The 51,607-nt window shown below is 46.3% G+C and carries 41 protein-coding genes, 1 other RNA gene and 1 pseudogene (1 of these 43 only partly in view); 28 read left to right on the top strand and 15 right to left on the bottom strand.

The features are described from left to right. From AACT42_RS09580 to sspB, 6 genes and pseudogenes are all read left to right on the top strand, one after another. A pseudogene (locus AACT42_RS09580) lies at positions 1 to 116 on the top strand (IS200/IS605 family transposase); the annotation flags it as partial. A 318-nt stretch (positions 117 to 434) separates the two neighbouring features. Next, positions 435 to 1,031 (top strand): ubiquinol-cytochrome c reductase iron-sulfur subunit, encoded by a 597-nt coding sequence (gene petA / locus AACT42_RS09575; RefSeq protein WP_010318038.1) that lies wholly within the window; start codon positions 435 to 437, stop codon positions 1,029 to 1,031. Then, positions 1,031 to 2,296, top strand: coding sequence for a cytochrome b (locus AACT42_RS09570; RefSeq protein ID WP_013856067.1), 1,266 nt, complete (start codon positions 1,031 to 1,033; stop codon positions 2,294 to 2,296). Before petA ends, AACT42_RS09570 begins: the two co-directional genes overlap by 1 nt. Next, positions 2,293 to 3,030 (top strand): cytochrome c1, encoded by a 738-nt coding sequence (locus tag AACT42_RS09565; protein WP_017046506.1) that lies wholly within the window; start codon positions 2,293 to 2,295, stop codon positions 3,028 to 3,030. The genes AACT42_RS09570 and AACT42_RS09565 overlap by 4 nt, the downstream gene beginning before the upstream one ends. A 97-nt stretch (positions 3,031 to 3,127) precedes the next feature. After that, the gene (gene sspA, locus AACT42_RS09560; RefSeq protein WP_026027272.1) at positions 3,128 to 3,763 is read left to right on the top strand and encodes a stringent starvation protein SspA; all 636 of its coding nucleotides are present in this window, start codon (positions 3,128 to 3,130) and stop codon (positions 3,761 to 3,763) included. Between the two features lie 9 nt (positions 3,764 to 3,772). Then, positions 3,773 to 4,252, top strand: a complete 480-nt coding sequence (gene sspB, locus AACT42_RS09555; RefSeq protein WP_026027949.1) for a ClpXP protease specificity-enhancing factor — start codon at positions 3,773 to 3,775, stop codon at positions 4,250 to 4,252. A gap of 87 nt (positions 4,253 to 4,339) precedes the next feature. Here sspB and AACT42_RS09550 read toward each other — a convergent pair whose 3' ends face one another. Genes AACT42_RS09550 through AACT42_RS09535 form a run of 4 tightly spaced genes read right to left on the bottom strand, consistent with a single transcriptional unit; the run spans position 4,340 to position 7,667 of the window. Next, the gene (locus AACT42_RS09550) at positions 4,340 to 4,909 is read right to left on the bottom strand and encodes a BON domain-containing protein (RefSeq protein WP_094132166.1); all 570 of its coding nucleotides are present in this window, start codon (positions 4,907 to 4,909) and stop codon (positions 4,340 to 4,342) included. Between the two features lie 3 nt (positions 4,910 to 4,912). Continuing rightward, entirely contained in the window at positions 4,913 to 5,503 is a 591-nt protein-coding gene (locus AACT42_RS09545; RefSeq protein WP_010318025.1) for a phosphoheptose isomerase, read from the bottom strand. Positions 5,504 to 5,506: 3 nt separating this feature from the next. Next, positions 5,507 to 5,875 carry a YraN family protein gene (locus AACT42_RS09540; protein ID WP_094125317.1) on the bottom strand — a complete coding sequence of 123 codons (369 nt, stop codon included), beginning with the start codon at positions 5,873 to 5,875 and terminating at the stop codon, positions 5,507 to 5,509. Continuing rightward, the gene (locus AACT42_RS09535) at positions 5,862 to 7,667 is read right to left on the bottom strand and encodes a penicillin-binding protein activator (RefSeq protein ID WP_094132165.1); all 1,806 of its coding nucleotides are present in this window, start codon (positions 7,665 to 7,667) and stop codon (positions 5,862 to 5,864) included. The genes AACT42_RS09540 and AACT42_RS09535 overlap by 14 nt, the downstream gene beginning before the upstream one ends. Before the next feature lie 69 nt (positions 7,668 to 7,736). On the opposite strand from AACT42_RS09535, the gene rsmI reads away from it, so the two are divergent. The 16 genes from rsmI (at position 7,737) to lpxC (ending at position 25,836) form a co-directional block, all read left to right on the top strand. Further along, the gene (rsmI, locus tag AACT42_RS09530) at positions 7,737 to 8,603 is read left to right on the top strand and encodes a 16S rRNA (cytidine(1402)-2'-O)-methyltransferase (protein WP_013856074.1); all 867 of its coding nucleotides are present in this window, start codon (positions 7,737 to 7,739) and stop codon (positions 8,601 to 8,603) included. Between the two features lie 119 nt (positions 8,604 to 8,722). Beyond that, an RNA gene (gene rnpB / locus AACT42_RS09525) (RNase P RNA component class A) lies at positions 8,723 to 9,126 on the top strand. 200 nt (positions 9,127 to 9,326) lie between these two features. Then, the gene (rsmH, locus tag AACT42_RS09520; RefSeq protein ID WP_094132164.1) at positions 9,327 to 10,277 is read left to right on the top strand and encodes a 16S rRNA (cytosine(1402)-N(4))-methyltransferase RsmH; all 951 of its coding nucleotides are present in this window, start codon (positions 9,327 to 9,329) and stop codon (positions 10,275 to 10,277) included. Positions 10,278 to 10,280: 3 nt separating this feature from the next. Further along, positions 10,281 to 10,598, top strand: coding sequence for a cell division protein FtsL (ftsL, locus tag AACT42_RS09515; RefSeq protein WP_010318013.1), 318 nt, complete (start codon positions 10,281 to 10,283; stop codon positions 10,596 to 10,598). Then, positions 10,595 to 12,325, top strand: coding sequence for a peptidoglycan glycosyltransferase FtsI (locus AACT42_RS09510; RefSeq protein WP_013856076.1), 1,731 nt, complete (start codon positions 10,595 to 10,597; stop codon positions 12,323 to 12,325). The genes ftsL and AACT42_RS09510 overlap by 4 nt, the downstream gene beginning before the upstream one ends. 16 nt (positions 12,326 to 12,341) lie before the next feature. Then, on the top strand, positions 12,342 to 13,829 hold the full coding sequence (gene murE, locus AACT42_RS09505) for a UDP-N-acetylmuramoyl-L-alanyl-D-glutamate--2,6-diaminopimelate ligase (protein WP_094132163.1): 1,488 nt from the start codon (positions 12,342 to 12,344) through the stop codon (positions 13,827 to 13,829). Next, complete coding sequence (locus AACT42_RS09500; protein WP_094132162.1) at positions 13,826 to 15,184, top strand: UDP-N-acetylmuramoyl-tripeptide--D-alanyl-D-alanine ligase; 1,359 nt, start codon at positions 13,826 to 13,828, stop codon at positions 15,182 to 15,184. Before murE ends, AACT42_RS09500 begins: the two co-directional genes overlap by 4 nt. Continuing rightward, complete coding sequence (gene mraY / locus AACT42_RS09495) at positions 15,181 to 16,263, top strand: phospho-N-acetylmuramoyl-pentapeptide-transferase (RefSeq protein WP_094132161.1); 1,083 nt, start codon at positions 15,181 to 15,183, stop codon at positions 16,261 to 16,263. The genes AACT42_RS09500 and mraY overlap by 4 nt, the downstream gene beginning before the upstream one ends. Before the next feature lie 27 nt (positions 16,264 to 16,290). Further along, positions 16,291 to 17,616: a UDP-N-acetylmuramoyl-L-alanine--D-glutamate ligase gene (gene murD / locus AACT42_RS09490; RefSeq protein ID WP_443084770.1), complete on the top strand. Its 1,326-nt coding sequence runs from the start codon at positions 16,291 to 16,293 to the stop codon at positions 17,614 to 17,616. A 42-nt stretch (positions 17,617 to 17,658) separates the two neighbouring features. Further along, on the top strand, positions 17,659 to 18,834 hold the full coding sequence (gene ftsW, locus AACT42_RS09485) for a cell division protein FtsW (RefSeq protein ID WP_038148764.1): 1,176 nt from the start codon (positions 17,659 to 17,661) through the stop codon (positions 18,832 to 18,834). Then, positions 18,821 to 19,882 carry an undecaprenyldiphospho-muramoylpentapeptide beta-N-acetylglucosaminyltransferase gene (gene murG / locus AACT42_RS09480; RefSeq protein WP_094132442.1) on the top strand — a complete coding sequence of 354 codons (1,062 nt, stop codon included), beginning with the start codon at positions 18,821 to 18,823 and terminating at the stop codon, positions 19,880 to 19,882. Before ftsW ends, murG begins: the two co-directional genes overlap by 14 nt. 13 nt (positions 19,883 to 19,895) lie before the next feature. After that, complete coding sequence (murC, locus tag AACT42_RS09475; RefSeq protein WP_017046516.1) at positions 19,896 to 21,356, top strand: UDP-N-acetylmuramate--L-alanine ligase; 1,461 nt, start codon at positions 19,896 to 19,898, stop codon at positions 21,354 to 21,356. Between the two features lie 188 nt (positions 21,357 to 21,544). Then, positions 21,545 to 22,318, top strand: coding sequence for a cell division protein FtsQ/DivIB (locus AACT42_RS09470; protein WP_088718004.1), 774 nt, complete (start codon positions 21,545 to 21,547; stop codon positions 22,316 to 22,318). Beyond that, entirely contained in the window at positions 22,311 to 23,573 is a 1,263-nt protein-coding gene (gene ftsA, locus AACT42_RS09465; RefSeq protein WP_010317995.1) for a cell division protein FtsA, read from the top strand. Before AACT42_RS09470 ends, ftsA begins: the two co-directional genes overlap by 8 nt. 30 nt (positions 23,574 to 23,603) lie before the next feature. After that, complete coding sequence (gene ftsZ / locus AACT42_RS09460) at positions 23,604 to 24,821, top strand: cell division protein FtsZ (protein WP_017042647.1); 1,218 nt, start codon at positions 23,604 to 23,606, stop codon at positions 24,819 to 24,821. A gap of 97 nt (positions 24,822 to 24,918) precedes the next feature. Then, positions 24,919 to 25,836, top strand: coding sequence for a UDP-3-O-acyl-N-acetylglucosamine deacetylase (lpxC, locus tag AACT42_RS09455; RefSeq protein ID WP_010317993.1), 918 nt, complete (start codon positions 24,919 to 24,921; stop codon positions 25,834 to 25,836). A gap of 70 nt (positions 25,837 to 25,906) precedes the next feature. On the opposite strand, the gene AACT42_RS09450 is transcribed toward lpxC, so the two are convergent. Then, positions 25,907 to 26,362 (bottom strand): DUF721 domain-containing protein, encoded by a 456-nt coding sequence (locus AACT42_RS09450; protein WP_017046518.1) that lies wholly within the window; start codon positions 26,360 to 26,362, stop codon positions 25,907 to 25,909. Between the two features lie 324 nt (positions 26,363 to 26,686). Here AACT42_RS09450 and secA point away from each other — a divergent pair, with 324 nt between their 5' ends. The 6 genes from secA to AACT42_RS09420 all read left to right on the top strand — a co-directional run bounded on the left by secA (position 26,687) and on the right by AACT42_RS09420 (position 36,722). After that, the gene (gene secA, locus AACT42_RS09445) at positions 26,687 to 29,413 is read left to right on the top strand and encodes a preprotein translocase subunit SecA (RefSeq protein ID WP_094132440.1); all 2,727 of its coding nucleotides are present in this window, start codon (positions 26,687 to 26,689) and stop codon (positions 29,411 to 29,413) included. A 104-nt stretch (positions 29,414 to 29,517) separates the two neighbouring features. After that, positions 29,518 to 29,916: an 8-oxo-dGTP diphosphatase MutT gene (gene mutT / locus AACT42_RS09440; protein WP_010317990.1), complete on the top strand. Its 399-nt coding sequence runs from the start codon at positions 29,518 to 29,520 to the stop codon at positions 29,914 to 29,916. Between the two features lie 104 nt (positions 29,917 to 30,020). Continuing rightward, the gene (gene dapB, locus AACT42_RS09435) at positions 30,021 to 30,830 is read left to right on the top strand and encodes a 4-hydroxy-tetrahydrodipicolinate reductase (RefSeq protein ID WP_026027267.1); all 810 of its coding nucleotides are present in this window, start codon (positions 30,021 to 30,023) and stop codon (positions 30,828 to 30,830) included. A 482-nt stretch (positions 30,831 to 31,312) separates the two neighbouring features. Beyond that, the gene (gene carA / locus AACT42_RS09430) at positions 31,313 to 32,452 is read left to right on the top strand and encodes a glutamine-hydrolyzing carbamoyl-phosphate synthase small subunit (protein ID WP_094132438.1); all 1,140 of its coding nucleotides are present in this window, start codon (positions 31,313 to 31,315) and stop codon (positions 32,450 to 32,452) included. A gap of 16 nt (positions 32,453 to 32,468) precedes the next feature. After that, positions 32,469 to 35,699 (top strand): carbamoyl-phosphate synthase large subunit, encoded by a 3,231-nt coding sequence (gene carB, locus AACT42_RS09425; RefSeq protein ID WP_010317985.1) that lies wholly within the window; start codon positions 32,469 to 32,471, stop codon positions 35,697 to 35,699. A gap of 243 nt (positions 35,700 to 35,942) precedes the next feature. Beyond that, positions 35,943 to 36,722, top strand: a complete 780-nt coding sequence (locus AACT42_RS09420; protein ID WP_017047462.1) for a TSUP family transporter — start codon at positions 35,943 to 35,945, stop codon at positions 36,720 to 36,722. Here AACT42_RS09420 and AACT42_RS09415 read toward each other — a convergent pair. The 10 genes from AACT42_RS09415 to gltB (AACT42_RS09370) all read right to left on the bottom strand — a co-directional run. Beyond that, on the bottom strand, positions 36,646 to 37,518 hold the full coding sequence (locus tag AACT42_RS09415; protein ID WP_017047463.1) for a LysR family transcriptional regulator: 873 nt from the start codon (positions 37,516 to 37,518) through the stop codon (positions 36,646 to 36,648). The two genes, AACT42_RS09420 and AACT42_RS09415, sit on opposite strands and share 77 nt — an antisense overlap. Before the next feature lie 102 nt (positions 37,519 to 37,620). After that, complete coding sequence (locus tag AACT42_RS09410) at positions 37,621 to 38,241, bottom strand: TRIC cation channel family protein (RefSeq protein WP_013856095.1); 621 nt, start codon at positions 38,239 to 38,241, stop codon at positions 37,621 to 37,623. Positions 38,242 to 38,315: 74 nt separating this feature from the next. Further along, entirely contained in the window at positions 38,316 to 39,140 is an 825-nt protein-coding gene (gene btuF, locus AACT42_RS09405; RefSeq protein WP_094134187.1) for a vitamin B12 ABC transporter substrate-binding protein BtuF, read from the bottom strand. Next, positions 39,141 to 40,094 carry a cobalamin biosynthesis family protein gene (locus AACT42_RS09400; protein ID WP_094134188.1) on the bottom strand — a complete coding sequence of 318 codons (954 nt, stop codon included), beginning with the start codon at positions 40,092 to 40,094 and terminating at the stop codon, positions 39,141 to 39,143. It lies immediately after the preceding gene. Positions 40,095 to 40,111: 17 nt separating this feature from the next. Next, entirely contained in the window at positions 40,112 to 40,807 is a 696-nt protein-coding gene (gene mtnN / locus AACT42_RS09395) for a 5'-methylthioadenosine/S-adenosylhomocysteine nucleosidase (RefSeq protein ID WP_013856098.1), read from the bottom strand. 226 nt (positions 40,808 to 41,033) lie between these two features. Further along, positions 41,034 to 41,462 (bottom strand): DUF1499 domain-containing protein, encoded by a 429-nt coding sequence (locus tag AACT42_RS09390; protein ID WP_373433375.1) that lies wholly within the window; start codon positions 41,460 to 41,462, stop codon positions 41,034 to 41,036. Positions 41,463 to 41,611: 149 nt separating this feature from the next. Then, complete coding sequence (locus AACT42_RS09385; RefSeq protein ID WP_026027954.1) at positions 41,612 to 43,024, bottom strand: FAD-dependent oxidoreductase; 1,413 nt, start codon at positions 43,022 to 43,024, stop codon at positions 41,612 to 41,614. 18 nt (positions 43,025 to 43,042) lie between these two features. Continuing rightward, the gene (gltB, locus tag AACT42_RS09380) at positions 43,043 to 47,506 is read right to left on the bottom strand and encodes a glutamate synthase large subunit (protein WP_094134189.1); all 4,464 of its coding nucleotides are present in this window, start codon (positions 47,504 to 47,506) and stop codon (positions 43,043 to 43,045) included. 412 nt (positions 47,507 to 47,918) lie between these two features. Continuing rightward, on the bottom strand, positions 47,919 to 49,388 hold the full coding sequence (locus tag AACT42_RS09375; RefSeq protein WP_017043075.1) for a glutamate synthase subunit beta: 1,470 nt from the start codon (positions 49,386 to 49,388) through the stop codon (positions 47,919 to 47,921). Beyond that, positions 49,389 to 51,607: the 3' end of a glutamate synthase large subunit gene (gene gltB / locus AACT42_RS09370; RefSeq protein WP_094132257.1), read on the bottom strand. Its footprint extends 2,329 nt past the window's final position; only the last 2,219 of its 4,548 coding nucleotides appear in the window; its start codon lies off the right edge, out of view; it ends in the stop codon at positions 49,389 to 49,391. It lies immediately after the preceding gene.

Raw genomic sequence — 51,607 nt, 5'->3', positions numbered from 1 at the left:
GGGGATACTTTGTTGACACAGTTGGTGTGAATGAAGAAATCATCAGGCGTTACGTAAGGCACCAAGACAAGAAAGATCAAGAATATGAGGCGCAGTTAGAGTTGAAGATAAACTAGCAGTGCAGGGATGCCCCCTTATAGGGGGCTATAAACCAAAGCCGCCTTCTAAGAAGGCGGATTTTTACTTTTTGGTGTTAGCAAACACTCATTTTTTTAATCACATCATTTGGTTGTTGCTCTTTAATCTTCCTTTTGTGACCTCACGTGCGATTTACTTCACGAATGTTACGAAAAGGTAGCTTTATCTTGTCAAAAAGTAGGGTTTTATTTATGATTTGCCATCAAATAAATACAACTAGATTCGTATTTTGTTAGCCATGCTCTTGATAAGCGGAATAATAATAATCCACAGGGAGCAAATGGGAGAATGTTTGGATGAGCAATGCGCCTTTAAATAACGGTCGCAGACGTTTCTTAACCGCGACAACAGCCGTTGTCGGAGGGTTAGGAGCCGCTGCTGTCGCCGTTCCTTTTATTAAATCTTGGAACCCAAGTGCCAAAGCCAAAGCGGCTGGAGCCCCCGTTGAAGTTGAAATCGGTAAACTTGAAGAGGGGCAAATGGTTCGTGTTGAGTGGCGAGGAAAACCTGTTTGGGTTGTTCGTCGTTCTCAATCAGTGGTCGATGGGCTAAAAGATATAGAAAACCAACTTCGAGATCCTCAATCGGATGAGCAGCAGCAGCCTAATTATGCGCAAAATGCTTATCGATCGATTAAACCTGAATATTTCGTTGCTGTGGGTATTTGTACTCACCTTGGCTGTTCACCTACTTATTTGCCTGATTCTTTTAGTGAACAAGTTCAAGGGGTTAAATCTGGTTTTTTCTGTCCTTGCCATGGTTCGAAATTTGATATGGCGGGTCGAGTTTTTCAAGGTGTTCCGGCACCACTAAACTTGGTTATCCCTCAATATATGTATCTTAGCGATACTCGTATTGTCATAGGATTAGATGAGACCGGGGAGGCTGCATAATGCAAGTTTTACTTGATTGGGTAGAAAAGCGTTTACCTGCAATGAACGCTTACAAAAAACACCTATCTGAATATCCAATGCCGAAAAACTTTAACTTTTGGTATTTGTTTGGATCGTTAGCCATGTTGGTTCTTGTTAACCAACTGCTCACTGGCGTGTGGCTAACCATGAACTATGTGCCATCAGGTGAAGGGGCTTTTGCATCTGTTGAATACATCATGCGTGATGTTGAGTATGGTTGGTTACTGCGCTATATGCACTCCACTGGCGCTTCAGCTTTCTTTGTGGTGATTTATCTACATATGTTCCGTGGCTTAATTTACGGTTCCTATCAGAAGCCTCGTGAGCTGCTATGGCTATTTGGCATGCTGATCTTCTTAGTGTTGATGGCCGAAGCTTTTATGGGATACTTGCTACCATGGGGACAAATGTCCTATTGGGGAGCGCAAGTTATTATCTCTTTGTTCGGTGCAATCCCCGTTATCGGTGATGATTTAACTCTATGGATACGTGGTGACTACGTTATTTCAGGTGCCACTCTGAACCGTTTCTTTGCACTGCATGTAATTGCTTTACCTATTGTTTTATTGTTGCTAATTGTTCTCCATATATTAGCACTGCATGAAGTCGGTTCTAATAACCCTGACGGTATCGAAACCAAAGTACCAAAAGGGGCGATGGGCGATGATTATAAAACGCAGTTTAAATTTCATGACTACTACACCAAGAAATACGACATCATTGATTCGATTCCATTCCATCCTTACGGGACAGTGAAAGATCTTATTGGTGTAGCTGGTTTCTTAATCCTGTTCTGTTATGTGTTGTTCTTTAACCCAGAGATGGGTGGTTACTTCCTTGAGCCGCCTAACTTTGAAGCGGCAAACCCACTAAAAACACCAGCACACATCGCACCTGTTTGGTATTTCACGCCTTTCTATGCAATTTTACGTGCCGTTCCTGATAAGTTAATTGGTGTGGCTGCGATGGGTGCATCGATTGTGGTGTTGTTCTTATTGCCATGGCTGGATCGTTGTAAGGTTCGTTCTTACCGTTATCGTAGTAAGTTCCACTTAATCAATATTATTCAGTTCACTATCTGCTTTATTGCGTTAGGTGTTTTAGGTGCGTTACCTGCGACAGCCACTTACACAATGCTTGCACGTATATTTAGCGTTGGTTACTTCATGTTCTTTGTTTTGTTGTTCTTCTACAGCAAAAATGAAGCAACGAAACCATTACCAGAGAGGGTGACATTTAAATGAAAAAGTGGATTGTAATTTTGTTTGCAATGCTGCCATCTCTTGCTTTGGCAGCTGGCGCAAATGTACATTTAGATAAAGCAAATAATGATTTAACAGATCAAGCATCACTGCAGCATGGTGCAAAGCTATTCATGAACTACTGTTTTGGTTGCCACTCAACTCAGTACCAGCGTTATGAGCGTGTAGCGAATGATTTGAATATTCCCTCGGATTTGATGAAAGAGAATTTGATTTTTGATCCGAATGCCAAAATTGGTCAACTGATGGAGAATGCGATTCCAGATAAGTCGGCAGCGAAATGGTTTGGTGCACCACCACCAGATTTAACGCTTGTGGCTCGTGTTCGAGGAACAGATTGGTTGTATACTTACCTTCGTTCATTTTATGCCGATCCTAGCCGGCCCTTTGGCGTAAACAACATCGTATTCCCAAGTGTCGGTATGCCTCATGTGCTTGAAGAGCTACAAGGGATCCCACAACCAGTTTATGGTACTCATCTTGTCAATGGCGAGGAAGTCAAGGCTGTTATTGGTGCCGAGTCTGATGGAACGGGTGAGCTGAGCCAAAGTGAGTATGATCAAGCGGTCCGTGACATTGTTAACTTCCTTGAATATTCAGCAGAACCAGTCAAGCTTGAACGTCAAACTTTAGGTTGGTGGGTAATGGCATTCCTTGTGCTATTTACTATCGTGGTTGTTCTATTGAAGAAAGAATATTGGCGTGATGTGCATTAATTGTGCTACCATGCGGCGTTAATTTCTAATTTTTAGAATCTTCAATGGAGGCTTGGCCTCCATTGTTTTTATATCTGTAAGTGTGCTGGAGGGCTCCATGGCTGTAGCTGCCAATAAACGTTCTGTGATGACGCTATTTTCGAGTGCATCTGATATGTATAGTCATCAGGTACGTATTGTTCTAGCGGAAAAAGGTGTCAGTGTTGAAGTAGAATTAGTTGATGAAACCAATCTGCCAGCTGACCTTATTGAGCTAAACCCATATAAGACAGTACCAACGTTAGTTGATCGTGAGCTTGCTCTTTATGACTCAAAGATCATCATGGAATACCTAGATGAGCGTTTCCCTCATCCACCGCTGATGCCTGTTTATCCTGTGGCTCGTGGTAATAGCCGTTTGATGATTTACCGTATTGAGAAAAACTGGTACTCACTGGCTGAGAAAGTCGTGAAGGGTAATGCGGAAGAGTCAGAAGCAGCTCGTAATAAATTACGCAATGATCTGCTTACTCTTGGTCCTGTGTTCGCGGAATACGAATATTTCATGAGTGAAGAGTTTAGCCTCATTGACTGTTATTTAGCTCCATTACTATGGCGCTTACCTATTTTGGGTATTGATCTGATTGGTCCTGGCTCTAAAGAGCTTAAAGTATATATGAATCGTGTTTTTGAGCGTGATTCATTCTTGGCTTCTTTAACAGAAGCTGAACGTGAGATGCGTTTAGTTCGTTAAGGCAGTTTGATGGATATCTCTCAAATGACTCCTCGCCGACCTTATATGCTTAGAGCATTTTATGATTGGCTATTAGAAAATGAATTGACTCCTCATGTTGTTGTGGATGCCACTCTTACGGGTGTACGAGTGCCTATGGAGTTTGTGCAAGATGGACAAATTATCCTTAATCTTGCCCCAAGAGCGATAGGTAACCTTGAGCTTGGCAATGAAGCGATTACGTTCAATGCTCGCTTTGGCGGACGTCCTCATTCGGTCATAGTGCCTTTGTACGCAGTGCAAGCGATCTATGCACGTGAAAACGGTGCAGGTACGATGTTTGAACCTGAAGAGGCCTATATCCCTTATCTAGAAGCGGGCATAACAGAGGAATCTGAACAAGAGCCGATGTTAAGCGTTGCTTCTCAAGAAGATGAGGAATTATTAGAGACTCGAGCACAAGAAACTTCTCGGCCGAAGGGAAAACCAAGCCTAAGAGTCATTAAGTAACTCATTTTCACACATTAAGCAGTCATGATCGAAAAAGCAGCGATATTCGCTGCTTTTTTTCTAAAAAAAAACAAAGGATAACCGAGATTATTCGCTGTATTGAAATGCCTTAATCACCTGTTTTACGCCTGATATGTTTCGGGCAATATCACTGGCTAGATTAGCCTGTTCTGCCGAGACATAGCCAAGTAAAAATACTTCTCTATTTTCTGTGATTACTTTGATTTTGATTGTGTTCAGTTCAGAATTGGCCAACAGCGCTGATTTTACTTTAGTCGTAATCCAACTGTCGTTACTGATTTCGCCAATTGATAAAGGCGCTTTTATTCTGACTTGATTATGAATGGTTTTGACCCCTTTTGTCTCACGTGCTTTATTTTCAAACTCATTGAGTAATTCGGAGTTTTCAGCTTGTCCCATCAACACGACAATCCCTTGATAAGAACTGGCCGTAATGCGAGTTTTTCCGTTAAAGGGGGCTTTATTGGCGATACCTGCTACTTCAAATTCGATGTTATTATCATTCCAAATTTCTTGAGTGGTTCGAGGGTCTGTTACTAGGCTCGCTGTTGTTGCCGCGCCAGCAAGGATAACTCCTGCACAACCTGATACAGCAAAGCTCAACAGTAGAATGAGTGAAAGTTTTAATCTATTCATTGTCTATTCTTCATGAGAAGGGAAAAGGACTTGATCAATCAAGTCACATAAGCAGTGTAGGGTGACCATATGAACTTCATGGATTCGAGCCGTCCGCTGCGAGGGGATGCGGATCTCCACATCATTTTCACCTAGAAGACCAGCCATTTCTCCACCGTCTTTGCCTGTTAGAGCGATAATCGTCATATCGCGAGTCACAGCCGCTTCCATCGCTTTAATGATGTTTTTGCTGTTACCACTGGTTGAAATAGCCAACAAAACATCACCAGGTTGACCAAATGCACGTACCTGTTTCGAGAATATTTCTTGGTAGTGATAGTCGTTAGCAACTGCGGTTAACGTGGTATTGTCTGCGGTTAATGCAATGGCGGGTAAACTCGGGCGTTCAGTTTCAAAACGGTTCAGTAAGCAAGAAGAAAAAAGCTGGGCATTGGCCGAAGAGCCACCATTACCGCAACAGAGAATTTTATGACCGTTAAGTAGCGTTGCCACCATGGCTTGTGCAGCATGCGTGATCGCATGGGGTAGTGCTTCAGCAGCCGCAATTTGAATTTGGATGCTTTCGGTAAAACTGTCTTTAATGCTGTCGAGCATCGTTTATCCTTGAGTTATTGCGTTTTTAATCCACTCAATGTGGTGCACATCTTGGTGGATGGCGATCACATCGAAACGAAAATCGGTGTCATAGGGCGATAGGCCATGTTTCAGTAGCCATAAAGTTGCGGTTTTCATCAACTTTGCCATTTTTGCAGTAGTAACCATTTCTGCGGCATGCCCATGACATTGGTTTTTCCTGTATTTAACCTCTACGAACACTAAGGTGTTTTTATCTCGCATAATGAGGTCGATTTCACCGACTTTGGTATTGAAGTTTTGTTCAATAAAAGCCAAACCACAACCTAATAAATAGTGTTTGGCTGCGGTTTCATACTGTTGACCAATTGCGCGGCGACTAAAGAGCGCCATGCACCGCCCAACTGATCTCTCTCTGTACCACGCATTGCCCATCAATACTTAATGTGCCTGTTTTGCCATCGATACTATACCCCTCGACGACCTTCATTTGTGGCAACTCAATCATTAACTGATAAGCATCCATACCTAATGCTTGTAAGCGTCGCTCGCTATTGGAGTTCTTTGGCCACAATTGGTTCATTTCATTATCCAGCATTGAATTGGGATGAATGAGTAATGGAATATCGCTATAAGTTACACCAGAGAGGTCTTCATACTGTGTGTTACCACTGTTACTACGAGAGTTTGAAAACAGTTTGGGTGGCTTAGTGTCAGGGTTAATTGCGACCTCGATAAAGGGTTTAATTAAAGTCAATTCTGCGCTGTTAGCCACGATATAAACCGAATCGATATCACGACGACTGCGGGGCAGGCTTTGCAAATCAATACCCATCAACGCATCCATTTGCGCGATATTTTGTTGGCTATCTTGCAGACCAAATACTGAGTTAATGTTGCGTTGCAATTGACGCTTATCACCAAATAGGTTCACCGATACTTTATTCTTGCTGTATTTTTGCCATTCTGCGTTAAACGCTTCTACTACACGCTGGCCGTAATTACCTTGAGGAGCGAGTATTAAAGGGTACTGATAGCCTTGGCTAAACAGATACTTAGCGGCTTGTTCAACCTCTTGCTCTGGCGAAAGTGCAAGATAGCAAGTGTTAGGATGATCTTCAATTTGGTCTGGAATATTCAACGCCAGCGTAGGGATAGAAGCTAAGCGTGCTTGTTGAAGCTTATGTAGATTCTCGATGTTCTCTTTGATGAGTGGCCCAACAATGAAATCAATGTTTTTTTCAATCAGTTGCTTATCTATGAGCGCGGCGTCTTCGGCATTGGTATCAATCACAGTCAAGGTAGCATTGAGGTCACGGTTACGGTCATTCATCATCGCCATGATAAAGCCATCACGGATCAGTTGAGCTTGCGTGGCAAACTTTCCTGAAAGAGGAAGTAACAACGCGGTGTTAGTGGGTTTGATGATTTCCAGCGCTAAAATATCTTGTATCGCTTTAGGTGTATAACGAGCCGCTGGGTGATTGCTGTTTTCCGCAAGCCATTTTTCGAGCGTATTCTTCAACTGCGGAATATTGCTATTGAGCGTTTTCATATATACAGCCAGTTGTAGCCAGCCATCGAGCACGTTTTCGTTAGGCTCTGGATTTAATTGGGTAATTTCACGTTCGCTATAGTGATTGAAATTGAGCCAAATTTGATCGGCAATCGCTTCTTGCTCGGCATCATCAACGTAAGTGCTTAATGCAATAAGCTCCCTACTTGAATCAAAAGGGCGGCTGAGCGCGGTAAAAATATCGGCGCGCATTTGATGGTATTGAGCCCATGTTTCAGGGCTTAGCTTCCACCAAGCCTGAAAATTAAGCTGAGAGAGCGCTTGTGAAAACTGTTCCGCATTACTCGACAACTGAGCCTTAGCCATTTGCCATTCAGCTTGTTGCGCTTCAGAGAGCGACTGTTTGGCTAAGCGCATAATCAACAGTTGCGCTTGTTCGCTGTTGTTTTCGTTAATTGCGGCTTTAAGAGCCATGATCAACCAATCATTTTGCAGTGAACCTTGGCTACTATCTGCTTGCATCAAGTAAGTTTGCGCTGACTTGGTGGGATCTTGCGTAATATCGACTGAGGTGGGCGTCGATGGTGAAGACGAACACGCCGCCAAAGCCATTGCTAATGCAACGGGCGTGAATAAGCGTGGTACACTGAGTCTCGGATGGTTCTTCATAGCCATGAGTTCTTTCGTTATTCCGTGTAAAATTGTCTCTATATTAATCGTTGAAGTGATGGTAAACAAATGACAGATAGCAAAACCTTGCCAGCAGAGATCCCAACTCTCTACATTGTTCCTACGCCAATTGGCAATTTGGGTGATATTACCCAGCGAGCCATTGAAGTACTCTCAAGTGTTGATGTTATCGCTGCGGAAGATACACGCCATACTGGCAGACTTCTCGCTCACTTCAATATCCAGACTAAAACCTTTGCCTTGCATGATCACAACGAACAGCAAAAAGCACAAGTGTTAGTCGATAAATTATTATCAGGGCAATCTATTGCGTTGGTTTCTGATGCAGGAACGCCACTGATCAGTGATCCAGGGTACCATCTTGTCAATCAATGTCGTCAAGCTGGTGTGAGAGTTGTGCCACTTCCGGGCGCCTGTGCTGTGATTACTGCGCTCAGTGCATCAGGCTTGCCTTCTGATCGTTTCAGTTTTGAAGGTTTTTTGCCGCCGAAAAGCAAAGGGCGTAAAGATAAATTCCTAGAGATCGCTAAGGCTGAACGCACCTGTATTTTTTATGAGTCACCACACCGAATTAGCGAATCACTGCAAGATATGTTAGCTATCTTAGGGCCAGATCGTAACGTGGTGCTAGCCCGCGAGCTCACCAAAACCTTCGAGACGATTCAAGGTTTGCCGTTAGGCGAACTGATTAATTGGATTAATGAAGATGAGAACCGCAAGCGTGGTGAAATGGTGTTACTGATCCATGGTTACAGAGAAAGCGTGGACGATAGCTTGCCAGACGAAGCGTTGCGCAGTTTAGCGATTTTGACAAAAGAGCTGCCTCTGAAAAAAGCGGCCGCATTGGCGGCTGAAATTTATAACCTTAAGAAAAATGCCCTTTATAAGTGGGGGCTTGAAAACCTATCTGCTTAATTAGCCAGCGGCATCTTGATGTTTTAAATCGATGGATAATTAAACGCTTAAGCGTGAATTAAACACAGAAGTTGTTTGAGCCTAGACAGTACCTATCTTTCTCTATACAATCCGCCCTCGGAGTTGACTGGGTAGTCGCTGCTTCATTGATGTCCTTTAGCCTTGTGCTGGGGAGACTGATGGAGGGGAGGAAAGTCCGGGCTCCATAGAGCAGGGTGCCAGGTAACGCCTGGGGGGCGAAAGCCTACGACAAGTGCAGCAGAGAGAAGACCGCCGATGGCCCAATTTCTTAGGAATGGGCACAGGTAAGGGTGAAAGGGTGCGGTAAGAGCGCACCGTGCGTCTGGCAACAGTTCGTAGCAAGGTAAACTCCACCCGGAGCAAGACCAAATAGGCTTCCACATTGCGTTGCTCGCGTAAGGAAGCGGGTAGGTTGCTTGAGCCAGTGAGTGATTGCTGGCCTAGACGAATGGCTACTGCCGCGCAAGCGGAACAGAACCCGGCTTATACGTCAACTCCACCTATTGCAGACCCATCATAACTCTTGCGGTTATGATGGGTTTTTTGCTTTTTATTGACGAAAATTATTTCGTAAGCACTAAACTTAGCGCAATATCACGTGATGCCAACGTCAAGTGGTAGCGATGCGGCGTTAAATCAGTAAACTGAATACTTGCGCCGTAGCCGATTGCTATATTTCAGCTTTAGCCCGATGAGAAAACGATGACTGAACCTTTTCAACACATTTCTGTACTACTGAATGAATCCATTGATGGCCTTGCTATCAAACCAGACGGTATTTATATCGACGGCACGTTTGGCCGTGGTGGTCATAGTCGTACAATTCTCTCTAAGTTGGGTGACAATGGTCGGCTTTACAGCATAGACCGCGATCCACAAGCGATTGCTGAAGCTGGAAAAATTAACGACCCGCGTTTTACTATCATTCATGGCCCATTCTCTGGCATGGCACAATACGCTGAGCGCTACGATCTGGTTGGGAAAGTAGATGGAATACTACTTGATTTAGGCGTTTCCTCGCCGCAGTTGGACGATGCCGAGCGCGGTTTTAGTTTCATGAAAGATGGCCCGCTTGATATGCGTATGGACCCAACGTCAGGGATCCCTGTCTCGCAGTGGCTTGCGCAAGCCGATTTGGACGACATTACTTGGGTGATTCGTGAATTTGGTGAAGACAAGCACGCGCGCCGTATTGCCAAAGCGATTGTCGCTTACCGTGAAGACGATGAAAAAGAGCCTCTGACGCGTACCAGTCAATTGGCTAAACTGATTTCAGAAGCCGCGCCGAAAAGCTTTAAAGAGAAAAAACACCCGGCTACGCGCTCATTTCAAGCATTTCGTATCTATATCAATAGTGAATTAGAAGAGATCGACACTGCATTAAAAGGCGCAGCTAAGATCTTAGCCCCACAAGGGCGCTTATCGGTGATCAGTTTCCATTCGCTTGAAGATCGCATGGTCAAACGCTTTATTCGTAAAGAGAGTAAAGGCCCAGAGGTTCCACATGGTTTGCCGTTAACAGAAATACAAATTCAGGCATTGGGCTCAGCCAATTTAAAACCAGTTGGGAAAGCGATTATGCCAACTAAAGAAGAGGTGGAACTCAATCCCCGTTCACGCAGCTCAGTATTACGAGTTGCTGAAAAACTGTAGTCCATGTCTAAGTCGCCGCCTAACTTAACCAAACTGATTGCACTTGACCTATTTACGGTGGGTCGAGTGCCGCTTATTTTGTTAATGTTAATTTTTGCCAGTGCGATGGGAGTGGTGTTTATTACCCATCATTCTAGGCAGGCGATTTCAGAAAAAGATCAAACCTTAGTTGAGCGCGAGCGGCTCGATAATGAATGGCGTAACCTCATTCTTGAGGAAACGGCCCTCGCAGAACATAGCCGCGTGCAGAATCTTGCCAAACAAGAGCTGGAAATGAAGCGACCTGATTCTGATAAAGAAGTGGTGATTACGCTCAAATGAAAAAAAACAAAGACAAAGCCCAAGCGGCACCTCGTCAAGAAAAAGCGACATCTCCTATTTTGATCCGTTGGCGATTCTATCTCATCCTCTTTTTTGTATTCGTTGCTTTCGCTTTATTGGTTGGGCGCGTTGCCTTCATCCAAATTATCGAACCGGATAATTTGATCCGCGAAGGGGATATGCGCTCTGTCCGAGCCAAAACCTTGCCATCGGCACGCGGAATCATTTCAGATCGTAATGGTGAACCTCTCGCAGTCAGTGTTCCTGTCGATGCAGTATGGGCTGATCCTGTGGCTATTTTTAAAGCCGGCGGCTTAGTTGAACGTGAACGTTGGTACGCACTGGCTGATGTGTTAGGCATTAAGCGCAGTGAGCTTCTGAAAAAAATTGAAGAGAACCAAACCCGCCGTTTTATCTATTTGCAGCGTCAAGTGAGCCCTGCAATGGCCAATTATATTCGCGAACTTAAATTAGCGGGTGTGGGGCTCAAGGCAGAATCTCGCCGTTACTATCCAGCCGGTGAGGCGAGTGCACACTTAATTGGTGTGACGGGCATCGATGGCCACGGTTTAGAAGGGGTTGAGCGCAGCTATGATAAATGGCTGACGGGGGAAGCTGGCAAACAGGTGATCCGCAAAGATCGGTATGGCCGAGTGGTGGAAAATATCTCGCTTGAAGAGCGTGAAGAGGGCAAGCCACTGGCGTTGACCATTGACCAACGTTTGCAAGCGATCGCCTTTCGTGCGGTCAAGCAAGCTGTGGCGGACTATCGTGCCACTTCGGCATCGGCCATTTTGCTCGACGTGAAAACGGGTGCAGTATTAGCGATGGTTAACGCCCCCTCATACAACCCCAATAACCGTTCCGATTGGCAAAGTTTTAAAATGCGTAACCGCGTGATCACGGACGCCTTTGAACCGGGCTCAACTGTCAAACCTTTTGTAGTATTGGCCGCGCTTGAAAATGGCGTTGCGAATGACAAAACGGTGATTGATACAGGGAATGGCATCATGCAAATCGGCGGCAGTCGAGTGCGTGATACCTCAAAAGTCGGCAAAGCCGATTTAACCTTAATTCTGAAAAAATCGAGTAATATCGGAGTGGCTAAGCTGGCGCTTGAAATGCCTCTCGAAGCCCTATTAGGTATGTATACCTCTGTAGGGCTTGGTGAAATGTCCGGTTTAAACCTCGTCGGTGAGACTTTGGGTATTTTCCCGAATCGCCGCCGTTGGTCACCGTTTGAAATTGCCACCTTGGCATTTGGCTATGGTTTGTCAATTACCCCCATTCAGTTGGCTCATGCTTATGCCACTTTAGGCAATTTAGGTCAGTACCAACCAATCCATATTATTGACAGCAACCAGCAAGATTTATCACGCCAAGTGGTTGATAAAACTAATGCTAAGAAAGTGTTGGAAATGTTAGAAACCGTTACCCAACCCGGTGGCACAGCAACTCAAGCCGCGGTTCCGGGCTATCGTATTGCGGCCAAGTCAGGCACTTCGCGCAAAGCGATTGCCGGCGGTTATGGTGATGAATATTTTGCTTACACGGCAGGAGTGGCTCCAGTGAGTGACCCTCGAGTATCGTTAGTGGTGATGGTGAATGAACCTCAAGGTGACTTATATTATGGCGGTTCCGTTGCCGGCCCTGTCTTTGCCGAAATAATGAAAGGAGCGTTGCAGATCCTCAATGTCGCTCCTGATGAAAATCGATTCCAAAAATAATTAAGAGAGAAGCACAATGACGCCGAGTATGTGTTTACAAGATCTCATCGCCCCTTGGCTTGACCTCGATGGCCATTCTATTTCAACGTTGTCGGTGACTCGTTTAGTGCTCGATAGCCGTAAAATATCACCCAATGATACCTTTATTGCAGTGGTCGGCCATGCCATCGACGGAAGGCAGTTTATTGATAGCGCCACTCAAGCTGGGGCGAATCTGGTATTGGCTCAAGCGTGTGGGCAGCATCCGCATGGCAGTATGACTACGGTCAATGGCGTGTTAGTGATTTACCTTGCTGATCTAAACCAATATTTATCTCAACTGGCATCGCGGCTTTATCGTTCGAAGGCTAATACGTTGATTGGGGTTACGGGAACCAACGGTAAAACCACCATTACTCAATTAATCGCGCAGTGGATTGACTTGTTAGGCGAGAAAGCGGCGGTGCTGGGTACGACGGGGAATGGTTTTCTTAACCATTTACAGCCTGCCGCCAATACCACAGGTAATGCCATTGAGGTCCAAGAAACACTCTATCAATTAGCGCAGCAGGGCGCTCGCTATACCGCGCTGGAAGTCTCTTCGCACGGATTAGTTCAAGGGCGAGTTCAAGCATTGAAGTTCGCTGCGGGCGTGTTTTCTAACTTAAGCCGCGATCATCTCGATTATCATGGCACCATGGAAGAGTACGCCAAAGCAAAGCTCTCCTTATTTACCGCTCATCACTGCCAACACGCTGTCATTAATGCCGACGATGCGGTGGGGGCGAGTTGGTTAGCACAGCTGAAAGCACCGATTGCCGTCTCTTTAAAACAGCAACCGCAATGCGCTAAAGCGCTGTGGGCGAGCTCGGTCTCTTACAGTGATAATGGTATTTCATTAACCTTCGACGGCTACTATGGTCAAGGTGAATTGAGCGTGCCGTTGATTGGCGAATTTAACGCCAGCAATCTTCTACTCGCTTTTACCACTATGCTGACTTTAGGTTTTGATAAACAAGCCTTGATGACAACGGCTTCTCAACTGCAGCCGGTCTTAGGGCGAATGGAGCTCTTTCAAGCGCCAAATCGTGCGAAGATCGTCGTCGATTATGCACACACGCCTGATGCTTTGGAAAAAGCACTATTAGCACTTCGCGTTCATTGCCAAGGTCAGCTATGGGCGATTTTTGGTTGTGGTGGCGACCGTGATAAAGGCAAACGCCCGATGATGGCCGAAATTGCAGAGCGCTGCGCCGATAAGGTCATTTTGACCGACGATAACCCTCGTAGCGAAAAACCGGCAGACATTGTGCAAGATATGGTGGCAGGGCTTGAGTTTACAAGTCGCGCACACGTTGAACACAATCGTTACGCTGCCGTGCAATACGCCCTGCAACATGCTGATCAGCAAGACATCATTTTATTGGCAGGCAAAGGGCATGAAGATTATCAAGTGATGGCCCATCAAACTATTCACTATTCGGATCGCGAAACGGCGCAAACCTTACTGGAGATAAGTGCATGATAGAAGTCTCTTTACAGCAATTGACGCACGTTTTGCAGGCACAATTGGTTGGTTGTGATGTCACCGTGTCTGAGGTCTCGACCGACACGCGTCAAATCAAACCCGGTGCGCTCTTTGTTGCCTTGGTCGGTGATAAATTTGATGCTCATGAGTTTGCTGTACAAGCGGTTGCGTCTGGTGCAAAGGCGTTATTGGTTCAGCGCCCTTTGGCGGTTTCGGTTCCTCAACTGGTGGTCACCGACACCAAATTGGCGTTAGGCCAGCTTGGCGCTTGGGTTCACCAACAGTGTCAAACACCGACCGCTGCGATTACAGGCAGTTGCGGTAAAACCACAGTCAAAGAGATGGTGGCAAATATTTTATCAGCCAAAGGCCGCGTGCTCTTTACTGCTGGCAATTTTAATAATGATATCGGCGTGCCGCTCACTCTGCTTCGCTCTGGTCTTAGTGATGCGTATGCGGTGATTGAGTTAGGGGCGAACCATATTGGTGAAATTGCTTATACCACTTCTTTAGTGAAGCCGGATGTCGCATTGGTGAACAATGTTGCGGCGGCGCATCTGGAAGGTTTTGGCTCAATTGAGGGTGTAAAACAGGCGAAAGGTGAAATTTATCAAGGCCTTGCTTCAGATGCGACAGCCATTATTAATTTAGAAAGCCACGGTGGTGAGCGGTGGAGCGCTATTTTAGCGGACAAAATCGTTAAAACCTTTTCTAGCCGTCAAATGGCAGATTTTTACGCCCGTGGTATTAAGCTTAACGAACAAGGTGAAGCCCAGTTTGAAATGATCACACCCGTCGGTCATATTGACATTGGGCTCAATATTGTGGGTGAACATAACGTTTCCAATGCGTTGGCTGCGGCGGCATTAGCCATTGAGTTGGGTGCAAATCTTGAAGAGGTGCAGTACGGACTTGCGAATTTAGCTCAGGTGAAAGGGCGTGTTGATGTCACCCAATTGAGCACGACTGTGAAACTGATTGATGACAGTTACAATGCCAGTGTTCCAGCGATGAAAGCGGCGGTTGATCTACTTAACACTTTCTCTGCAAGGCGTTGGTTAATTTTAGGTAATATGGCTGAGTTGGGCGATGAAAGCCTTGCACTTCATCGTCAAGTCGGTGAACATGCTGCACCATTCCAGTTTGACTATGTCCTTACTTACGGTCGCGATGCAAAAGTGATCAGTGACCTATGCCATGGCCTCCATTTTGAAAGCCATGCGGACATGATTGCTTATATCGAGCAGCAATTATCACAATTCGATCAAGAGTCTCATACCTTACTTGTCAAAGGTGCAAACAGTGCGGGTATGAGTAAAATTGTGGCTGCTCTCAAGGAGAAATACTCATGATTATTTGGCTCTCGGATCTACTCCAGCCATACTTCTCTTTTTTTCGTCTGTTCGAATATCTCTCATTTCGGGCCATCGTCAGTATTTTAACCGCACTTGCTCTGTCGTTATGGATGGGGCCGCGCTTGATTAAACGTTTGCAACTACTGCAAATTGGTCAAGTAGTGCGGAACGACGGCCCAGAATCACATTTTAGTAAGCGCGGTACGCCAACCATGGGCGGAGTGATGATCCTCGCCTCTATCATTATTACCGTACTGCTGTGGACTGATCTCTCAAACCCTTACGTGTGGGCTGTACTCGCGGTGCTGCTTGGTTATGGCGTCGTCGGTTTTGTGGATGATTATCGCAAAGTGGTGCGTAAAAATAGTGATGGATTGATCGCACGCTGGAAATACTTTTGGCAGTCGGCCATTGCGTTAATAGTGGCGTTTGCTCTCTATGCACATGGCAACGATACCGCAGCTACTCAGCTTGTGGTGCCTTTCTTTAAAGATGTGATGCCGCAACTGGGCTTGCTCTACATTGTGCTGACCTATTTTGTCATCGTCGGAACCAGTAACGCGGTGAACTTAACCGATGGTCTGGATGGTTTAGCCATCATGCCGACTGTTTTGGTTGCTGCTGGTTTTGCTGTGATTGCATGGGCAACTGGGAACGTCAATTTCGCCAGTTATCTGCATATTCCTTATGTTCCTTATGCCTCAGAGTTGGTGGTGGTGTGTACTGCAATTGTGGGGGCCGGTTTAGGTTTTCTGTGGTTCAACACTTATCCTGCGCAAGTCTTTATGGGCGATGTGGGTTCACTCGCTTTAGGCGGTGCACTCGGTACAATTGCGGTGTTGGTTCGTCAAGAGTTTGTGTTAGTGATCATGGGCGGCGTGTTTGTGATGGAAACCTTGTCGGTGATTTTACAAGTCGGTTCCTACAAATTGCGTGGTCAACGTATTTTCCGGATGGCCCCTATCCATCACCACTATGAATTGAAAGGTTGGCCAGAACCACGCGTGATCGTCCGTTTTTGGATTATCTCAATTGTGTTGGTGTTAGTGGGTTTGGCTACACTAAAAGTGCGCTAGTGATAGAGCAAAACGGCGTTGAATGGAATGAAGATGGATCGTTGGCAAACTGTTAATAATGTGGTGGTCGTGGGGCTAGGTATGACGGGCCTCTCGGTGGTTAACTACCTTTTGAGCTTAGATCGCTCGCTCACGATTAGGGTGATCGACACGCGGGACAACCCGCCAGGTCGAGAGCATTTAAGCTCGCAAGTTGAGCTACATTGTGGCAGTTGGAACCAAGCTTGGTTATTTGACGCTGACCTGATTGTTACTAATCCGGGCATTGCTTTAGCTACGCCAGAGATTCAACAGGCGTTAGCACAACATATTCCCGTGGTGGGCGATATTGAGCTCTTTGCTTGGCAGGTGGATAAGCCTGTTATCGCTATCACAGGAGCCAACGGCAAGAGCACTGTGACGGATTTAACCGGAGTACTTGCTAAAGCTGCTGGGGTTAAGGTTGCCGTTGGCGGCAATATTGGTGTGCCTGCTTTAGATCTACTTCAGCAAGAGGCCGATCTTTATGTGCTGGAGCTCTCAAGCTTCCAGCTGGAAACGACCTCAAGTTTAAAACTCGTCTCTGCTGCCTTTCTCAATCTGACTGAAGATCATATGGATCGCTACGATGGTATGGAATCGTATCGCCAAGCTAAATTGCGCATTTTTAAGTATGCGCAAGCGGCGGTCGTGAACGCCGATGATAGCCAGACGGAACCTCCCTCATTTTCAGGTCACATCGCACGTTTTTCCGTTGAACATGACGCGGACTATTGCACGCAAATGATTGATGGCAAATCGTTCTTAGTGGCGAAAGGCACGCCATTGTTGGCAAGCGAGGAACTCAGCTTAGTGGGACGACACAATAGTGCCAACGTGCTCACTGTGCTCGCACTGCTCGATTTGGCGGGTGTTGATTACTCATCTGCGCTTGATGCATTGAAATCTTACCGCGGGCTGACACATCGTTGTCAGGTTGTTGCTGATAATCACGGCGTAAAATGGGTCAATGACTCGAAAGCGACCAATGTCGCAAGCACTCAAGCGGCGTTGTCGGGGTTAAATTGCCAAGGGACTTTGTATCTGCTTGTGGGGGGCGTTGGCAAGGGCGCTGATTTCTCGCCATTAGCACCGATACTAAAAACATTGAACGTAAAACTGTGCTGTTTTGGCGTTGACGGTGGGCAATTCATGCCACTGCATCCATCGGCTCAGTTTTATTCATCGATGGAAGAGATTATCGTATCGATCAAACCGCAGCTGCGTCGTGGTGATATGGTGATGCTTTCGCCTGCTTGTGCCAGTTTTGATCAGTTTAAAAACTTTATGGCCAGAGGTGACGCCTTTGCCGAGCTTGCGCAGCGTTACGCTTAATCAACAGGAAATTGCATTTTGTCCTTTTCAAGTCTCATCAAAATGACTCGTCAATGGTTTCAGAGCCAAGCGCCTGAAGCCTTGTTTGATCGTCAATTGGTATGGATTGCTTTAGGTTTGATGCTTACTGGGCTTGTGATGGTGACATCGGCTTCGTTTCCTATCAGTTCGCGTTTAACGGATCAACCGTTTCACTTTATGTTTCGTCACGCCATTTTCTTGATGCTGGCCATCGTGACATCGAGTGTGGTGTTGCAAGTGCCAATGAAACGTTGGATGCAATACAGCTCGGTGCTACTTGGCGTCTCTTTTATGCTGCTGATTGTGGTTTTGCTCGCGGGCAAATCGGTCAATGGTGCCTCGCGCTGGATCCCTTTGGGGTTATTTAACCTGCAACCTGCTGAGGTCGCGAAACTGTCACTGTTTATTTTCATGGCTGGTTACTTAGTTCGTAAACAAGATGAAGTGAGGCAAACCTTTTTTGGTGGTTTCATGAAACCGATTATGGTGTTTGGAACCTTGGCTATCTTGCTACTTGGTCAGCCAGATTTGGGAACCGTGGTTGTGATGCTGGTGACTCTGTTTGGTATGCTGTTTATTGCTGGGGCCAAACTGTCACAATTTATTGCGCTCATGGTGGCTGGAATTGTTGCGGTAATCGCACTGATTGCGGCAGAGCCTTACCGTATTCGCCGTGTAACTTCATTTCTTGACCCGTGGGAAGACCCGTTTGGCAGCGGTTATCAATTGACTCAATCTTTGATGGCCTTTGGTCGTGGAGAGTGGTTTGGTCAAGGGCTTGGTAACTCGATTCAAAAGCTAGAGTACTTACCTGAAGCGCACACTGATTTCGTATTTGCAGTGCTAGCTGAAGAGCTCGGTTTTGTTGGCGTTGTACTGGTTCTACTGCTGATTTTTAGTCTAGTGCTTAAAGCGGTGTTTATCGGTAAAAAAGCCTTTGAGCATGATCAGCAATTTGGTGGCTATTTGGCCTTTGGTATTGGAATTTGGTTTGCATTCCAAACACTCGTCAATGTGGGTGCTGCAGCGGGTATGGTGCCGACTAAGGGCCTAACGCTGCCCTTGATCAGTTACGGCGGTTCAAGCTTAATTATTATGTCGGTTGCGGTGTCGATCTTATTGAGAATTGATCATGAATGTCGACTCAAAGATCGCAATCGAGTGTCTATAGAAAAAGAATCCAATGATAAACAATAAACGTTTAATGGTTATGGCTGGTGGCACGGGGGGACATGTTTTTCCCGGTCTCGCTGTGGCTAAACAGCTCCAACAGCAAGGTTGGGAGATCCGCTGGCTAGGGACTGCGGATCGGATGGAAGCAGAATTAGTGCCTAAACATGGTATTGAGATCGACTTTATTCAGGTCAAAGGTTTACGTGGCCAAGGCATAGGGCGTTTGCTGAAAGCGCCTTTTCAAATTGTGAACGCGATTTTTCAAGCGCGTCGTTATTTGAAGCAGTGGCAACCTGATGCGGTGCTCGGCATGGGCGGATACGTCAGTGGCCCCGGTGGCGTGGCAGCGTGGTCTATGGGAATTCCCGTTGTGCTTCACGAGCAAAATGCCGTAGCAGGGTTAACCAACCGTTGGCTTTCGAAAATTGCCAAACGCGTATTTCAAGCCTTCCCCGGAGCCTTTACTGAGGCGCAAGTCGTAGGTAACCCTGTACGTCAAGATGTCGCTACATTACCCGAGCCGCAAGTACGCTTTGCTGAGCGAAATGAACCGATCCGCATTCTCGTGATGGGCGGCAGCCAAGGTGCGCAGATTCTCAACCGAACTTTGCCTGACGTACTAGCTGTGCTTGGCGATAATTACCAAGTTTGCCATCAAGCAGGCAAGAATAATCAACAGTCGGTTGAGCAAGCTTATCGCGCGCTTCAGATCAAAAATGCACACGTTACTGAGTTCATTGAGGATGTGGCTGGCGCTTATGCGTGGGCTGATTTACTGGTGTGCCGCTCGGGAGCATTAACGGTTTCCGAAGTGGCAGCGGCCGGTGTTGGCGCTATATTTATCCCTTTTATGCATAAAGACCGACAGCAAGCGCTTAACGCGGATCACTTAGTCGCTTGTGGTGCGGCTAAAATGATTGAACAGCCGCAGCTCACAGTAGAAAAACTAGCGCAAGAGATTGCTTCTCTTGAGCGTCATGATCTGCTGTTGATGGCGCAACAAGCGCGTGCAGCCGCACAACTGGATGCTGATAAAGTCGTTGCCGACGCTATCATCGCACTTACCCAATAACGAGAAATTTTTCATGACCATTAAACATACTCAAGATTTAGCTCAAATCCGTGCCATGGTGCCAGAGATGCGCCGCGTCAAGTGTATTCACTTTGTCGGTATTGGTGGGGCGGGAATGAGCGGAATTGCAGAAGTATTGCTCAATGAAGGCTACCAAATTACCGGCTCAGATCTCGCTTCCAACCCTGTGACTGAAAGATTGGCAAATAAAGGGGCTATCATTTATATCGGTCATCAAGCCACTAATATTGAACTCGCCAGCGTGGTGGTAGTCTCTACTGCAATCGATGAGCTAAATCCTGAACTGAAAGCGGCGCGTGAGCGACGCATTCCTATTGTTCGTCGTGCAGAAATGTTGGCGGAATTAATGCGTTTTCGTCATGGCATTGCGGTGGCTGGTACGCATGGTAAAACAACGACTACGGCATTGGTTACGCAAATTTATTCTGAGGCTGGTTTAGATCCCACGTTTGTTAATGGCGGGTTAGTCAAAAGCGCTGGCACCAATGCGCGTTTGGGTTCAAGTCGGATTTTGATTGCTGAAGCTGACGAAAGTGATGCTTCATTCCTTCATCTTCAGCCTATGGTTAGTATCGTGACTAACATCGAAGCTGATCACATGGATACGTATGGCGGTGATTTTGAAACGCTCAAACAGACCTTCATCGATTTCTTACACAACCTGCCATTTTATGGTCAGGCGATATTATGTATTGATGATCCTGTTGTGCGTGAAATCATCCCACGTATCAGCCGTCAAGTGATCACCTACGGTTTTGCCGATGATGCAGATGTCAGGATTGAGAATTACCATCAGCAGGGGCAACAAGGCCAGTTTACGGTCGTCAGACAGGGACGAGCCAATTTGGATATCACGCTTAATATTCCAGGTCGTCATAATGCGCTTAATGCCTCCGCGGCTATTGCAGTGGCAACGGAAGACGACATCAGCGATGAAGCGATTTTAAAAGCGATGGCTAGCACCCAAGGTACGGGACGTCGTTTTGATCATCTGGGCGAGTTTGATACGGGCAATGGGGTTGCGATGCTCGTTGATGATTATGGTCATCATCCGACCGAGGTGGGCGTGACTATTAAGGCGGCGCGTAGTGGTTGGCAAGAAAAACGGCTAGTGATGATTTTCCAACCTCATCGCTACAGTCGAACTCGCGATCTGTATGATGATTTTGCCAATGTACTGGAGCAAGTCGATGTGCTGATCATGCTCGATGTCTATGCAGCAGGAGAAAAGCCGATTGCGGGAGCCGATGGTCGATCGTTGTGCCGAACAATACGCAGTCGCGGTAAAATTGATCCTATTTTTGTTCCTGACAGCACCATACTGCCTTCGGTTCTGGCTAATGTATTACAAGATGGTGACCTCGTGCTGACGCAAGGTGCTGGGGATATCGGCAAGGTAGCGAAACATTTAGCGGGGCTCGAACTGAATATCAGTAAAATGCAACAGGTTTAATTTAAATGGCTTATTTGTGTATCAATATTGAATAACATGGTATCCAGTCCAGATTTATTACTTTCAATGTTTGATACTTTCAGCGACCTCAGTATAATCCGGAGGTTAAAGTCAGTGCTTTTACCTCTATTGTGAACCAAATAGGGCATGCGATTGCGATTTAGAAACAGGAACATCAGGCTTTGTTAATGAATGTGTTCGATGAAAGCCGAGCTGTGTCCCGTTCGCCACTCATAAAAGATCACGCCGCTGGCGCTATTTTTTTATTTGTGGTGTTGTTGCTGATAAGTTCACTCATTTATTCAACACTCAGTTGGATGTGGGACGAACAGAGGCTACCGCTTTCAAAAATTGTTCTACAAGGTGACTTGCAATACGTATCTTCGCTAGATGTGCAGCGCGCTTTTGCTCAGTTGGATCATATCGGTACTTTCATGTCGCAAGATATTAACGTACTTCAATCGAGTGTACAGGTCATCCCGTGGGTGGCCCATGCATCGATTCGTAAACAATGGCCTGACACAATAAAAGTGTTTCTGACAGAGTATAGAGCGGTAGCGATTTGGAATGGCAACGCTTTGTTAGACGGATATGGCACGGTATTTAATGGTGATATTGGTCAATTGAACGGCGATAGAGTGAAACTTTATGGCCCGCAAGGAACCAGTCACGAAGTACTGGATGTTTGGAATAAAACGAACCCTAAGTTTCAATCATTAAACTTAAATATATCGTCACTGTTACTCAACGATCGTCGAGCGTGGCAAATAATTTTAGATAATGGCATCCGCTTAGAGTTAGGTAAAGAATCACTAGATGAGCGAGTTGCACGTTTTATTTCGCTGTATAAGAATTTAGGTAATAAAGCTGAACAAGTTAGCTATATCGATCTTAGATATGATACAGGAGCCGCAGTAGGTTGGTTCCCTGAACAAGAAGCACAAGAGAGTAAAAATGACTAAGACCGCTGATGACAACATTATTGTTGGTCTTGATATAGGCACAGCCACCGTGTCAGCTTTAGTCGGTGAAATACTGCCTGACGGTCAAATTAATATTATTGGCGCTGGTACGAGCCCATCCCGTGGGATGGATAAAGGGGGAGTTAACGATCTTGAATCGGTCGTTAAGTCTGTCCAAAGAGCGGTTGACCAAGCAGAATTAATGGCGGAATGCCAAATTAGTAATGTGTTTCTCTCTCTATCTGGGCGACATATTGCGAGCCGTATTGAAAAAGGCATGGGAACTATTTCGGATGAAGAAGTTTCTCAAGAGGATATGGATCGAGCGATTCATACCGCCAAATCAATAAAAATTGGGGAAGAGCAAAGAATATTGCACGTCATTCCTCAAGAATTTACGATTGATTACCAAGAGGGAATTAAAAACCCGCTTGGTTTATCAGGTGTGCGCATGGAAGTGAGCGTGCATCTTATTTCTTGTCATAATGATATGGCGAGAAATATTATCAAAGCGGTAGAACGCTGTGGTTTAAAAGTTGAACAACTGGTTTACTCTGGTTTAGCGGCAAGTAATGCAGTTATTACGGAAGATGAGCGAGAGTTAGGTGTGTGCGTGATTGATATAGGCGCAGGCACTATGGATGTTGCTATCTGGACCGGTGGTGCGTTACGACATACTGAAGTGTTTTCTTATGCAGGAAACGCAGTAACCAGTGATATTGCTTTTGCGTTTGGCACACCAGTCAGTGATGCTGAAGAGATTAAAGTAAAATATGGCTGTGCGCTGAGTGAATTGGTAAGCAAGGATGATACCGTTAACGTCCCAAGTGTAGGAGGAAGACCTTCGCGAAGTTTGCAAAGACAAACCTTGTCGGAAGTGATTGAACCTCGCTACACTGAATTAATGGGATTAGTTAACCAAACTATAGATACTGTCCAAGACAAATTGCGCAAAAATGGCATTAAACACCATTTAGCGGCTGGTGTTGTTTTAACTGGCGGCGCTGCGCAAATTGAAGGTTTGGTTGAGTGTGCGGAACGCGTTTTCCGCAATCAAGTTCGCGTAGGCAAGCCTTTAGAGGTGAGTGGCCTTACAGATTACGTAAAAGAGCCGTATCATTCTACGGCGGTTGGTTTACTTCATTATGCGAAAGAGAGCCAAATTAATGACGACACGGAATACAGCGAACCGAAACGCCAATCCATGTCGAGCTTAATTGGTCGTTTGCGTAACTGGATACAAAAAGAGTTTTAACCTGAGTTGCAGGGAAAACGGAGATAACACATGTTTGAACCGATGATGGAAATGTCTGACGATGCTGTAATTAAAGTCGTTGGAGTTGGTGGTGGTGGCGGTAACGCTGTTGAACACATGGTGCGTGAGTCCATCGAAGGCGTGGAATTCATCAGTGTCAATACCGATGCGCAAGCACTTCGTAAAACAAGCGTAAGTAGCGTCATTCAAATTGGTGGTGATATCACTAAAGGTTTGGGTGCTGGTGCAAACCCGCAAGTTGGACGTGATGCAGCTCTAGAAGACAGAGAAAGAATTAAAGAAGTTCTGATGGGTGCCGATATGGTGTTTATCGCAGCTGGTATGGGCGGTGGTACAGGTACTGGTGCAGCTCCTGTTATTGCAGAAGTTGCCAAAGAACTGGGTATCTTAACCGTAGCGGTTGTCACGAAACCTTTCAGTTTTGAAGGAAAAAAACGTTTGGCATTTGCTGAACAAGGTATTGAAGAGTTGTCAAAACACGTTGACTCTTTGATTACCATTCCTAATGAAAAACTACTGAAAGTATTAGGTCGTGGTATTACTTTGCTCGAAGCCTTTGCAAGCGCGAATGACGTGCTTAAAAATGCAGTGCAAGGTATTGCAGAGCTAATTACACGCCCAGGCATGATTAACGTGGACTTTGCTGACGTACGTACTGTGATGTCAGAAATGGGCCACGCTATGATGGGTAGTGGAGTAGCTCGCGGCGAAGATCGTGCAGAAGAAGCGGCAGAGATGGCAATTTCTAGCCCTCTTTTGGAAGATATTGATCTTGCAGGCGCTCGTGGCGTGTTGGTCAATATTACTGCTGGTTTGGATATGCGACTAGACGAATTCGAAACCGTCGGTAATACTGTTAAGGCGTTTGCGTCTGACAATGCGACAGTTGTCATCGGTACTTCGTTAGATCCTGATATGGCAGACGAAATTCGCGTGACTGTCGTTGCAACGGGTATTGGCAATGAGAAAAAGCCAGACATTACTTTAGTTGCAGGCGGTAAAGCCAAAGTCGCACCAGCAGTTCAACCACAAATGGTTCAGCAAGCAGCGAAAATCGAAGAAAAAACGGCACAGCCTTTGCAAGAAAGAGCAGAAGTGAAACCGCAATCAGCATCGTCGTCAACTGTTTCATCTTCTTCCGGTGCAAGCCAAAATACGGCACCGAAAGCAGATAAGGAAAATGGATATCTTGATATCCCAGCATTTTTACGTCGTCAGGCTGATTAACAATTAGACATAATTTGACACTGTTCAAAATTATGGTAGCATTCGCGGTCGGTGCTTTACCGACCGTGTTTTGTCGCACTGACATAGAGGCAAGTAGATGATCAGACAACGAACTCTGAAAGAAATAGTGAAAACAACTGGGGTGGGCTTACACTCTGGTCGTAAAGTCACATTAACGCTTCGCCCTGCTGCTGCAAACACTGGGATCATTTACCGCCGTACTGATGTCAATCCTCCAGTAGACTTCCCTGCGGATCCTGAATCTGTTCGCGATACCATGCTATGTACTGCTTTGGTCAACGATGAAGGTATTCGTATCTCTACTGTTGAGCACTTAAATGCAGCATTAGCGGGCATGGGAATCGACAACGTTATCATCGAAGTTGACGCACCTGAAATTCCTATTATGGATGGTAGTGCTAGCCCATTTGTTTACTTGCTACAACAAGCGGGCATTCAAACGCTGAATACACCAAAACGTTTTATTCGAATTAAGAAACCAGTTCGATTTGAAGATGGTGATAAGTGGGCGGAACTTGTACCCCATAACGGTTTTCGTATGGATTTTGAGATTGACTTTCAACATCCTGCTATCGATTCTGATGAACAACGCATGGTGTTTGATTTTTCCTCGCAAGGTTTCGTCAAAGAAATTTCAAGAGCTCGTACTTTTGGTTTCATGCGTGACATTGAGTACCTACAATCGCAAAACCTCTGTTTAGGTGGTAGCTTTGATTGCGCCATCGTATTAGATGAATACCGTATTCTTAATGAAGAAGGTTTGCGTTTTGCCAATGAGTTTGTCACTCATAAAGTATTGGATGCCATTGGTGACTTGTACATGTGTGGTCATTCCATTGTGGGTGAGTTCCGTGCTTATAAATCAGGCCATGGTTTAAATAACCAGCTACTGCGTGCGGTCTTAGCCGACCAAGAGGCGTGGGAATGGGCTACTTTTGAAGAAGAAGTTGGCTCTCCAGTGGCGTTTGCTGAACCAAATATGGTTCTCGCTTAATCGCAATTTTTAAATAAAAAGGCCAGACAGTTGTCTGGCCTTTTTATTTGTACTAATTCATTGATGACGCTTATTTGGGCCTAGCCAATTTCGCCAAATTTTCCAAACGTTTTTTGACTTTTGGGGAAGCGCTACTCGCCACCATCAGTAATGCCTGGGCCGTATTTTCAGATAGTGGTGGGCGAGCGACCGTTTCTTTTTCTTCTTTCATACCACGATTACGATAGAGCGCTGGGTTTATCTTGAGCTCAATGCTGATCAATTTGGCAAATCCTTGGTTGCGTAACTGATTCAAAATGTGTAATCGGTCATAATCAAGCTTCATTTTTATTGATGCACTGGCCACTTCAACGATTAAGTGACCACCGCGCACATTAGCGGCTCGGACATGATCGGCCGTTCCTTTAGGAAGCAACTTATTGAGCACTTTATTTAAAGCGAGGATCTCGGTGGCATGTTGCTGTATTTTCTTTAGAGATGAATCGCTGATCAGCTCTTTCGTTAACGTGGGACGGTGATCGCGCATAGTGTCTCCCTCTTAAGTTGCCATTCAATTCTATTGTGGTGCCTATGATGCGTATAGTAATAAATCCATGTTATTGCTTAAACAGTGCTCAAAAAGCGTAAAAATATTAAGTGTGCTTCAAACAAATAGTTTTGCTATTGGTTGTTGCCGCAAAAATTCCTTACACTATGCGTTACATAATTATTTAATACCTTGAAAATAAACCTCACCGTCACAATATCTGTGATACATGATTTATCTCAGTATCCTTAGTTCAAAACTGGTAGAGACTGACGGCATTAAGAGTAGATCGAAAACGATCTAATAAAGAGAGATTCCTGACACATGATAACTAAGCTACTGACAAAGGTTATTGGCAGTCGCAATGACAGAACGCTGCGCCGCCTTAAAAAAATTGTCAAAGAGATCAACAACTACGAGCCTACTTTTGAAGCACTAACTGATGAAGAATTAAAAGCCAAAACGGTTGAGTTTCGTCAACGTTTAGAGCAAGGTGAAACCTTAGACCAATTACTTCCTGAAGCATTTGCCACCGTGCGTGAAGCGTCCAAGCGCGTATATGGTATGCGTCACTTCGACGTACAGTTGATCGGCGGTATGGTTCTCAACGCGGGTCAAATCGCAGAAATGCGCACTGGTGAAGGTAAAACGTTAACCGCGACTTTACCTGCGTATCTCAATGCCTTGCCTGGCAAAGGCGTGCACATTGTTACTGTCAACGATTATCTTGCTAAACGTGACGCAGAAACAAACCGCCCACTGTTTGAATTTTTAGGCATGACGGTCGGTATTAACGTACCCAATATGCCACCACAAGAGAAAAAACTTTCTTATCAAGCCGATATTCTTTACGGGACCAATAACGAGTTTGGTTTCGATTACTTACGCGACAACATGGCTTTCCGTAAAGAAGATCGTGTACAGCGTGAACGTTTCTTTGCCGTAGTCGATGAAGTGGACTCGATTCTTATTGATGAAGCGCGAACGCCGTTGATCATCTCAGGTCCTGCAGAAGATAGTTCTGAGTTGTACATCCGCATTAATACCCTCATTCCACTTCTGCAAAAGCAAGATAAAGAAGATTCTGAAGAGTATCGTGGTGATGGTCACTACACGGTTGACGAAAAATCAAAACAAGTTCATTTGACTGAAACGGGTCAAGAATTTGTTGAAGAGTTAATGGTGAAAAATGGTTTGATGGAAGAGGGCGATACTCTTTATTCACCCACGAACATTAGCTTACTTCACCACGTCAATGCCGCATTGCGTGCGCATGTGTTATTTGAGAAAAACGTTGATTACATCGTGACAGAAGAGGGCGAAGTGGTCATCGTTGATGAGCACACTGGCCGCACTATGCCAGGTCGTCGTTGGTCTGAAGGTTTACACCAAGCTGTCGAGGCGAAAGAAGGTGTTAAAATCCAAAACGAGAACCAGACTCTTGCGTCGATCACCTTCCAAAACTATTTCCGTTTATACGAAAAACTTTCTGGTATGACGGGCACTGCCGATACCGAAGCGTTCGAATTCCAATCGATTTACGGTTTGGAAACCGTGGTGATCCCAACCAATAAACCTATGGTTCGTGATGATATGCCTGATGTGGTGTATCGCACTGAAGCTGAAAAATTTGCGGCGATCATTGAAGACATCAAAGCGCGTGTTGCGAAAGGTCAGCCAACGCTAGTCGGTACGGTTTCGATTGAGAAATCTGAACTACTTTCTAATGCGTTGAAGCAAGCTAAAGTGAAACATAACGTGCTTAACGCGAAATTCCATGAAAAAGAAGCAGAAATTGTAGCGCAAGCGGGTATTCCGGGCGCGGTGACGATTGCGACTAACATGGCTGGTCGTGGTACTGATATTGTATTGGGCGGCAGCTGGCAGGCACAAATTGAGCAGCTAGAGAATCCAACACAAGAGCAGATCGATGAGATCAAAGCTAAGTGGAAAGAGGTTCATAACCAAGTGTTAGCCGCTGGTGGTCTGCACATTATTGGTACTGAACGTCACGAATCTCGTCGTATCGATAACCAGTTACGTGGTCGTTCTGGTCGTCAAGGGGATGCGGGTTCTTCACGTTTCTATCTATCGATGGAAGATTCACTGCTGCGTATCTTCACCTCAGATCGTATGGCAAGCCTTATCCAAAGTGGTATGGATGAAGGTGAAGCGATCGAAAGTAAGATGCTTTCTCGCTCGATTGAAAAAGCGCAACGTAAAGTCGAAGGACGTAACTTTGATATTCGTAAACAGCTTCTTGAATACGATGATGTTGCTAACGATCAACGTAAAGTAGTTTATGAGCTGCGTGATGAGCTCATGGAAGCAGACGATATCAGCGAAATGATTGAGCAGAATCGTCAAGATGTTCTGACTTCCGTTATTGACGAATACATTCCGCCACAATCACTTGAGGATATGTGGGATGTTAAAGGATTGGAAGATCGTTTGAAAAACGATTTTGATTTAGAGCTGCCATTACAGCAATGGCTAGATGCTGATGATAAATTGTACGAAGAAGCGCTGCGCGAACGTATTCTTGAACAAGCGGTTAGTGTGTATCGTGAAAAAGAGAAAGCGGTTGGGGCTTCTGTTCTGCGTAATTTTGAAAAATCGGTCATGCTACAAACTCTGGATACTTTGTGGAAAGAGCATCTAGCGGCGATGGATCATTTGCGCCAAGGCATCCACCTACGTGGCTATGCGCAGAAAAACCCAAAACAAGAGTACAAGCGTGAGTCATTTGAGCTGTTTGAAGAACTACTGAATTCTTTAAAAACCGATGTGATTACTATCTTGTCGAAGGTGCGCGTACAGCAGCAAGAAGAAGTTGAACGTATGGAAGCACAGCGTCAAGCACAGGCGGAAGAAGCCGCGCGTCGCCAACAGTTCCAGCACCAAAGTGCCGACAGTTCGGTTGCAGATGAAGCTTCTGAAGATCAAGGGCACCAGCCTATGGTTCGTGAAGAGCGTAAAGTTGGTCGTAATGAGCCTTGCCCTTGTGGTAGCGGTAAAAAGTACAAACAGTGCCACGGACAGATCAACTAATCCCTTGAATGATCACCCCAAGAGTCGCTTAGGCGACTCTTTTTTTAACTCAATATTTCTCATCTTTCTTTTCTAGGTTGGGAAGTCGGCGAATCGGAGTCTTTATGAAACGTGTTCATATTGTTGCGGCTATTATCTTCAATAGCGATAAATCAGAAATTTACATTACCAAACGACCAGATCATCTTCACAAAGGCGGTTTTTGGGAGTTCCCTGGCGGCAAAGTTGAAGCGGGAGAAACGATTGAACAAGCTATTTGCCGCGAGCTAGATGAAGAGATTGGTATTCATATTACTGAGCAATCTCCTTACCAATACCTTGAGTTTGACTATTCAGACAAGTCCTTAACTTTTGATTTTATTTGCGTGACACAATTTGATCATCAGCCGTATGGTAAAGAAGGGCAGCAAGGAGAATGGGTAGCGGTTTCTGAGTTGGCAAACTATTCATTTCCTGAAGCCAATACGCCCATTGTCGAGCGCGTCATGAAAGAGTTTGCCTAAGTCGCTAGCCACCACAAGCAAATGTTGATAGTTTACAGAAACACCTTGAACGAAGAGAAACGATGCAAGCTTAAGCTGATGTCGTCACAATGGAGAATAACGCAATGGTGAGAATTGCGATTGCAGGAGCGGCGGGTCGAATGGGCCGCAATTTGGTGAAAGCCACTTATCAAAATAACCATGCTCGAGTGGGTGCGGGCTCAGAGCGTCCTGAGTCCTCGTTGGTTGGTGTTGATATCGGTGAGTTATGCGGTGAAGGGCGATTTGATATCGCGTTGGTGGATAACCTAGAGAATGCCGTAGATAACTTCGATGTCATCATTGATTTTACAGCTCCTGTGAGCACCTTAGCCAATATTGAGTTATGTAAAAAACACGGTAAGAAGCTAGTGATTGGCACAACGGGCTTTTCTGAAGCAGAAAGAGCACAAATCAATGCTGCCGCACAACAGATTGCGATTGTCATGGCTCCTAACTACAGCGTTGGGGTTAACCTTGTTTTCAAATTGCTTGAAAAAGCGGCTAAAGTGATGGGTGATTACTGTGATATTGAGATAATTGAAGCCCACCATCGTCATAAAGTGGATGCTCCGTCAGGAACCGCAATTGGCATGGGAGAGGCGATTGCTAATGCTATGGGCAACCAACTGAGTGACGTTGCCGTCTATGCGCGAGAAGGTATTACCGGTGAACGTACTAAAAATGAGATTGGTTTTGCTACGATTCGTGCTGGCGATATCGTGGGTGAGCATACCGCGATGTTCGCTGATATCGGTGAACGTGTAGAAATCACCCATAAAGCGACGGATCGTATGACTTTTGCCAATGGTGCAGTGAGAGCGGCGGTTTGGCTTGCTGATAAACCTGCGGGTTTTTATAGCATGACTGACGTGTTAGGTTTGAACGATCTTTGATTACATAATTATGCGTCAGTGTTTTCTGGCGCATCTTTGTTACACCTCTTTTTACCGATTTAATTATCTCTCTTTATTTTCACTTTACTGACTTACTTTTGTTGTATTTTTAGTTGGTATTGCTTTCTTTTTGCTTTAGATCTCTGAAATTGCACTTATTCTCTGCTTGATTAACGTTTGCGTGATTTTGTTTATCGTTGATTGTTTAAAATGCATCAAAGAGTTTCAGTTTGCTGATTCTAATTCCTCCATTCTCATTTTTTTACTCATCAAACCTATTTTTTTACTGTCTTAGGTTCGCTTTTTATCTCTAACGCTTTAAATGTTGCCTTAATTTATTATGAAATGTTGACAGTAATCATGGTGGTCATTAGAATACCGCCAATTTGTCTAAATCACCCTATGGCGCGACTCTATGGCCTTAAGGAAGACAGATTTGCAGTTTAATTTATATTTTTTGCATTTTTATTCTGGAGGTTGTCTTGAGTAAGTCAGCACTGTTAGTCCTAGAAGATGGGACGGTGTTCCACGGTGTATCCATTGGCGCTGATGGAATATCCGTTGGTGAAGTCGTCTTTAATACCTCGATGACGGGGTACCAAGAAATCCTCACTGATCCTTCCTATTCTCAACAAATCGTTACTCTTACTTACCCCCACATAGGCAATACCGGAACCAATTCCGAAGACGAAGAATCCTCTTCTATCCATGCACAAGGCCTTGTGATTCGCGATCTCCCTCTTATCGCTTCTAACTTCCGTAATGAACTTTCCCTTTCTGACTACCTTAAATCACAAAATATTGTGGGCATTGCCGATATCGACACGCGCAAGCTAACGCGCATTTTGCGTGAAAAAGGAGCTCAGAATGGCTGCATTATGGCAGGTGACCATTTAGATGAAGCATTGGCGCTGGTAAAAGCCAAAGAGTTCCCCGGTTTAAAAGGAATGGATCTTGCGAAAGAAGTTACAACAAAAGAAGCGTACCAATGGAAACAAGGTTCGTGGACGCTCGAAGGTGGACTTCCTGAAGCGAAAGATGACAGCGAGTTGCTCTATCACGTTGTTGCCTACGATTTCGGTGCAAAGCGCAATATCCTCCGTATGTTGGTTGACCGAGGATGCCGCCTAACTGTGGTACCAGCACAAACCTCGGCAGAAGAAGTTCTAGCGCTGAAACCTGATGGTGTCTTTTTATCAAATGGCCCTGGTGACCCAGAACCATGTACTTATGCGATTGAAGCAACCAAAGTGTTCTTAGAGAAAGGACTGCCTATTTTTGGTATCTGTTTAGGACATCAAATTTTGGCATTGGCGTCTGGTGCAGAAACAGTAAAAATGAAATTTGGCCACCATGGCGCGAACCATCCAGTGAAAGATTTGGATCGTAATGTGGTGATGATTACGGCACAAAACCACGGTTTTGCTGCTGATGAAGCAACGCTGCCTATCACGCTTCGTGCAACGCACAAATCGCTATTTGATGGTTCACTACAAGGAATTCACCGCACCGATAAGCCAGCCTTTAGCTTTCAGGGACACCCTGAAGCGAGTCCTGGCCCGCACGATGCCGCCCCTTTGTTTGACCATTTTATTGAACTAATTAAAAAGCACACAGCGTAATTCGGAGTAGTAGACAATGCCAAAACGTACTGACATTAAAAGTATTCTAATTCTAGGTGCTGGCCCGATTGTAATCGGTCAGGCTTGTGAGTTTGACTACTCTGGCGCCCAAGCGTGCAAAGCCCTGCGTGAAGAGGGTTACCGAGTGATTTTGGTTAACTCGAACCCAGCCACTATCATGACTGACCCAGAGATGGCCGATGCGACTTATATTGAGCCTATCCATTGGGAAGTTGTGCGTAAAATCATCGAAAAAGAGCGCCCAGATGCGGTATTACCGACCATGGGTGGCCAAACCGCATTGAACTGTGCACTTGAACTGGAAAAGCATGGTGTTCTGGCTGAGTTTGGCGTTGAGATGATTGGCGCAACGGCTGATGCGATTGATAAAGCGGAAGATCGTTCTCGCTTTGATAAAGCGATGAAGTCAATCGGCTTAGCTTGTCCTCGCGCTGATACGGCAAAAACGATGGAAGAAGCTTACCGCGTTCAAGAAATGGTGGGTTTCCCTTGCATTATTCGCCCTTCATTTACCATGGGTGGAACCGGCGGCGGTATCGCTTACAACAAAGAAGAGTTTGAAGAGATCTGCCGCCGTGGCCTTGATCTTTCGCCAACCAACGAGCTGTTGATTGATGAATCACTCATCGGTTGGAAAGAGTACGAAATGGAAGTGGTTCGCGATAAAGCGGACAACTGCATCATAGTCTGTGCGATTGAAAACTTTGACCCAATGGGCATTCACACGGGTGACTCGATCACGGTAGCTCCTGCGCAAACGCTAACTGACAAAGAATATCAGATCATGCGTAACGCATCGCTAGCCGTACTGCGTGAAATCGGTGTAGAAACGGGGGGGTCGAACGTACAGTTTGGTATCAACCCGAAAGATGGCCGCATGGTGATCATCGAGATGAACCCACGTGTTTCTCGCTCTTCGGCTCTTGCATCTAAAGCGACGGGTTTCCCTATTGCCAAAGTTGCGGCCAAATTGGCGGTAGGTTTCACACTGGATGAGTTAATGAACGACATTACTGGTGGTGCAACCCCAGCGTCGTTTGAGCCAACTATTGATTATGTTGTGACGAAAATCCCTCGCTTTAACTTCGAAAAATTTGCCGGTGCTAACGATCGCTTAACCACGCAAATGAAGTCGGTGGGCGAAGTGATGGCGATTGGTCGTAACCAACAAGAATCGCTGCAAAAAGCACTGCGTGGGCTGGAAATTGGCGTAAACGGCCTAGACGAAATGGTTGATTTAGACGCACCAGATGCACTGACTAAAATTCGCCATGAGCTGAAAGAAGCGGGTGCTGAGCGTATTTGGTATATCGCAGATGCTTTCCGCGCTGGTTTGTCTGTGGATGGAGTCTTTAACCTGACTAACGTTGATCGCTGGTTCTTGGTACAAATCGAAGAACTGGTCAAAATGGAACAAGAAGTCAAAGCGGGCGGTTTTGCTGGCTTAAATGCAGATGTTCTACGCAAGATGAAGCGCAAAGGTTTTGCGGATGCGCGTCTCTCTTCACTGCTTGGCGTGGCTGAAAGTGAAATTCGTCGTATGCGGGACCAATATAATATTCATCCGGTTTACAAGCGTGTCGATACTTGCGCGGCGGAGTTTTCGTCTGATACGGCTTACATGTACTCCTCTTATGATGACGAATGTGAAGCACAACCGACCGATAGAGACAAAATCATGGTGCTCGGCGGTGGTCCAAACCGTATTGGTCAAGGTATCGAATTTGATTACTGTTGTGTTCACGCCTCACTCGCGCTACGCGAAGATGGTTATGAAACCATCATGGTTAACTGTAACCCAGAAACGGTTTCAACAGATTATGACACCTCCGATCGCCTCTATTTTGAACCAGTGACACTCGAAGATGTATTGGCGATTGTTCGTGTTGAAAAACCTAAAGGCGTCATCGTGCAATACGGTGGTCAAACACCGCTGAAATTGGCTCGTGCCCTTGAAGCCGCTGGAGTGCCTATCATTGGTACTAGCCCAGATGCGATTGACCGCGCCGAAGATCGTGAGCGTTTCCAGCAAGCGGTTGAGCGTTTAGGTCTGCTGCAGCCAGAAAACGCAACAGTGACCACGATGGAACAGGCGATTGAAAAATCGAAAGACATCGGCTTCCCGCTGGTGGTACGTCCGTCTTATGTTCTTGGTGGCCGTGCGATGGAAATCGTCTATGACGAACAAGATCTGCGTCGTTACTTTAACGAAGCGGTCAGTGTGTCTAACGAATCACCAGTACTGCTTGATCGTTTCCTTGATGATGCAATTGAAGTCGATATCGATGCGATTTGTGATGGTGAGCGTGTCGTCATTGGCGGCATCATGGAGCACATTGAACAAGCGGGTGTTCACTCTGGTGACTCAGCTTGCTCACTACCGGCTTACACGTTAAGCCAAGAAATCCAAGATGTGATGCGTGAACAAGTTGAGAAGCTGGCGTTTGAATTGGGCGTTCGTGGCTTGATGAACACGCAGTTTGCGGTTAAAGATAATCAAGTTTACCTGATTGAAGTGAACCCTCGTGCCGCTCGTACCGTACCGTTTGTGTCAAAAGCAACGGGCGCACCGCTTGCTAAAATTGCCGCGCGCGTGATGGCAGGGCAGTCTCTAGAGTCACAAGGCTTTACTAAAGAGATCATCCCGCCTTACTACTCAGTGAAAGAAGTGGTTCTGCCATTTAATAAATTCCCTGGTGTTGACCCACTGCTTGGCCCTGAAATGCGTTCAACGGGTGAAGTGATGGGTGTGGGTGCAACGTTTGCTGAAGCTTATGCAAAAGCGGAATTAGGTTGCGGTAATGTTTATCCTGAAGGCGGCCGAGCTCTGCTCTCTGTACGTGAAGGTGATAAACAGCGTGTGGTTGATTTAGCGTCGAAACTGGTGAAATTAGGTTATCAGCTTGATGCTACCCACGGTACAGCTGTAATTTTAGGTGAAGCCGGTATTAACCCACGTTTGGTGAATAAAGTGCATGAAGGTCGCCCTCATATTCTTGACCGTATTAAGAATAATGAATACACCTACATCATTAATACAGCCGAGGGGCGTCAAGCGATTGAAGATTCTAAAGTTCTTCGTCGTGGAGCATTAGCACAAAAAGTCAACTACACCACAACACTGAATGCTGCCTTTGCAACCTGTATGTCTCATACGGCCGATGCGAAGTCATCAGTTACGTCAGTGCAAGAGTTACACGCGCAAGTGAAAGCACACTTAGCATAAGCGTTAAAAAATAATAAATCAGTAGGTCTAAGACCTACATGACAACCTCATTGCCCGCTGAATTAAGCGGGCTTTTTTTATTCGGCCGAATTGAATCGTTTTACCAATGAAGAAGAGATTTGGCTTAGAGGATAGCTTTTTAATTGATGAAAAATGGGAATGGGTTGTTGTCTTGGCTTTCGCTGTTTTCACCTTTTAAGTGGTGCTATTGTTGGTTTTTATTGTTCAATGCGTTGATAAGAAATGGAACTTTCACTGGAAGTATTAGGCCTGTTGTTTTTGGTTGCAGGGATTGCAGGGTTCATTGATGCGATGGCTGGCGGTGGCGGTTTGCTTACTTTGCCGGCTTTGCTGGCAGTAGGCGTGCCACCGACTCAAGCGCTGGCTACCAATAAGCTGCAAAGCTCATTTGGCAGTTTCTCCGCCACTTGGTATTTTGTACGCAATGGCATTGTGAACCTAAAAGAGATGAAGTTGGCGATAGCTTGTACTTTTATCGGCGCTGCGTGTGGGGCTGAACTTGTGCAGCATATGGATGCCAGTTTGTTGACCAGCTTAATCCCGCTGTTGCTGATCGGTATTTCGCTCTATTTTCTACTTGCACCCGCGACGAAAACCCACAATGGGCCTGCTCCATTGTCTGAAACGGCTTTTGCTTTTACGGTCGGTTTTGGTATCGGCTTTTATGATGGTTTTTTCGGTCCGGGCACCGGGTCTATTTTTACGGTCTGTTTTGTCGTGTTAGGTCATTTTTCGTTGATTGAAGCGACTGCAAGAACCAAGGTTCTCAACTTCACTTCAAACATTGCTGCGCTGCTTTTTTTTGTTATTGCTGGCTTGCCGATTTGGAAGATAGGGCTGGTGATGGCCGTTGGTGGTTTTTTAGGGGCGAGAATGGGCGCAAAGATAGTGGTGACTAAAGGGCAGAAATGGATCCGCCCATTAGTTATTGTGATGTCGATGTTGATGGCAATAAAACTTCTTTGGCAACAGCATCAGCAATGGTTGTTATCAATCTTTTGACCCTTGGCGAGCGATAACTATTGCTGCGCAGACAGAGATGAACAGGCCGAACCAAAGGTTGCAGTTCATCAAAATCAAAGTAGTAGCGAGGTTCAATGTTCAGTGCTTTAATCACTGACAGTGGTACTAAAGCAGGCGTCATGCCTCCTAATGCCAATTGTGCTGCGGCCGTATACGAGTCCATTTCCATCTGCGGCGTGATGGCGAGTTTCGCCAATATATCGACTTGATAGGCGTTCGCTGGGTTGGACAAATCATTGGTAACGAGCTGTTTAGGTAACGAAGATAAGGGGGTTTGGCTGACAATGTAAAAGGGTTCATCTACCAGATGAAACGTCATTAGCCCATGATTAGCGGGTAAGTAGCCTGCGCAAAATCCTAATGTCGCTTTGCCTGATTGAACGTGCTGAACAATCCTCGGCGTATGGTTCGTGGTGATGGTGATGAACTTATCGTGCTTGAGGTACTGCCCCATGGTGGTATTAATATAGCCAGCGACTAACGTTTCTGAGCAGTCTATCCTGATCAGTGTGGCATCCGTAAAAGATTGCTGATCGAAAATTAAACCGCATAACTCACTAAAGCTTGGGCCAATAGTTTCAACCAAGGCCTGTGCATCTGTGGTTAATTTAATCTGTCTGCCATCAGGCTCAATCAGCTTTTTACCGACCCTTTTTTCTAAATTAGCAATCCGCTTACTAACGGCGGACTGGCTAATGTAGAGTAGGCTGCCCGTACGCCCCATGGTTTTTTCTTTGCTCAGCACCAGCAAAGTTTCGATACCTTCTAGCAACATAATTAATGACGATGAGGAATAGATTAGCTCATCTTATCGCAAAGCGACCATAACCCATAGCGTCTGTACATGTTACTGTTTGTGGTTTTGATGAGATCGGCTTTATTTATTCAGTGCAAAAGTGGGCAGTGATAAGTGCCAGCGGATCGCTCCAAGTCGAATTATTAAGGTTGAGGCGACTCCGGCCAGAAAGGCGCTTGAGCTATCGTAGCCCATCGCCAGTGCTGTGGTATGAAACAGACCGCCGATGATACAAGCTGTAGCATAGACTTCGCTGCGTAGCACCATTGGAATCTCACGGGCCAGTACATCACGAATAATACCGCCGCCACAGCCAGTAATAACGCCCATGATTACCGCAACCATGGCCGAGTCTTGATAGTTCATCGCCTTTTCAACACCAATGCCAACAAACACGGCTAAACCGATTGCATCACAAACGGGTAAGATCCACCAAGCAACGCGTTTAGGCCTGCGAACCAGCAGCATGGTGAGTAAACAAGTGATGAAAATGACCCAAAGATAAGTGGTGTCTTTTATCCAGAAAACTGGCGTCGCACCCAATGCCATATCACGAATTGTTCCACCGCCAATTGCAGTAACGCTCGCAAGTACGACCACGCCAAACGGGTCCATTTTTAATCGACCAGCTAATAATACGCCAGAAATGGCAAAGATAGCCGTACCAAATAAGTCAATAAGATAGAGCAGCATGGAGTCCATGTTACTGGGTTCTCTTTAGTCGTTAATGGAACAAAATTCGGGCAGGAATTGTACGAGATTTTATTACGCAAGCGTTAGCGTTTTTGGCGAACGACGGAAAAGTACTCACACACTTCTTCTATCGCTTGCAGTGTTCTGGGCGTTGGTCGATTTAACCAATCTGAGGTCAGTGCCCACACAAACCCGTTTTGTACAGCGGGTAGTTGCTGTTGCCACTTTTGCCACATCGTGCCATTTTTTATCGCATGTTCAGAGGTGAAAATTACATCAGGTTTAGCCAGCAGCACTTGCTCAATCCCAACTTGAGGGTAGGGGGATGCGCTGTTGGCAAAAATATTTTCGCCGCCACAAAATTCAAAGACCTCACTGGGCCAACTGCTTTTGGCCAGTGTGATGATCGGTTTTTCACTGAGTTGATAGAAATAACGAACTTTACTTTGGCTGCCATAACTCTGTTTCAGAGTGATGAGTGATTGACGAAAATTACGCGCCGCTTGCTGGCCGATACTCGGATCATCGGCAAATTGGCTAAGTGCTTCAATATTATTGGCAATGTCATCGAGTTTTTGAGTTTTTGTCGTATAAATTGTCAGCCCTAACTGTTCTAATTTATCAAGCTCCTTCGCCGGATTGCCCGCAGGCCAAGCAATCACTAAATCCGGTTTTAGGGTAAGAATGCGTTCTATATTCAACCCTTGGTAATTGGCCACTTTTTCGAGTTTGAGTGCTTGTGCTGGGTAGTCACTGTACTCGCTGACGGCCACCAATTTATCACCAAGGCCAGCAGCAAAGGCCAATTCCGTGGCATGAGGGGCTAAGCTAATGATGCGTTTAACTTGCGCTTGAACTGGAAAAGCTACGCACAGCGTGACGACAATATTGAGAAACAGTAAACGCATCTAAAATCCTTGATGGACGAGCAGCAGTATCGCGCTCTCTAATGCTATCCACGCGAAAATACGCCAAGCTAACAGTTTTTGGATTTGCGCAAGGTGGAAGGCTGATGGGGCGATACGTCCGCCTATTTTTACGCGTAGGGCTTTTTTATCACCGTAGATAGCTGGGCCACCTAAGGCCAGTGATAGTTTATTGCCGACGGCGGTTAACAACCATGCAGGCCCCGGGAGTGGCCATAAGCGGCTTTGTTGTAACATGGCTGAGAAGGTGTTTGATGCGTTGCGACCAATGATAATCAATAGGCTAAATAGGCGCAGTGGCACAAAGTCAAGCACAGCCAGCAAGCGTACCGATGGAATACCAAAAGGATGAAACGCCGCTCGCGAAGGCGCCCAAGCTCTGGCGAGTTCAGCGATGAGACGGTACATCAACGCGCCAATACCGCCAAGACAGGCGTACCAAAACAGCACCGCGATCACGTTGCGCCCATAGCCAATAATGACGGTTTCAGCGCCCGCCTTACCTAACCCCAGCGCTGACAAGCTATCGGTTTCACGATTCACAAAAGGGGCAAGTACGCTGCGAGCGTATTTTTTGTCTTCTTTGCTGAGTGCACCGATAAGCTGATTGGCTAATAATTCTTGGCTACGCCAATCAAATGCGAGTAATAGTAGCGCTAAATCAAATAGTTGAGGTTGCCATACCAAAGGTTTTAACGCGACTAAGGTGACCCATGCGGGTAGGCACATCAATAGCCAAGCCAGTGTGCCGGAAAGTAGGCTTTGTGAATAACTGCTACTGGTATTGACTTTATCCGCTAATATTTCCGCAAATTTTCGCCACAAAGTGACGGGATGAGCGTTACGCGGGATGGGTAAAATAAGATGAAAGGCAACCGCTCCCCACATAACGAGGAGCGTACCGTTGCCATACAAGTAGGTGATTAACTCGTCCATGTTGAGTCTGTCACTGCTTACTTAAGCAGTTCGACCATCTTAATCACCATTTCTGATGAGCTTTGTGCGGCAAGCGGTAAAAATTCATCAAAGGACATCGGAGACGCTTTATCGGCTACATCTGAAATGGCGCGAACGACCACAAAAGGCACTTTGAATTGGTGGCAAGTTTGTGCAATTGCTGAAGCTTCCATCTCAACCGCAATCACGGTTGGGAAGTGTTGGCGAATAAAGCTTTGACGCTCAGCGGTACAAACGAAAGCATCCCCGGTACAAATCAGGCCGCGTACCGCGTGCTTATCTTTGATGTGTGTGAGTGCTTGTTCTGCAACGCGGATCAATGCATCATCCGCTTTGAAAGCGGCTGGTTGACCTGCCATTTGCCCCATTTCATAGCCAAATGCTGTTACATCGGCATCATGGTGACGAACTTCGCTTGAAATGACTACATCACCCATGGTTAAGCTTGAATCAAAACCACCTGCAGAACCGGTGTTAATCACTACATCTGGTTGGTATTCATTAAGTAAAAGAGTGGTGCCAATGGCTGCGGCGACTTTACCAATGCCAGATTGTAGCAGCACCACATCCACCCCATGGATTTGACCTGAAAAATAGGTGCAGCCCGCTTTGCTGACTTCTTGAACATTGTCGATTGCGTCTTTTAATATCGCGACTTCTTGCTCCATCGCGCCAATAATGCCGATTTTCATGAGGTTTCTCTTATTCGGTTAGTAGTAAATAAATATCTGGTGAATATACCCTTCCTACTTGAAGCCGCAGCGGTGTTGGCTACGTTCGTTCACCCCAATCACATAGTTTGCCTATGCTCATGGGGACTCACTCACTTGCCGCCTACCTGCAACTCCAAGTTGTTTGGGTATAGCTAAATTAGCCGAAGTTTAGCACGAAACTTTCCGCCAGTGCGATATTGAGCAACTATTCAATCAAGCCTGCTTTGGTGAGGTTTTCTCGCAGTGTTTCTGCTCGCTTACGATTGACGCCCATATCTGAATAACCAATGCGCGATTCAGATCGTACGATTAAACGGCCGTTCTCTATCTTAAGTTCAAGATCATCCACAAATCGCCAAATACGACTGGTGCATTCAATGCGGAGATAATTGTCCTCTTTCACCGCCGTTTTAGAGCGAGGAATAGAAAGCGCAACCGCTTCAATTTTATCTAAAGAGACGCCTGTTTTGAGGATAAAGGGAGATAGCGAGAACGCGTTACGCTCATCTTGAGTTGAAACGCAATTCGGTTTATTTCCGCAAGGGGTCGCAGTGCGATCGGTCATGGTCGTTACTCCTTGGCTGCAAGCGGTTAACGTGGCAAACATCAGTAAACTTAGTACTACGCGCATGATGGTCCTTATCAAATCAATCCTCATTGCCAATCACCAAAATGCAAGCGAGCTGCAGCCGATGGCTTAAGGAAAATGGTTTAAGAAAAATGGCCTAAGAAAAAAGGATTCACGTTACCATGAATCCTTCAAGGATATTAAGCAGTTAAGGCTTAAAGGCCTAAGTAGTCAAGTATTCCTTCTGCGGCTTTGCGCCCTTCGTCAATGGCCGTGACGACCAGATCGGAGCCGCGCACGGCATCCCCACCAGCAAAAATTTTTTCATTACTGGTTTGGTACTGGAACGATTGCTGCGACGCGGCCTTAATGCGTCCCCATTGATCAAGTTCAACGCCGAATGGCTCAAGCCATGGCATGGCATGTGGCTGAAAACCAAACGCCATAATGACGGCATCGGCTGCCAACACATGTTCGCTACCCGCAACGGGCTCGGGCTTGCGACGCCCAGCGGCGTCAGGCTCCCCTAAGGCGGTTTGCACCACTTTAACGCCACTCACTTGGCCTTGTTCATTGACCTCAATGGCGAGCGGTTGCAGGTTGAACATAAATTCTACGCCTTCTTCTTTGGCATTTTTCACTTCTCGGCGCGAACCCGGCATGTTCTCTTCATCGCGTCGGTAGGCACAAATCACTTTGGCGGCATGTTGGCGAATGGAAGTACGCACGCAATCCATCGCAGTGTCTCCGCCTCCAAGTACCACGACTTTTTTGCCCGCCATATCAATAAATGGTTGGGGTGATTCCAAACCCATCACTTTATAAGTATTTGACACTAAGAAGGGTAGAGCATCGTAAACACCGTTTGCTTCTTCATTTTCTAGCCCTGCGCGCATGTTTTGGTAAGTCCCGACACCGAGAAAAACGGCATCATATTCATTAAGCAGCGTCTGCAGTGTGATGTCTTTACCTACTTCGATGTTGAGCTGAAATTCGACGCCCATCTCACTGAAAATGCGGCGGCGGTTTTCCATTACGCCTTTTTCAAGTTTGAAAGAGGGAATACCAAAGGTTAGCAAACCACCAATTTCAGGATAGCGATCAAACACCACGGGCTTTACTCCGTTGCGCACTAAAATATCGGCTGCGGCTAGGCCTGCTGGGCCTGCACCAATGATCGCCACTTTCTTATCCGTCCACTCCACGTGCGACATGTCTGGTTTCCAGCCCATCTCAAACGCTTTGTCGTTAATGTATTTTTCGATGTTACCTATGGTGACCGCACCAAAGTCATTGTTTAGGGTACAAGAGCCTTCACAGAGGCGATCTTGTGGGCAGACTCGCCCACAGACTTCGGGCAAGCTGTTGGTTTGGTGCGATAGTTCAGCGGCTTCAATAATGCGCCCTTCGTTGGCCAGTTTTAGCCATTGCGGAATGTAGTTGTGCACTGGGCATTTCCATTCGCAGTAAGGGTTGCCGCAATCTAAGCAGCGATCCGCTTGAGCGGTCGCTTGCTGTTTAGTAAAGGGTTCGTAAATTTCGACGAACTCGATTTTGCGAATAGTGAGCGGCTTTTTTGCCGGATCAACTCGATTCACATCAATAAATTGGTATACGTTCTGGCTCATTAATCTGGCTCCTTCCAATTATTGCGCTTGAACGCGAAGTTCGGCGGCACTGCGGCTTTGATGGCCGAGTAGGGTTTGCAGATCCGCCGCCTGGGGTTTGATGAGATAGAACTTTGGAATCCATTCATCAAAGTTCGCTAAGATCTGTTCAGCATGCACCGACCCCGTCTCTTCCAAATGCTCGGCAATTAAACCACGTAAATGTTCTTGGTGAATGTAGAGATCTTGCAATGAAATAGCCTCTACTGATTCACTGTTGACTCGACCTTGGAAATCACCGTTTTCATCCATCACGTAAGCAAAGCCGCCCGTCATACCCGCGCCAAAGTTAACGCCTGTTGCACCCAAAATGGCGACGATTCCGCCGGTCATGTATTCGCAAGCGTTATCACCAGCGCCTTCGATAACTGTGATAGTGCCAGAGTTACGCACACCAAAACGCTCTCCCGCTTTGCCTGCCGCAAACAGCTTGCCGCCCGTTGCGCCATATAAACAGGTGTTGCCGATGATCGTAGCGTCGTTGCAGTTAAAAGCGGTACCAAGGTGGGGTTTGATGACCAGCTTTCCGCCTGCCATCCCTTTACCAACATAGTCATTGGCATCGCCAGTAAGGTAAAGCTCAACACCACCTGCGTTCCATACACCAAATGACTGACCTGCTGTGCCATCGAGATAAATTTTAATCGGCGAGGCGGCCACGCCTTGGTTACCATAACGTTTGGCGATTTCACCAGATAGGCGAGCACCGAGCGAGCGGTCAGTATTTTGTACGTTGTAATACAAGCTGATCGATTGTTGTGCTTCAACTGCCGCTAAAGCGTCATCGACAAATTGTTGGTTAAGTTGTCCTTTATCAAACGGTGTATTGGGTTGAGTCCAGTAAAGCGGATGACCCTGAGCGGATACTGGCGCTTCCAATAAACCGGATAAGTCCAATTTGCTTTGCTTAGCGGTCATCCCTTCAAGTACTTCTAGTAAATCGGTGCGGCCAATCAGATCGGTGAGCTTTTCAACGCCCAACTGCGCCAAGTAACCACGGACCTCGTCGGCAAGACCGATGAAATAGTTCATCACCATCTCAGGTAAGCCTTTGAAATACTCTTTACGCAGCGTTTCATCTTGCGTTGCTACGCCTGTCGCACAGTTATTAAGGTGGCAAATCCGTAAAAATTTACAGCCCATCGCGACCATAGGAGCTGTGCCAAAACCGAAGCTTTCGGCACCTAAAATCGCGCCTTTAATCACGTCCAGTCCTGTTTTTAGACCACCGTCAACTTGAAGTCGAATTTTGTGGCGCAGGCCGTTTGCGACTAACGCTTGTTGGGTTTCAGCAAGGCCGAGTTCCCAAGGGCTACCAGCGTATTTTACCGAGGTGAGTGGGCTAGCCGCTGTACCGCCGTCATAACCAGAAATAGTGATAAGATCGGCGTAGGCTTTGGCAACGCCAGTGGCAATGGTGCCAACGCCCGGCTCTGAAACTAATTTGACCGAAACCAAAGCTTTTGGGTTAACTTGTTTGAGATCGAAAATCAGCTGGGCTAAATCTTCAATCGAATAAATATCGTGGTGCGGCGGTGGCGAAATTAAGGTTACGCCTTGTACTGAATAGCGCAACTTGGCAATTTCTGCGGTCACTTTATGGCCGGGAAGTTGGCCACCTTCACCCGGCTTCGCTCCTTGCGCCACTTTAATTTGCAGTACGTCAGCATTGGTGAGGTAATGCGGAGTCACGCCAAAACGCCCTGATGCGACCTGCTTAATACGGGAGTTACGTTCAGTGCCAAAACGGCGTGGATCTTCTCCACCTTCACCAGAGTTGGAGTAGCCACCTAAGCGGTTCATTGCGGTCGCTAACGCTTCATGAGCTTCTGGGCTTAAGGCGCCAATCGACATCGCCGCAGAATCAAAACGTTTAAATAGCTCCGTACTGGGTTCAATTTTTTCCAGTGGTAGCGGTGTCGCTGATTTTTTTAAGCGCAGTAAATCGCGTAGCATCGCGACGGGGCGTGCGTTGACCTGCTGGGCAAAGCTTTGGTAATCGGCGCTTTCACCTGATTTAACTGCGGCTTGTAAGGTACCAACCACATCTGGGTTATAGGCATGGTATTCACCACCATGCACGTATTTTAATAAGCCACCTTGTTCGAGCGTTTTACGTTTGGTCCACGCTTTGCGCGCTAAATTAAATAGATCTTGTTGGAAGTCTTCGAAGTTAGCACCTTGAATACGCGTGGTGACACCTTTAAAACACAACTGAACTACGTCGCTATGTAGGCCAACCGCTTCAAACAGCTGCGAGCAGCGATAAGAGGCAACGGTTGAAATGCCCATTTTCGACATGATTTTCAATAAACCTTTGTCGATACCGTAACGGTAATTTTGCATCACCTCGCGATAGCTTTTTTCCAACGTGCCATCATCAATCATTTTGCCGAGCGTTTCGTAGGCCAAGTAAGGGTAGACGGCTGTTGCGCCAAAGCCGATTAAGACTGCAAATTGATGAGGGTCACGTGCGGTGGCGGTTTCGATAATGATGTTTGCATCGCAGCGTAAATTGGCTTCGACTAAGCGAGTGTGTACTGCGCCCACGGCCATTGCCGCTGGGATCGGCAGTTTATCCTTATGCAAAGCGCGGTCAGACAATACGATCAATACCGATCCTTGGCGTACGGCCTCCTCTGCTTGTTGGCAAAGTTCGAGCAAAGCTTGCTTGAGATCCTTATGCTGTGGATCGTAATTGATGTCTAAAATGGTATTGCGATAGTGTTTGTCGCTGAGCTCCAATAGCTGTTGCATGTCGGAATAGAGCAAGATAGGTGAATCAAAGGTAACACGATAAGCGTGACCATCGGTTTCACAGAACACGTTCATCTCTTGGCCGATGCTGGTGGCCAGTGACATCACGTGCTTTTCACGTAGTGGATCGATAGGCGGGTTCGTAACTTGGGCAAATTTTTGGCGGAAATAATCGGTAACCAAACGCTCTTTCGAAGAGAGCACCGCCATCGGCGTATCATCACCCATTGATCCCACCGCTTCTTGGCCTACATCTCCCAGTACGCGCAGTACTTGATCAATCTCTTCGTTGCTCATTGCAAACTGTTTTTGATAGGTTTTCAGCTCGTCATTGTCAAAGCTGCGCTCGCCCACCAAATCGTCACTGAGTTCAGAAAATGGCGTTAATCGGTGGACGTTATTTTTCATCCACTCGCCATAAGGGTGGCGGCTTTTGAGATCGTTATCAATTTCACTAGATTGCCACAATTTCCCATGACGGGTGTCGATCACCAGCAGTTCACCGGGCCCAACGCGGCCTTTTTCAGCCACTTCATCGGGCGCGTAATCCCAAATTCCGACTTCAGAGGCGAGGGTGATGAGTTTATCTTTGGTGATCACATAACGCGCAGGGCGAAGGCCATTGCGATCAAGGTTACAAGCAGCATAACGGCCATCCGATAACACAATGCCAGCTGGGCCATCCCATGGCTCCATGTGTTTTGAGTTAAAGTCGTAAAAGGCACGAAGGTCTGGGTCCATATCAGGGTGATTTTGCCACGCCGGCGGCACTAACATACGCATGGCACGGAAAATATCCATTCCCCCCGCTAAAAACAGATCGAGCATGTTGTCTAAGCTTGATGAATCGGAACCTGTTTCATTGACAAATGGCGCGGCGGTTTGCAGATCCGGTAGTAGGGGAGAGGCAAATTTGTAAGCCCGTGCTCGCGCCCATTGACGGTTCCCTTCGATAGTATTGATTTCACCATTGTGCGCTAAGTAGCGGAACGGCTGTGCCAGTGGCCAACGTGGCTGAGTATTGGTTGAAAAGCGCTGGTGGAACAAGCAAATGGCTGATTCCATCCGTAGATCAGCTAGGTCAAGATAAAAGCGCGGTAGGTCTGCAGGCATGCACAAGCCTTTGTAAACAATGACTTGAGTCGATAGTGAGCAAATATAGAAATCACGATCTTCGGTGATCTGTTTTTCAATGCGACGGCGAGCAATGTAAAGGCGTCGTTCAATGTCTCGTTCACGCCAACCAGCGGGAGCACTAACAAAGACTTGTTGAATATCAGGCACGGATTCGGCAGCAATAGGGCCAAGTACAGCTTGGTTCGTTGGTACGGTTCGCCAACCTGTCACTGTGAGTGTTTCTTGCGCCAGTTCTTTGTTGATAATATCGCGCGCTGATTGCGCTTTGACCGGATCTTGGCTGAAGAAAATCATACCAATCGCATACTGTTTGGCGAGCTTCCAACCTTTTTCTTCAGCGATGAGTCGTAGGTAACTATCTGGTTTTTGTAGTAATAGACCACAGCCATCACCGGTTTTACCATCGGCTGCGATGCCGCCACGGTGGGTCATGCGATCTAATGCTGAAATCGCGGTTCTGACTAATTTATGGCTGGTTTGGCCTTCCATGTGGGCGATCAAACCAAATCCACAGTTGTCTTTCTCTAAACTTGGATCATATAGAGCCATTGCAATTCTCCCTTTGCTTCTCTGTCATCCAGACAGTAAATGACTAACTATTCTATTTTTGTTGTTTTAAGTGGGTAATTATGCGTTCATTCTCAATTTAAATTTTAACAAAAATGATTATTTTAATTTTCACTGACTTCACAACCTATAGCTTATGGTGCAAAAGGTCAAGTTGTTGGTGAAAAATCATGTTGCAATGGGATTTACCACCTAATCATCTAGATTAATATAATATATTCAATGAGATAGAATTTTTGTTGTTACAGTTTGTTAACGTGGGTAATCTCATGGAATAAGAATTAGCCATAAAAAAGGCCAGCATTAAATGCTGGCCAAAAAGTAGAACGTTGGAAGGAATCATCGCTGCTTAGCGCTCTGGATCACCTTGAACTAGCGAAAAGAGCGCGAGGCACTAGGCTGAAAGCATCAATGAGTCGGCTTTCGCTTCTAAGTTGGTGTTGCCCATCAAGTAAGCGTCGATCTCGCGTGCGCACTCGCGCCCTTCATTGATACAACGTACGACTAACGATTGTCCTGTGCGCATATCACCGGCAGCGAAAACACCTTTTTGGTTGGTCGCAAAACCTTGTGTTGCCACATTACCACGCTCATCTAACTTGATATCAAGCTGAGCAAGTACACCATGTGGTTCTGGATGTAAAAAGCCCATAGCAAGGAAAGCCATATCACACGCAATAATACGTTCACTGCCCGCGACTTCATCAAAGTTCGGGCGCTCACCCGGTTTTGCATCTTGCCAAACGATATCAGCAACACGTAGCCCCGTGACTTGACCTTGCTCGTTGCCGAGGAACTCTTTGGTCAGAATATTCCAATGACGTTCGCAGCCCTCTTCGTGGGAAGTTGAGGTGCGCAAAATCATTGGATATTGCGGCCAAGGCATATTGGCTGGGCGTTTATTGGCCGGGATCGGCATGATTTCAACTTGCGTGATGCTTGCGGCGCCGTGTCGGTTTGAGGTTCCGACACAGTCAGAACCAGTATCCCCACCACCAATTACCACCACATGTTTGCCCTTAGCGTGGATCTCATCAGTTTTAAGATCCATGTTATTCGCGCGGCGGTTATTTTGTGCCAGAAACTCCATCGCAAAATGAACCCCTTTTAACTCTCGCCCCGGAATCGGCAGGTTACGAGGCACGGTAGAACCACCAGTAAGCAAGATGACATCAAACTCTTGGCGCAGTTGCTGTGCGTTGATATCAACACCGATATGTGCGTTTACTTCAAACTTGACGCCCGCTTCTGCCATCAAATTGATTTTGCGATCAATAACGTCCATAGCCAGTTTGAAATCTGGAATGCCAAAACGCAGCAGGCCGCCGACTTTTTCATCACGTTCAAACACAGTAACTGAGTGACCCGCGCTGTTCAACTGCTCAGCTGCGGCCAAACCCGCCGGGCCAGAGCCAATGATAGCGATGGTTTTTCCAGTACGAGAACGCGGCTTTTTCGCTTTGGCATAGCCTTCGCGATAAGCCGTTTCCACGATGGTTTTTTCGATATTACAGATAGTAATGGGATCTTGGTTGATCCCGAGTACGCACGAACTTTCGCAAGGTGCAGGGCACACGCGACCAGTAAACTCGGGGAAGTTATTGGTTGAGCTTAAGATCTTCCAAGCTTCTTCCCAGCTATCACGATAAACGGCATCGTTAAATTCAGGAATAATGTTACCGATAGGGCAACCGTTATGGCAAAACGGTACTCCGCAGTCCATGCAACGAGACGCTTGAGTATTAATTTTGCTACCAAACTCTTCGTTGAGGACAAACTCTTGGTTGTTTTGAATGCGAACCGTTGGATCGAGCTTTTTTGGCAGCTCGCGGCCATGTTCTAAAAATCCAGTAGGCTTACCCATTTATACGGCCTCCACTTCTTCCGTTTGTACTTGCGCAGCTGCAGCCTTGCGTTTTTGAAGAACCGCTTTGTAGTCACGCGGCATCACTTTTACCATTTGGGTAAGGTTTGCTTCAAAATTATCAAGGAATAACTGAGCCACTTCACTTCCTGTGAACTGAACATGCTTGTTGAGCATCTCACGTAGCAGATCGGTATCTTCTTGTTGCAGTGGGTCGAGATCAACCAATTCAGCGTTAAGCTTAGTTTCGAAGTCTCCATGTCGATTCCACACGTAGGCTACACCGCCGCTCATACCAGCCGCAAAGTTACGTCCTGTCGAACCGAGGATCACTGCGACTCCACCTGTCATGTATTCACAGCCGTGATCGCCGATACCTTCTACGACCACTTTAGCTCCTGAGTTACGCACGCAGAAACGTTCTCCAGCAAGGCCGCGAATATAGGATTCACCTGAAGTTGCGCCATAGAAACAGACGTTACCCACTACGATGTTATCTTGCGCAATGATGGTTGAGCGCGTGTCAGGGTAGAGCACTAACGTACCGCCAGATAAGCCTTTGCCCCAATAATCGTTGGCATCACCTTCCACTTCAAACGTCACCCCTTTAGCAAGGAATGCCCCGAATGATTGTCCTGCGGAGCCGTTGAATTTAACTTTCATTGGCTGAGGTAGACCTTGGTCTTTATATACCTTCGATATTTCGTTCGACAGCATAGTACCCGTGCTACGGTCAGTGTTGACGATAGGGAAGACTGCGTTAACCGCTTCGCCTTTCTCAAGCGCGGGGTTGGCTACTTGAATTAGCTGACGATCTAGCACGTTTTCTAGATGATGATTTTGTTTGGTTTGGCAATAAACACCATCTTCTGCACGAGGCTCTTGAATGTACAACACTGGTGACAAATCGAGGTTTTTGTATTTCCAGTGGTTGATGTTGTCACGCACTTTCAGTTTATGCGATTGGCCAACCATTTCATCGATAGTACGGAAACCCAGTTCAGCCATGATTTCACGTAAGCCTTGCGCCATGTATTGGAAGAAGGTGACGACATCGTCTACGCGGCCATCAAAGCGCTCACGCAAGGTTTTGTTTTGTGTCGCAATCCCTACTGGGCAGGTGTTTTTATGACACTTACGCATCATGATACACCCTTCAACCACTAGCGCAGCGGTGGCAATTCCCCACTCTTCCGCGCCTAACAATGTCGCCATTGCAAGGTCACGTGGTGTTTTCATCTGACCGTCACTTTGCACGACAATGCGATTACGCAGGCCATTTTTAAGCAAGGTTTGGTGCGTTTCAGCAAGGCCGAGCTCCCAAGGCAAGCCTGTGTGACGAATCGAAGACATCGGTGATGCACCCGTGCCGCCATCATAGCCGGCAATTAATACCACATCCGCTTTGGCTTTAGCCACACCGGAAGCGATAGTACCGACCCCGGCTTCGGAAACTAATTTCACGTTGACTCGGCCGGTACGGTTCGCGTTTTTCAAATCAAAGATCAGTTGCGCCAAATCTTCGATCGAATAGATATCGTGATGCGGTGGTGGTGAAATAAGACCGACTCCCGGAGTCGAGTGGCGTGTCGCGCCGATCCAATCATCAACTTTATCACCCGGCAGTTGCCCACCTTCACCAGGTTTCGCGCCTTGAGCCATTTTGATCTGTAGTTCATCGGCATTGGTGAGGTAGTAGGAGGTCACGCCAAAACGACCAGAAGCGACCTGCTTAATTGCAGAGCGTTCCCAATCGCCATTTTCTTTGCGTTCAAAGCGTGCTGGATCTTCACCGCCTTCACCCGAGTTGGATTTCGCGCCAATACGGTTCATCGCCACGGCTAACGTTGAGTGTGCTTCGTAGGAGATGGAACCAAACGACATGGCACCGGTTGCGAAGCGTTTTAAAATACGTTCAATCGGTTCCACTTCCTCAATGGGAATCGAACCGGCTGGATTTTTAACAAAATCAAGCTGGCTACGCAGCGTGGCAGCGTTGTCGCCTTGGTCATCTACCGCTTTCGCGTATTGCTTGAACTGCACATAATCTTTGTTGCGTGTTGATTGTTGCAGCAACGAAATCGTCTCTGGGTTAAACAGGTGTTTTTCGCCACGCTGTTTCCACTGATAAACGCCGCCCACATCCAACACTTGCACTGGAACTTCGCGACTCGGGTAGCCCACGCGATGGCGAACTAACACCTCTTTTGCGATGTCAT

Origin of the sequence: Vibrio sp. V15_P4S5T153 (genome assembly GCF_963874485.1) — a bacterium.
GTDB lineage: Bacteria > Pseudomonadota > Gammaproteobacteria > Enterobacterales > Vibrionaceae > Vibrio > Vibrio anguillarum.
The sequence above is the reverse complement of the archived record's forward strand: the minus strand, read 5'-3'. Positions and strand labels throughout refer to the sequence as shown.

What these genes read in the sequence shown, in the direction of transcription:
- murC (WP_017046516.1), top strand. Translation starts at nt 19,896, where the DNA reads ATGACCATTAAACATACTCAAGATTTAGCTCAAATCCGTGCCATGGTG.
- murD (WP_443084770.1), top strand. Translation starts at nt 16,291, where the DNA reads ATGAAGATGGATCGTTGGCAAACTGTTAATAATGTGGTGGTCGTGGGG.
- rsmI (WP_013856074.1), top strand. Translation starts at nt 7,737, where the DNA reads ATGACAGATAGCAAAACCTTGCCAGCAGAGATCCCAACTCTCTACATT.
- petA (WP_010318038.1), top strand. Translation starts at nt 435, where the DNA reads ATGAGCAATGCGCCTTTAAATAACGGTCGCAGACGTTTCTTAACCGCG.
- AACT42_RS09570 (WP_013856067.1), top strand. Translation starts at nt 1,031, where the DNA reads ATGCAAGTTTTACTTGATTGGGTAGAAAAGCGTTTACCTGCAATGAAC.
- dapB (WP_026027267.1), top strand. Translation starts at nt 30,021, where the DNA reads ATGGTGAGAATTGCGATTGCAGGAGCGGCGGGTCGAATGGGCCGCAAT.
- AACT42_RS09550 (WP_094132166.1), bottom strand. Translation starts at nt 4,909, where the DNA reads ATGAATAGATTAAAACTTTCACTCATTCTACTGTTGAGCTTTGCTGTA.
- AACT42_RS09410 (WP_013856095.1), bottom strand. Translation starts at nt 38,241, where the DNA reads ATGGACTCCATGCTGCTCTATCTTATTGACTTATTTGGTACGGCTATC.
- mraY (WP_094132161.1), top strand. Translation starts at nt 15,181, where the DNA reads ATGATTATTTGGCTCTCGGATCTACTCCAGCCATACTTCTCTTTTTTT.
- AACT42_RS09470 (WP_088718004.1), top strand. Translation starts at nt 21,545, where the DNA reads ATGAATGTGTTCGATGAAAGCCGAGCTGTGTCCCGTTCGCCACTCATA.
- AACT42_RS09400 (WP_094134188.1), bottom strand. Translation starts at nt 40,094, where the DNA reads ATGGACGAGTTAATCACCTACTTGTATGGCAACGGTACGCTCCTCGTT.
- rsmH (WP_094132164.1), top strand. Translation starts at nt 9,327, where the DNA reads ATGACTGAACCTTTTCAACACATTTCTGTACTACTGAATGAATCCATT.
- AACT42_RS09510 (WP_013856076.1), top strand. Translation starts at nt 10,595, where the DNA reads ATGAAAAAAAACAAAGACAAAGCCCAAGCGGCACCTCGTCAAGAAAAA.
- ftsW (WP_038148764.1), top strand. Translation starts at nt 17,659, where the DNA reads ATGACTCGTCAATGGTTTCAGAGCCAAGCGCCTGAAGCCTTGTTTGAT.
- gltB (WP_094134189.1), bottom strand. Translation starts at nt 47,506, where the DNA reads ATGGCTCTATATGATCCAAGTTTAGAGAAAGACAACTGTGGATTTGGT.
- AACT42_RS09545 (WP_010318025.1), bottom strand. Translation starts at nt 5,503, where the DNA reads ATGCTCGACAGCATTAAAGACAGTTTTACCGAAAGCATCCAAATTCAA.
- AACT42_RS09385 (WP_026027954.1), bottom strand. Translation starts at nt 43,024, where the DNA reads ATGAGCCAGAACGTATACCAATTTATTGATGTGAATCGAGTTGATCCG.
- ftsZ (WP_017042647.1), top strand. Translation starts at nt 23,604, where the DNA reads ATGTTTGAACCGATGATGGAAATGTCTGACGATGCTGTAATTAAAGTC.
- AACT42_RS09420 (WP_017047462.1), top strand. Translation starts at nt 35,943, where the DNA reads ATGGAACTTTCACTGGAAGTATTAGGCCTGTTGTTTTTGGTTGCAGGG.
- sspA (WP_026027272.1), top strand. Translation starts at nt 3,128, where the DNA reads ATGGCTGTAGCTGCCAATAAACGTTCTGTGATGACGCTATTTTCGAGT.
- sspB (WP_026027949.1), top strand. Translation starts at nt 3,773, where the DNA reads ATGGATATCTCTCAAATGACTCCTCGCCGACCTTATATGCTTAGAGCA.
- AACT42_RS09565 (WP_017046506.1), top strand. Translation starts at nt 2,293, where the DNA reads ATGAAAAAGTGGATTGTAATTTTGTTTGCAATGCTGCCATCTCTTGCT.
- AACT42_RS09535 (WP_094132165.1), bottom strand. Translation starts at nt 7,667, where the DNA reads ATGAAGAACCATCCGAGACTCAGTGTACCACGCTTATTCACGCCCGTT.
- murE (WP_094132163.1), top strand. Translation starts at nt 12,342, where the DNA reads ATGACGCCGAGTATGTGTTTACAAGATCTCATCGCCCCTTGGCTTGAC.
- AACT42_RS09375 (WP_017043075.1), bottom strand. Translation starts at nt 49,388, where the DNA reads ATGGGTAAGCCTACTGGATTTTTAGAACATGGCCGCGAGCTGCCAAAA.
- ftsL (WP_010318013.1), top strand. Translation starts at nt 10,281, where the DNA reads ATGTCTAAGTCGCCGCCTAACTTAACCAAACTGATTGCACTTGACCTA.
- AACT42_RS09500 (WP_094132162.1), top strand. Translation starts at nt 13,826, where the DNA reads ATGATAGAAGTCTCTTTACAGCAATTGACGCACGTTTTGCAGGCACAA.
- carB (WP_010317985.1), top strand. Translation starts at nt 32,469, where the DNA reads ATGCCAAAACGTACTGACATTAAAAGTATTCTAATTCTAGGTGCTGGC.
- murG (WP_094132442.1), top strand. Translation starts at nt 18,821, where the DNA reads ATGATAAACAATAAACGTTTAATGGTTATGGCTGGTGGCACGGGGGGA.
- AACT42_RS09415 (WP_017047463.1), bottom strand. Translation starts at nt 37,518, where the DNA reads ATGTTGCTAGAAGGTATCGAAACTTTGCTGGTGCTGAGCAAAGAAAAA.
- btuF (WP_094134187.1), bottom strand. Translation starts at nt 39,140, where the DNA reads ATGCGTTTACTGTTTCTCAATATTGTCGTCACGCTGTGCGTAGCTTTT.
- mutT (WP_010317990.1), top strand. Translation starts at nt 29,518, where the DNA reads ATGAAACGTGTTCATATTGTTGCGGCTATTATCTTCAATAGCGATAAA.
- AACT42_RS09540 (WP_094125317.1), bottom strand. Translation starts at nt 5,875, where the DNA reads ATGGCGCTCTTTAGTCGCCGCGCAATTGGTCAACAGTATGAAACCGCA.
- lpxC (WP_010317993.1), top strand. Translation starts at nt 24,919, where the DNA reads ATGATCAGACAACGAACTCTGAAAGAAATAGTGAAAACAACTGGGGTG.
- AACT42_RS09450 (WP_017046518.1), bottom strand. Translation starts at nt 26,362, where the DNA reads ATGCGCGATCACCGTCCCACGTTAACGAAAGAGCTGATCAGCGATTCA.
- secA (WP_094132440.1), top strand. Translation starts at nt 26,687, where the DNA reads ATGATAACTAAGCTACTGACAAAGGTTATTGGCAGTCGCAATGACAGA.
- mtnN (WP_013856098.1), bottom strand. Translation starts at nt 40,807, where the DNA reads ATGAAAATCGGCATTATTGGCGCGATGGAGCAAGAAGTCGCGATATTA.
- ftsA (WP_010317995.1), top strand. Translation starts at nt 22,311, where the DNA reads ATGACTAAGACCGCTGATGACAACATTATTGTTGGTCTTGATATAGGC.